The following is a 57,671-nucleotide window of genomic DNA, read 5'->3' as shown; positions in this document are numbered from 1 at the left end:
AGCCCCATCGCTTCGCCCAGGTTGATGATGGCCTGGACCACGGCGCGGTCGCTGCCAGCGGTGTTGTTCAGCCCGCCGATGAAGCGTTTGTCGATCTTGATGCTGTCGAACGGGTAGGTGCGCAAGTAGCCCAGCGACGAGTAGCCGGTGCCGAAGTCGTCCATGTTCAGGCGAACGCCCAGCTCTTTGAGCGACAGCATTGTGCCCAGTGCGCCTTCGATGTCATTGAGCATCACGTTCTCGGTAATTTCCAGCTCCAGGCGCTGTGCGGGGAAAGCGGTTTCCAGCAGGATCTCGCGTACATCCGCCACCACATCGCTGCGCTGGAACTGCGCAGGTGACAGGTTCACGGAGACCAGAACATCGGCGGGCCAGTCATGGGCAGTGCGGCAGGCTTCGCGCAACACCCAGCGGCCCAGCGCGACAATGATGTCACTCTGTTCGGCCAAGGGGATGAAGGTGTCCGGCCCCAGCAACCCTTCCTGCGGATGCTGCCAGCGCAGCAAGGCCTCGACTGCGACGATGCGCAGGTCGCTGAGGCGGTAGCGCGGCTGGTAGTGCAGCTCGAATTCCTGGTTGCGCAGGGCTCGCCGCATGTCGTTCTCCAGTTGGCGGCGGTACTGGATCTGCTGGTTCATTTCGGCAGCGAAATAGCGCCAGGTGCTCTTGCCGTCGGCCTTGGCCTGGTACAGGGCGATATCGGCGCAGCGGATCAGCTCGCCGGCATCGAAGCCCTGGGTACGGGTCTGGGCGACTCCGATGCTGGCGCCAACATGGAGGGTCTGGCTATCGAAGGCGATCGGTTGCTGCAGCAGGCTGATCAGGCGCGCACAGAAACGGTCGATCTCGCTGCGGTTGTCCATGCCGCTGAGCACCAGGAGGAACTCGTCGCCGCCCAAACGCGCGACCAGGTCGCCGTCGCGGGTAGTGTCGCGCAGGCGGTTCGCTACCTCCTGCAGCACCGCGTCACCGGCGGCATGGCCGAGAGAGTCGTTGATCGGCTTGAAGTTGTCCAGGTCCAGCAGCAGCAAGGTCAGTGGTGGCGAGTCGCTCCCACGTAACAGCGCCTGTTCCAGGTGGCGGGCTAGCTTGTTGCGGTTGGCCAGGCCGGTCAGCGGGTCGTGCAGCGACAGGTGCTGGATGCGTGCATGGGCATCGACTTCGTCGGTGATGTCACTGGCGGTGCCACGAAAACCGACGGGCTTGTCGTCGTACCAGATGGCGCGGGCCGAAATGCGGCAGTAGCGGTTCTGGCCATTCTGGTCGCGGTAGGTGCAGCGCAGGTTGGCCAGCTGTTGCGGGTCGGCCGCGGCCAGGGCATCCAGCCACGGCGAGAGCGGCGTGGTATCGCAGGCCAGCAACTGATTGAGCGGGTGGCCGAGCCAGTCGTCCACAGGGTAACCGGTAACGTTGACAAAACGTTGTGACAGATAGGTGAGGCGTTGCTGCCGATCGGTTTCCCAGATCCAGTCGGATGCCGACTCAGCCACCGCGCGAAAACGCTGTTCGCTGGCCTCCAGAGCCTGGTTGCTCTGCTGAAGGTGGGCGAGCGTGAGGTCGATCGCGCGCGAACTGCGCAAGGCATGACGGAACAGGTAGAGCATGACCAGGCCAAGTATCAGCAAGGCTCCCGACAGCGGGGGCAACACAGCACGCAGCAACTGGTGCCCTGGCAGCGGGCTGCTCCAGGACAGGTGGTAGCCGGTATCGCCGAGGTCGATGCGCAGGTGGCCGTGCTCGCCCACATCATTTTTCTCCACGTGCATACCGCTCAGGCCGGCACCGCTGCTCAGTTGCGCCAGCTTGTCCTCGGTGAGCTGGTCGACAAACAGCATTACCGGCGCCTGGCTGACCTCGCTCTCGGTGACATCCCGGTCCGGGCGCACCGCCGCAGCACTGAGCACGGCCGGCCAACCGTTGAACAGGACGAAACGGGTGATCTGTTCACGGGGGATGGCCGCTGCCCGGGCCTGGTCGATGATTGGCTGCAGCGCTGCATCGATATAGGTATTGGCCGCCGCCTGGGTAGGCTGGCCTCTGAACAAGGCGTAGGTGGTGCGTGCGTCCTCCACCACGAACACTCCCTCATAGCCGCTGGCGCTGTACAGCGACTCGCCCACGTTCTTTTCTTCGTAGGCCCATTTCCAGTCGGCCTGCCCCGCCAGGTGTTCGAAGGCAGCATCCCATACGGCGTAGCTGGACAGGAATTGGCGCGATGCGAGCAACCGTTGCTCCAGCGCCTTGGATGCCTGCGAGGCGCTGCGCTGGCGCTCCTGATGGTCAAGAGTACCCGCGATATTGAACAGGGCGCCGACGATGACCAGGCAAGCCAGGCCGAAAACTGCGCTGAAGCCGGCAATCAAGCGACGCACCTGGAAGCGCGGGGTGGGGCTGGCGGTTGGAAGGTTGGCGGTCCTGGCCATGCGCGAGCGGCTCCTTCAGACAGCCTCCCGCCAGTTAGTCAGGAAGGAGGTTCAATCAGGATAGGCCAGCCTGAGCGTTGCAGCGTCGCTGCGGGCAAAATTGACCTGGTCGCGCCCGGCATGCTTGGCGGTATACAGCGCTTTGTCCGCCTGCTCGAGCCAGTGCTCGGGTGACTCCAGGTCGGCCTCGAATGCCGAAAGGCCGATGCTCAGGCTGATGCGCAGGTGCGGCAACTGCGGGTTGCGGTAGCTGGCGACCCGCTCGCGCAGGCGCTCCATGGCCAGGCACGCTTCGGCTTCGCTGGTATCCGGCAAGATCACGCAGAATTCGTCACCGCCGTAGCGCCCGGCCTGGTCGCCTTCGCGCAGGCTGTGCCGCAGCTCGGCGCCGAGTTGGCGCAGCACACAGTCGCCGACAACGTGACCGAACGTGTCGTTGATGGTCTTGAAGTGGTCGATGTCGATCAGGGCAATCACCGCGTGCCCCTTTTGCTGCTGGCAGGCCTGGAACTTCAGCAGCAGCAGGTCTTTCCAGGCACCGTGGTTGAGCAGGCCGGTCAGGCTGTCGGTGAGGCTCAGTGTACTCAGTCGGCGCTTGTGGTCGGCCAGCTTGATCGCCAGCTGGTAGCAGACCCAGCCCAGCGCCAGTGGGTAGAGCGTCAGCATCGGCAGGCAGGCATAGACCTGCAGGGGCGTGGCGTTCAGTTGCAGGCCAGGGCCCAGCAACAATATGGCGACGAGCATGCCGCCCAACTGGGCCAGCATCCCGCGAACGACCATGCGTTTGCCGCCGGCGGCGACGTTGTTCATGGTCATCATCGAAAGCACGGTCACACTGGGCAATGGATTGAAATGCATGGCGGCGGTCCAGAACCCACCCATCAAGGAGTCCAGAACCAGGTTGCGCTGTTCTGCCTGGTAGGGCGTGGCCGAACGGGCTGCCCACAGGTAGGCCACATGTGGCCACAAGAGGCCATTGAACAGTACCAGCAGCCATGCCCAGGTGGGCGGTGACAGCGGCGCCATGGCGGCCATGACACTGAACAGGCCGATTCCCAGGCCGATGACCCGCGGCAGGTAGATGCGTTTGGCGAATGAAAGTCCTTTGCCGCTGCGTTTATCCATCTTGATCATCGTTCTTCCGCTGAAGCACCGTTTATCGCATAACTTGCATGAATATTGTTGAACAGTGTTTCATCGACGAAAAATGACCTTACAAGCCAATTCATGGTTGATCCGATCACTGTGGGGTAGCATGAAGGCTTTCCTGTTGCTCGGAGTGTTGCTGATGGTCCCTTTGGCCAACCCCGCCGGCGAGCCGGCGCCACAGCGGGAAGGGCGTTTTCACAACCAGGCGTCGTTGCCACAGGATGGCGTATTGAAGAAGCTGCGCATCGGGCTCAAGTACCTGTTCCTGCGCAAACCGCCGCAAACCCGGCCGGCCACACCGGTCAGTCTCCAGCCCATGACCCGCCAGCAGGTGCTCGATGCGCCCGACCGAAGCCTTTGGCGCCTGGGCCATTCCACGGTATTGCTCAAGCTGCGTGGGCGCTTCTTTATTACCGACCCGGTATTCGCCGAGCGTGCCTCGCCAGTGCAGTGGGCCGGCCCGCTGCGTTTCCATGCGCCACCCTTGGCATTGGACCAATTGCCGCCATTGGCTGCGGTGGTACTGTCCCACGATCACTTCGATCATCTGGACGAACAGGCGATTCGCCAACTTGCACCGCGAACAAGTGTGTTCCTGGCCCCACTGGGCGTAGGCAACTTGCTGATTACCTGGGGCGTGGCACCGGCAAAGGTGCGGCAGCTGGACTGGTGGCAGGAAAGCGAGGTCGAGGGCGTACGCTTTGTCGCCACCCCGGCTCAGCACTTTTCCGGGCGTGGGCTGCTGGACAGCAACCGGACCTTGTGGGCGTCGTGGGTGATCGTCGACGAGGATGTGCGGGTATTCTTCAGTGGCGATACCGGCTACTTCGATGGGTTCAAGCAGATTGGCGAGCGCTTCGGGCCGTTCGACCTGACCTTGATCGAGACCGGGGCCTACAACGTCGCCTGGCCCGATGTGCACATGCAGCCGGAGCAGAGTCTGCAGGCCCATCTGGATTTACGCGGGCGTTGGCTGTTACCGATTCACAACGGCACTTTCGACCTGTCCAACCATGGTTGGCAGGAACCGTTCGAACGCATCCTGGCGCTGGCCAACCAGGCACAAGTGCGCCTGAGCACCCCGCAGATGGGGGAGCGGGTCAGCCTTGACTCTCCGCACGCCGGGCAGAACTGGTGGCAGCCACGGCCTGTGCGTCAGCGCGGCCAGGCAAACGAGCGCGTTGTAGCGGCACGCTGAGGTTCATTTGTTGCCGTTGTTGCGGCGCGGGGAGGGTGGCTGGTCCTCGTTCAGTAGCCGTGAGGGCGGTTTGCCGCTGTCGCTGCGCACCTGTGCATGGCTGATCAATCCGAAGATGAAACTGCCGCCGATGATGTTGCCCGCCAGTGTCGGCAGGGCGAACTCCAGCCAGAAACTGCTCCAGGTTTCATCGCCGGCCCAGACCAGATAGGACACCTCGACCGAGCCGACCACTATATGGGTGAAGTCGCCCAGGGCCATCAGATAGGTGATCATCAGGATGATCCAGATCTTGGCATGTTCCATCGACGGGATCATCCAGACCATGGTGGCGATCATCCACCCCGATACGATGCCTTTGGCGAACATCTGGCTGACATCGTTTTTCATGACCTTGCGGCCAACCTCCAGGAAGGCCACGTCGGTCTTGCTGTCGAAGATCGGCAGCTCCAGCATTACCCAGGCCACCAGCAAGGTGCCGGCGAGGTTGCCAAGCAGTACCACGCTCCAAAGGCGCAGCAGGCGCCCGAAGTTGGCCAGGGTGGGGGCCGTCATTACCGGCAACACGGCGGTCAGGGTGTTTTCGGTGAACAACTGCTGACGCGCCAGTATCACTGCAAGGAAGCCTGCGCTATAGCCGATGCTGGCGATAACCTGGGCACTGTCCCCCTCCGGCAGGCGTGCGTAGAACAGCCCCATGGCCATGAGCGACAACCCCATGGACAAGCCTGCGGCCAGAGCCGACCACCACAGTGCGGCGAGTGTTCGTTCCAGTTCCTGGTCGCCCTGGTAACGAATGATCTCGTGCAGCACTGCCGCGCGGGGCGGTTGGTTAAGGCTGACTTCCTGCTCCTCGTTCGCCGACAGGCCCGGGGTTTTCTCGCTTTGCGCATCGCTCATGGCCGCTACGCTCCGTTGGGTGGTGTTTCTCTACAGATTCGCGGCGCTTTCATTAGTTGCCGACGAAGGTAAAACGCTGGCAGAAAGTTTTTTCAGATCAAGGTGTTGACTCTGATCTCAAAGCGCGTATTATTCGCCTCCTCGCAGCGTTGAACGCTTCGAGGCAAGCGGTAAGTTGTTGAAGTTGAAGGGTTTCGAAAGAAATCGGTTATAAAAAACTTCAAAATAGACGCTTGACAGCAAATGAGGAAAGCGTAGAATGCGCGCCTCGGTTGAGACGAAACGCTCTTAACCAAACGCTCTTTAACAAATCGAATCAAGCAATTCGTGTGGGTGCTTGTGAGTACGGACTGATAGTCACAAAGATTATCAGCATCACAAGTGGCCATGCGAGAAATCACATAGTCATTTGAGATTGCTGAGCCAAGTTTAGGGTTTCTTAAAAACCCAAGCAGTATTGAACTGAAGAGTTTGATCATGGCTCAGATTGAACGCTGGCGGCAGGCCTAACACATGCAAGTCGAGCGGATGACGGGAGCTTGCTCCTTGATTCAGCGGCGGACGGGTGAGTAATGCCTAGGAATCTGCCTGGTAGTGGGGGACAACGTTTCGAAAGGAACGCTAATACCGCATACGTCCTACGGGAGAAAGCAGGGGACCTTCGGGCCTTGCGCTATCAGATGAGCCTAGGTCGGATTAGCTAGTTGGTGAGGTAATGGCTCACCAAGGCGACGATCCGTAACTGGTCTGAGAGGATGATCAGTCACACTGGAACTGAGACACGGTCCAGACTCCTACGGGAGGCAGCAGTGGGGAATATTGGACAATGGGCGAAAGCCTGATCCAGCCATGCCGCGTGTGTGAAGAAGGTCTTCGGATTGTAAAGCACTTTAAGTTGGGAGGAAGGGCAGTAAGTTAATACCTTGCTGTTTTGACGTTACCGACAGAATAAGCACCGGCTAACTCTGTGCCAGCAGCCGCGGTAATACAGAGGGTGCAAGCGTTAATCGGAATTACTGGGCGTAAAGCGCGCGTAGGTGGTTCGTTAAGTTGGATGTGAAAGCCCCGGGCTCAACCTGGGAACTGCATCCAAAACTGGCGAGCTAGAGTACGGTAGAGGGTGGTGGAATTTCCTGTGTAGCGGTGAAATGCGTAGATATAGGAAGGAACACCAGTGGCGAAGGCGACCACCTGGACTGATACTGACACTGAGGTGCGAAAGCGTGGGGAGCAAACAGGATTAGATACCCTGGTAGTCCACGCCGTAAACGATGTCAACTAGCCGTTGGAATCCTTGAGATTTTAGTGGCGCAGCTAACGCATTAAGTTGACCGCCTGGGGAGTACGGCCGCAAGGTTAAAACTCAAATGAATTGACGGGGGCCCGCACAAGCGGTGGAGCATGTGGTTTAATTCGAAGCAACGCGAAGAACCTTACCAGGCCTTGACATGCAGAGAACTTTCCAGAGATGGATTGGTGCCTTCGGGAACTCTGACACAGGTGCTGCATGGCTGTCGTCAGCTCGTGTCGTGAGATGTTGGGTTAAGTCCCGTAACGAGCGCAACCCTTGTCCTTAGTTACCAGCACGTTATGGTGGGCACTCTAAGGAGACTGCCGGTGACAAACCGGAGGAAGGTGGGGATGACGTCAAGTCATCATGGCCCTTACGGCCTGGGCTACACACGTGCTACAATGGTCGGTACAGAGGGTTGCCAAGCCGCGAGGTGGAGCTAATCTCACAAAACCGATCGTAGTCCGGATCGCAGTCTGCAACTCGACTGCGTGAAGTCGGAATCGCTAGTAATCGCGAATCAGAATGTCGCGGTGAATACGTTCCCGGGCCTTGTACACACCGCCCGTCACACCATGGGAGTGGGTTGCACCAGAAGTAGCTAGTCTAACCTTCGGGAGGACGGTTACCACGGTGTGATTCATGACTGGGGTGAAGTCGTAACAAGGTAGCCGTAGGGGAACCTGCGGCTGGATCACCTCCTTAATCGACGACATCAGCCTGCTGATGAGCTCCCACACGAATTGCTTGATTCATTGTAAAAGACGATGCTGTAACGCGACCCTGTTATAGGTCTGTAGCTCAGTTGGTTAGAGCGCACCCCTGATAAGGGTGAGGTCGGCAGTTCAAATCTGCCCAGACCTACCATTACATGGTTCAGCCGTAGAATACACGGGGCCATAGCTCAGCTGGGAGAGCGCCTGCCTTGCACGCAGGAGGTCAGCGGTTCGATCCCGCTTGGCTCCACCATTTTCGCCGTACGCAGTAGCTTGTCAGAACTTAGAAATGAACATTCAGCTCGAATGTTGATTTCTGACTTTTGTCAGATCGTTCTTTAAAAATTCGGATATGTGATAGATATAGACTGATGGCCAGTTTCACTGCTGGTTAATCAGGCTAAGGTAAAATTTGTGAGTTCTGCTCGAAAGAGCAACATGCGAATTTTCGGCGAATGTCGTCTTCACAGTATAACCAGATTGCTTGGGGTTATATGGTCAAGTGAAGAAGCGCATACGGTGGATGCCTTGGCAGTCAGAGGCGATGAAAGACGTGGTAGCCTGCGATAAGCTTTGGGGAGTCGGCAAACAGACTGTGATCCAGAGATCTCTGAATGGGGGAACCCACTCAGCATAAGCTGAGTATCTTGTACTGAATACATAGGTGCAAGAGGCGAACCAGGGGAACTGAAACATCTAAGTACCCTGAGGAAAAGAAATCAACCGAGATTCCCTTAGTAGTGGCGAGCGAACGGGGACCAGCCCTTAAGTTGATTTGAGATTAGTGGAACGCTCTGGAAAGTGCGGCCATAGTGGGTGATAGCCCCGTACACGAAAATCTCTTGTCAATGAAATCGAGTAGGACGGAGCACGAGAAACTTTGTCTGAATATGGGGGGACCATCCTCCAAGGCTAAATACTACTGACTGACCGATAGTGAACCAGTACCGTGAGGGAAAGGCGAAAAGAACCCCGGAGAGGGGAGTGAAATAGAACCTGAAACCGTATGCGTACAAGCAGTGGGAGCCTACTTTGTTAGGTGACTGCGTACCTTTTGTATAATGGGTCAGCGACTTATATTCAGTGGCGAGCTTAACCGAATAGGGGAGGCGTAGCGAAAGCGAGTCTTAATAGGGCGTTTAGTCGCTGGGTATAGACCCGAAACCGGGCGATCTATCCATGGGCAGGTTGAAGGTTAGGTAACACTGACTGGAGGACCGAACCGACTACCGTTGAAAAGTTAGCGGATGACCTGTGGATCGGAGTGAAAGGCTAATCAAGCTCGGAGATAGCTGGTTCTCCTCGAAAGCTATTTAGGTAGCGCCTCATGTATCACTCCAGGGGGTAGAGCACTGTTTCGGCTAGGGGGTCATCCCGACTTACCAAACCGATGCAAACTCCGAATACCTGGAAGTGCCGAGCATGGGAGACACACGGCGGGTGCTAACGTCCGTCGTGAAAAGGGAAACAACCCAGACCGTCAGCTAAGGTCCCAAAGTCATGGTTAAGTGGGAAACGATGTGGGAAGGCTTAGACAGCTAGGAGGTTGGCTTAGAAGCAGCCACCCTTTAAAGAAAGCGTAATAGCTCACTAGTCGAGTCGGCCTGCGCGGAAGATGTAACGGGGCTCAAACCATGCACCGAAGCTACGGGTGTCATCTTTGATGACGCGGTAGAGGAGCGTTCTGTAAGCCTGTGAAGGTGAGTTGAGAAGCTTGCTGGAGGTATCAGAAGTGCGAATGCTGACATGAGTAACGACAATGCGAGTGAAAAACTCGCACGCCGAAAGACCAAGGTTTCCTGCGCAACGTTAATCGACGCAGGGTTAGTCGGTCCCTAAGGCGAGGCTGAAAAGCGTAGTCGATGGAAAACAGGTTAATATTCCTGTACTTCCAGTTATTGCGATGGAGGGACGGAGAAGGTTAGGCCAGCCTGGCGTTGGTTGTCCAGGTTTAAGGTGGTAGGCTGAAATCTTAGGCAAATCCGGGATTTCAAGGCCGAGAGCTGATGACGAGTTGCCTTCAGGCGACGAAGTGGTTGATACCATGCTTCCAAGAAAAGCTCCTAAGCTTCAGATAACTGGGAACCGTACCCCAAACCGACACAGGTGGTTAGGTAGAGAATACCAAGGCGCTTGAGAGAACTCGGGTGAAGGAACTAGGCAAAATGGCACCGTAACTTCGGGAGAAGGTGCGCCGGCGAGGGTGAAGGACTTGCTCCGTAAGCCCATGCCGGTCGAAGATACCAGGCCGCTGCGACTGTTTATTAAAAACACAGCACTCTGCAAACACGAAAGTGGACGTATAGGGTGTGACGCCTGCCCGGTGCCGGAAGGTTAATTGATGGGGTTAGCGCAAGCGAAGCTCTTGATCGAAGCCCCGGTAAACGGCGGCCGTAACTATAACGGTCCTAAGGTAGCGAAATTCCTTGTCGGGTAAGTTCCGACCTGCACGAATGGCGTAACGATGGCGGCGCTGTCTCCACCCGAGACTCAGTGAAATTGAAATCGCTGTGAAGATGCAGTGTATCCGCGGCTAGACGGAAAGACCCCGTGAACCTTTACTATAGCTTTGCACTGGACTTTGAATTTGCTTGTGTAGGATAGGTGGGAGGCTTTGAAGTGGGGACGCCAGTTCTCATGGAGCCATCCTTGAAATACCACCCTGGCAACTTTGAGGTTCTAACTCAGGTCCGTTATCCGGATCGAGGACAGTGTATGGTGGGTAGTTTGACTGGGGCGGTCTCCTCCCAAAGAGTAACGGAGGAGTACGAAGGTGCGCTCAGACCGGTCGGAAATCGGTCGTAGAGTATAAAGGCAAAAGCGCGCTTGACTGCGAGACAAACACGTCGAGCAGGTACGAAAGTAGGTCTTAGTGATCCGGTGGTTCTGTATGGAAGGGCCATCGCTCAACGGATAAAAGGTACTCCGGGGATAACAGGCTGATACCGCCCAAGAGTTCATATCGACGGCGGTGTTTGGCACCTCGATGTCGGCTCATCACATCCTGGGGCTGAAGCCGGTCCCAAGGGTATGGCTGTTCGCCATTTAAAGTGGTACGCGAGCTGGGTTTAGAACGTCGTGAGACAGTTCGGTCCCTATCTGCCGTGGACGTTTGAGATTTGAGAGGGGCTGCTCCTAGTACGAGAGGACCGGAGTGGACGAACCTCTGGTGTTCCGGTTGTCACGCCAGTGGCATTGCCGGGTAGCTATGTTCGGAAGAGATAACCGCTGAAAGCATCTAAGCGGGAAACTTGCCTCAAGATGAGATCTCACTGGGATCTTGAATCCCCTAAAGGGCCGTCGAAGACTACGACGTTGATAGGTTGGGTGTGTAAGCGCTGTGAGGCGTTGAGCTAACCAATACTAATTGCCCGTGAGGCTTGACCATATAACACCCAAGCAATTTGCTAGCGCAGATTGCGGTGATGAAGACGAAACAACCGAAAGTTCGCAACATCACAAATATCGCATATCCGAATTCGCTGGGCTGTCCATCTGGACATTCTGGCAACAGAATTTCTTGACGACCATAGAGCATTGGAACCACCTGATCCCATCCCGAACTCAGTAGTGAAACGATGCATCGCCGATGGTAGTGTGGGGTTTCCCCATGTGAGAGTAGGTCATCGTCAAGATTCATTTCGCAAAACCCCTATCTGCGCATGCAGGTAGGGGTTTTGTCTTTCTGGCGAAAAAATTCCCGGGCATACGCAGTCCCTGTGGGAGCGGGTTCACCCGCGAACACCGGCATAGCCGGTGCCATCCACCACGTCGCCCGCTTCGCGGCGGTTCGATGCCTCGACACGCCTGCTCCCACCCCGACCGCAAAATACCCAGGTTGCGACAATATTCCCGTCACATTCACGTGACTTTCCCGCATCCACCCTACGTCAAGACTTTGGTTCGGGGCACTCCTGGCCCCGGGCTGAGCGATGCCAGCGTACCGTGCTGCGCATTTCCGGACTTCCACCGTCCCATCACTTGAGGTAGCAAGCAAGATGGCCAAGGCCGCCGATGTCGTTGTGCAATGCCTGGAAAACGAAGGTGTCGAGTATGTATTCGGTATTCCCGGTGAAGAAAACCTCGATCTGCTGGAATCCCTGCGCAAGTCGAAGATCAAGCTGGTACTTACCCGTCACGAGCAGTCCGCAGGTTTCATGGCTGCCACCTATGGTCGCCTGACCGGCAAGACCGGCGTCAGCCTGTCGACCCTCGGCCCTGGCGCCACCAACCTGGTCACCGCCAGTGCATACGCCTACCTGGGCGGCATGCCGATGATGATGATCACCGGCCAGAAGCCGATCAAGAAGTCCAAGCAGGGCCGCTTCCAGATCATCGACGTGTGCGGCATGATGGCCCCCATCACCAAGTACACCCACCAGTTCGCCTCCGCCGACAACATCCCGGCCCGTATGCGCGAAGCCTTCCGCCTGGCCGAAGAAGAGAAGCCGGGTGCCGTGCACCTGGAGCTGCCGGAAGACATCGCCGCCGAGCAGACCGAAAGCCTGCCGATTCCGCCTAGCCTGAGCCGCCGCCCGCTGGCCGAGCACAAGGCCATCGAAGCCGCCGTGGAAAAACTGCAGAAAGCCCGCAACCCGATCCTGGTGATCGGCGCCGGTGCCAACCGCAAGATGACCGCCAAGGTCCTCAAGCAGCTGATCGACAAGACCGGTATCCCGTTCATCACCACCCAGATGGGCAAAGGTGTGGTCGACGAGCGCCACCCGCGCTTCCTGGGCAACGCCGCACTGTCGTCGGGTGACTTCGTGCACCGTGCCGTCGAAGCCGCCGACCTGATCGTCAACATCGGCCACGACGTGATCGAGAAGCCACCGTTCTTCATGGTTCGTGGCGGCACCGAAGTCATTCACATCAACTTCCGCTCCGCCGAGGTCGATGCCGTGTACTTCCCGCAGGTTGAAGTGATTGGCGATATCGCCAACGCCGTATGGCAGATCAGCGAAGCGCTGACCGACACCACACACTGGGACTTCACCCGCCTGATGGCGATCCGTGAAGCCAACGAAGCGCAGATCGCCGAAGGTGCCGACGACAACCGCTTCCCGGTCTACCCGCAGCGCATGGTCGCCGACATCCGTCGCGTGCTGCCGTCCGAAGGCATCGTTGCCCTGGACAACGGTATCTACAAGATCTGGTTCGCCCGCAACTACAAGGCACACAAGCCGAACACCGTGCTGCTGGACAACGCCCTGGCAACCATGGGCGCCGGCCTGCCATCGGCCATGGCCGCGCACCTGGTGCACCCGGACCGCCCGGTGATCTCGGTTTGCGGCGACGGCGGTTTCATGATGAACAGCCAGGAGCTGGAAACTGCGGTACGCCTGGGCATGCACATCACCGTGGTGATCCTGCGTGACGACGGCTACGGCATGATCCGCTGGAAGCAGGCGAACATGGGCTTCACCGATTTCGGCCTGGACTACGGCAACCCGGACTTCGTCAAGTACGCCGAAGCCTACGGTGCCAACGGCCACCGCGTGGAAAGCGCCGAAGGCCTGCTGCCGCTGCTGGAGCACTGCATCAAGACCCCGGGCGTGCACGTGATCGACTGCCCGGTCGATTACAGCGAGAACGACCGCATCCTCAACAGCGAGCTGCGTGAGCGCGCGCTGGCGGTGTAAGGTGTAACGGCTTTATTGACATCAACCGGGCCACCACAGATACCTCCCGATCCTGTGGTGGCCAGTTGGTGCTAATTAACAACCTCCTCACGCATCTCTTGATTGATCATTCTCATGTTCCCAACTCATTGAGAACACGAGACCATGACCATCGGCTCAACACACAACCATCCTGCTGATCTGGCTATCGAGCCATCCCTGTCCGTAAAGCCATGGGCTGCGCGTTACCCTAACCCTCCTGATCTTTGCTTTGATTATCGCCGTCTACTCGAACAAGAGGGCGGAGTTGCATACGCCACTCAGCCGGATCACCGGATCTGTATTGTCGGTGCTGGTGTTACCGGGCTGACTGCAGCCCGGGAATTGCTTCGTTGCGGCTTTACCCATATCACCTTGATCGAGCAGTCCCGGCGTGTGGGTGGGCGCCACCTCACGCTGGTGAGTAACGCAGGAAATCACAAACAGCCTGTAACCCCTTTTGAAATGGGGGCCATGCGCATGCCGTTCTTCAACAGGACTGGTGAGCCCCCAAAAGATGGGCGTTCGCTTATGGCCTATTACGCCAAGCTGTTCGAGCTACGAATTTCCAATTTTCCAAATCCAGGGACACCTTGGGTGAATGCCACTGGAATATATCTTCGTGACGGGCAATTAGAGGGTGAGAGAGACCCTGAGCTGTTGGTCTGGCGCAATCCCGAAGGAACGACACCACCCCCTTCTGCGATGCTTCAGCAGGTCTACGATAAATGGCGCCATTTTGCGGAGCAGTTCGCCGAGCGTATTGCTGCGGTTTATGGCACTTATGGTTGGGAGTCGATGTGGTCGGCGATCGTCAAGCGCTATCATCGAATATCGTTTAGAGATCTGGTGCGTTTACCCGCTCTTACTGCTTGGGACCCCGCAACCCCTGGTGATTTTGGCGGGCTAGGCATGAGTGGCGACGAGTCGGCCATCTTCTATGCAATCGGTATTGGAGATGGTAGCTGGGGAGCGTTTTATGACGTCTGCTGCCTTTACCCGCTGCGTACAGCAATCTTTGGTTTCAGCAGTCATTTGCAGTTGGTGCATGGGCGTGTTGACCAGGACGGTGTGCCTTACGCTGCGCCCCATCTTGAAGCCAGCAGCGTCCCTGACAGTAAAGGATTGATGTTTCAGGGGCCAGCCTATATCGGGCTTGCGGCGATGGACGAAAGCCTCATGTTTCTGGACGTCGGGATGGGCGGTTCCTCGCTGTATGACCACCTGCTGCAACGAGATGATGGGTTACTGACTGACACTTCGGTCTGTTCCCTACAAAAGCTGGAGGATGGTCGCGTACGGGTCGGATACCGTTGGCATTGCAGTGATCCGGTGCAGGGGAACGTCCAATACGAAGACTTCGACAGCGTGATCTTGACCATTCCTTCCTGGCTGATCGAAACCAACATCCGCCTCGACGGTTTCAGCCGTCAGATATTGCCGCAGACGATCATGGATGCCTGGAAGCATGCTCACTGGGAGACAAGCTGCAAGGTCTATGCCCCGCTGAATAAGAGCTTCCTGGATCGCAACCCAGCTTTTCCGCAAATCCTGGTCACTGACAGTTTCGTTCACGATGTCTATGCCTACCGCTACAACGACCATTACGCTGATGACTGCATCCTGCTCAGTTACACCTGGGAAGACGATGCAACGAAACTGGCCGCGTTCTCAGATGAAGAACTGGGCGACAAGTGCGTGAAGGAACTCGATCGGATCCTCCTTAGCTGCAGCAACGTGGCTGAACCCATATCGCCTTATATCGATACCCGAAACATTCGCATACAGCGTTGGATGACTGATCGAAACGCGCTTGGTTGCGCAAAGTTGTATCGGGCTGGGACCTATTACGATGCAGTGAGCTTGATGAAGTACAACCGTGATCTGAGTGCCAGCTCAGGGTTGTATCTGGCTGGAGAGTCCTTCTCTGTTGACGCCGGCTGGACCGAGCCGTGTTTACGCACGGCGCTTGATGTGGTCATCAACCTGTGCAACAGAACATCGGCATCGTTCAATGGTGGCTTTAGCCTGAACCACTACCCACATTATCAAGTTGGGAAATAGATGCATCCGGGCGTTTTTGTAGGGAGTTTCCTACTGGAACACCTCTCTTGTCCTTCGATCCCATAGGAACTCCCCGACTGTCACTCCCCCGCCCAACCCCGCTTTACTGGCGCCCTTCCAAAACAACCATAAAAGGAAGCCGCCATGTCTGAACATTGCACGCCCGTCAGCCCCGTACGTATCGCTGTCATCCAGTACGACCCTCAGGTCGGGCTGGAGCATTGTGATGGCAACCTGAGCAAGGGCCTGGCATTGGCCCGGTGCGCGGCGCGTGAAGGCGCCAACCTGATCGTGCTACCCGAGTTGGCCAACACCGGCTACACCTTCCACACGCGTGCAGAGGCCTATGCCCACGCCGAAACGCTGGAGGAGGGGCGCAGCCTGAAAGCCTGGGCGGATTTCGCCAAGGAGTACCAGGTATATCTGGCTGCGGGTTTTGCCGAACGTGAGGGACTGAAACTTTTCGACAGTGCCATTCTGTTCGGTCCGCAAGGCTTGCTCGGGCATTACCGCAAGGCCCATCTGTGGAACCAGGAAAAGCTCTGGTTCACCCCTGGCGACCTGGGCTTCCCTGTGTTCGAGACACCGATCGGCCGTATCGGCCTGCTGATCTGCTGGGATATCTGGTTCCCGGAAGTGCCGCGGCTGATGGCTGCGCAAGGCGCCGACATCATCTGCAGCCTGAACAACTGGGTATGGACGCCACCACCACTGTTCGATGAATCAGGGCGCTGCATGGCGTCCTACCTGACCATGACGGCGGCACACGCCAACAACGTCTATATCGCTGCCGCCAATCGCATAGGTAGCGAGCGGGGTGGTCGCTTCCTGGGCTGTTCACTGATTGCCGGTACCAATGGCTGGCCCATCGGCGAGGTGGCCAGTGCAGAGGAGGAGGGCATTCTCTACGCCGATGTCGACCTCAGCAGCGCCCGCTCGGCGCCGATCTGGAACAGCCTCAACGACCTGCCGCGAGACAGGCGCACCGACCTTTACGATGCGACGCTTGGCTATCGCCTTCATGCACCTATGCCCCGCTGAGGAGTTGCACATGAAAACGCTACTCTTCCCCAACCGGCAGTGTTCGTCGGTGTTGATCCTTGCCTGCCTGCTGGTGCTGCTGGCAGCCAGCCTTGTACAGGGCCAATGGCCGGACTACATGCAACTGGCCGCGACGCTCGATCAGCCGCTAAGCCGCCTGCGCTGGATAGTTGGTGATATCAGCGAAGTGGCCTTCTATAAGCACGAGTTGCCCGCCCTGGGCTTGCTACTGGGAGCTTGCCTGGCGCATTGGGCCCATGTGCATGGGTATCGCTGGCACGGCTTTGCCATCTGCTACGGCAGCGGACTATGGCCGTGGGTGTTCACCAGTTCGCTGCTGGGCTTGTTGCTCAGTCACGCGTTGTGGGGATGGACCTTGGCCAGTGGCGCCTGGCAACCAACCTTCGTTGCTTTCGTATCCTTGCCAGCAGCCATGGTGCTGTTGTTTGGTGCGGGTTGGCAGGTGACCATCACCGGCGCACTGCTGGGAGCGCTGTTGGTAACACCAGCCAGCCTGTTGATGGTCAACTACCTGTGCTATCCCCTGCAGTTGCCGGTGGTAGTCGGCAACGTAGGTGGCATGGCGCTGGCAAGCGTGATTGCGTTCATGCTGTGCTGGCGCTTTCCATCATGGGTACGGCCCAGCCACCCGACCGCCGCACCTGAATCCGATGCGGCCCAGCCCGACTACGGTGTGGCCTGGACCTTGCGGCGTGTACTGGCCGATTTCAGCGAAGCGCCATTCTTCGGTAATGAACTGGCCAGCCTCGGGCTACTGTTGGGGGTGTTCCTGGCATACATGCTGGCCCCCGCTGCGCCAGTCTACGGTTCGCAGCTGCTGATACCGCTGGTTGCCGGGCAGGCGCTGGCATCACTGGTGGGAGTCGTGTTCTGGCGTCGCCAATGGCAGGCGCGAGGCTGGTACCCCACTTACATTCCCATCGTCTCTATCGTACCTGCCGCTGTGCTCACCCACGGTGGAGACTGGCAAGTGGTCGTAGCCAGTGCAGTGCTGGGCGCGCTGGTAGCGCCACCGTTGGCAGTGGCCATCAGTCAGCGCTTGCCGGCCTACATGCATGGTTACATCGGCAATGTAGTGTCGATGGCCATCAGCACACTGGCGATCGTTCCGCTGGTCGGGCTGCTTGCTGGAGGTGGCGTATGAAAGCGCATGCAAACCTGCCCAAGTTGTCGATTGCCAGCCTTGGAGGGACGGTGAGCATGCGGGCAAGTGCGAGCGAATGCGGGGTGATGCCCAAGCTTGACTGCGATGAACAACTGGCCAAGTTGCCACAACTGCGTGAGATGGCCCAGCTTGAAGCTGCCACTTTGGGTCTGCTCCCCAGTGCCTCGCTGGGCTTTGCGGCGATGCTCGAGGTGCTGGCCTGGGCCCGGGGCGAGGTGACTCGCGGAGCACACGCGGTGATACTGACCCAAGGTACCGACAGCCTCGAGGAAACGGCGTATTTCCTCGATCTGCTCTGGCCGTTCGATGCGCCATTGGTAATGACCGGTGCCATGCGCGCGGCCAGCCAGCCGGGCAGCGACGGCCCGGCCAACCTGCTGGCTGCGGCGCAGGTTGCACTGGCGCCGGGCAGCCGTGGGCGCGGCGTTCTGGTACTGATGAATGATCAGGTCCACTGTGCTGCAAGGGTTCGCAAGACGGCAAGCCTCGCGATGGCTGCATTCGAATCGCCCGGGTGCGGAGCGCTGGGCGATGTTGTGGAAGGTGCTGTGGTATATCGTCAGCCACTTGGCCCACGAGAGGTGCTGCCGTTACCGCATCGCACCGAGCACCGGGTTGCAATGCTGGAAGCATGCCTGGACGCAGATACGGCGTTGTTGAAGGCCACAGCGGCACTGGGCTACGAGGGGCTGGTCATCGCCGGTTTTGGTGCCGGCCACGTTTCCGGTAGCTGGTCCGAAGTGCTTGGCCATCTCGCGCCGACCTTGCCAGTGATTGTTGCTACCCGCACAGGCAGTGGCCCAACAGCCACGGCCTCTTACGGTTTTGCCGGTGCCGAGATCGATCTGCAGAGCAAGGGGGTACATATGGCGGGGCAGTTGTGTCCGCGCAAGTGTCGCATTCTGCTATGGCTGTTGATCGGAACTGGCAGGCAGCAACTGCTGCATGGCTGGTTGCCACGTTAAGCAATCTGCCCGCAAAGCTGTAAGCGCGGGCAGCCCTTCTGGCGTTGCTGTGCTAGGGTGCACACACTTTTGCTTCCCAGGATGTTCACCCATGCTCCCCGCACTCAGCGAAAAAGAACTCGACCGCCTCGAAGACCTGTTGATCACCTACGGCAATGACTACTCGGTACTCAACCTGGCCGAGCTCAATGGCTTTTTCACTGCACTGGCTAGCTCACCGACCACTGTCACCCCGGAACAGTGGCTGCCCGCGGTGGCTGGCGGCAAGGTGCCGAAATTCAAGAAGCCGGCGCATGAAGAGGCGTATACGGCATTGATGCTGCGCTATGCCAGCCAGGTGGCGGAGGAGTTGGGGGACGACGTCGATCACTTCGAGCCGCTGTTCGAGGAAAGTGAAGGCGAGGCAGGCACGGTGGTCGTGATGGAGGAATGGTGCTTCGGCTATATGCGCGGCACCCAGGTCGCTGGCTGGGCCGAGCTGCCGCCGGAGCAGGACCGACTGCTCAAGGCCATTTCGCTGCATGGGCTCGAGGACAACTTCGAGCTGCTGGACCAGATGAGCGAAGAGGACATCCAGGCCTGTGTGCCGCAGGTGATCGAGGCTGCGCGTGGGTTGTTCCGGTATTTCAACAAGCTGCACTGATCTTGCACCTGCCTTGATAGTACCGGCCAATATCGGTTTGTAGGAGCGGCCTTGTGTCGCGATAGGACCGCTCCTACACAGAGCATACGCGGATCTGGATACTTCCATTATTCCGCTCCGCGAAATTATGGTTTCCCCGCCACACGGATTCTGCTGCCAGCCGAACCGGTGCAGCATGTGCTCCACCAGCCCACCCCGGTGCTGATCAGGAGCCAAGCCCATGTCGAACCCGATCAAGCTTTACAACTTCCCCAAGTCCGGCCACGCCCATCGCATCGAGCTGATGCTTTCGCTGCTGAACCTGCCCACCGAGCTGGTGTTCGTCGATCTGGCCAAAGGCGCGCACAAGCAGCCGGACTTCCTGGCCCTCAACCCGTTCGGCCAGGTCCCGGTCATCGACGACAACGGCACGGTGATCGCTGACTCCAATGCCATCCTGGTGTACTTGGCCAAGAAGTACGACAACGGCACCTGGCTCCCCGAGGAACCCGCTGCCGCCGCCCGCGTCCAGCGCTGGCTGTCGGTCGCTGCCGGCCCGTTGGCCTTCGGCCCTGCTGCCGCGCGTCTGGTCACGGTGTTCGGAGCCTCGTTCAACACCGACGAAGTGATTACCCGCGCCCATACCCTGCTGAAGGTGATCGACGCCCAGCTGGCCAAAACGCCCTTCCTGGCCGGTAGCACACCCACCATCGCCGATATCGCCAACTACTCCTACATCGCCCACGCACCGGAGGGCAATGTGTCGCTGGAGCCCTATGCCAACGTACGCAGCTGGCTGGCGCGGATCGAGGCGCTGCCGCGCTTCGTGCCCATGCCACGCACCGTGATCGGCCTGCAGACCAGCGCCTGATATCCCGCCACTGCGAGGAACGCCGCCATGCAACAGAACCCGGACCACCACTCCTCGCCCTGGCATTCGGGGGAGAAGACCCTGCAGGAAAAAGCCGGTGTCGCGGAGCGCATGGAGGCGTTCGGGCAGAAGGTCATTCGTGACTACATGCCCGACCAGCATCGTATTTTCTATCACCAGTTGCCGTTCATGGTTGCCGCCAGCGTGGACGCACTGGGGCGGCCCTGGGCAACGCTGCTGGAAGGGCCGGAAGGTTTCGTCAGCTCGCCGGACCCGCGCCAGCTGACGATCGACACTCAACTGCCAGCAGACGATCCCGCCACCCCGGGGCTGGCTGCCGGGCAGGCGGTCGGCCTGCTGGGGATCGAATTGCATACCCGCCGGCGCAACCGCCTCAACGGCCAGATCCACCAGGCCGGCGACGGGCAACTGCAGGTGACTGTGGAGCAGTCGTTCGGCAACTGCCCGCAGTACATCCAGCTGCGTGACTACACCCGTGTCGCGGAACCCGCCCAGGGGCGTGTCGATGCGACGACACTCGATGCCTCGGCTGTCAGCATGATCCAGGCAGCCGACACCTTCTTTGTCGCCAGCTATGTCGAGCATGTCGACGGCCAGCGTTCGGTGGATGTCTCCCACCGTGGCGGGCGGCCCGGGTTCATCAAGGTCGAAGGCAACCGCCTGACCATTCCCGACTATGCTGGCAACCTGCACTTCAACACCTTGGGCAACCTGCTGGTGAACCCGCAAGCAGGGTTGCTATTCATCGATTTCAGCAACGGCAACGTGTTGCAGCTATACGGGCATGCCGAGTTGCTGCTGGACAGCCCCGCCATCCAGGCGTTCGAAGGCGCCGAGCGCTTGTGGACGCTGGAGGTCGAGCAGGTGGTACGGCGCCCGGCTGCCGTTTCCCTGCGTTGGGCCTTCAAGGAGTACGCCCCGACCAGCCTGATGACCGGCACCTGGGCCGAGGCCGACATACGCCTGCAGCAACGCCAGCGGCAGCGCCAATGGCAGGCCTGGCGTGTGCTGCGGGTGGAGCAGGAAAGCCGTGATATCCGCTCGTTCTACCTTGAGCCTCCTGCTGGCATTGCGATGGCCTTTGCCCCGGGGCAGCATGTTCCGGTGCAAGTCCAGCTCGACGGTGAGGCGGCGCTGATCCGCACCTACAGCCTGTCCAGCGCGCCTTCCGACGGTTACCTGCGCATCAGCGTCAAAGCCCAGGGTCGGGCCTCGCGGCACCTGCATGAGCACGTCGTGGCAGGCGATGTGCTGAACGTGCGCTCGCCGATGGGCAGCTTCACGCTGGACCTGCAGAGTACGCGGCCGCTGGTGCTGATCGGCGCGGGTGTGGGTATCACGCCGTTACTGGCCATGCTGCGCGAGCAGTTGAGCAAGGGGCAGGCACGGCGCATTCATCTGTTCCATGGTGCGCGCAGCCTGGCCGACCTGCCGTTCCGTGAGGAGCTGGCAAGTTTGCGGCAACAGGCCGGCGGCCTGCTGCACGTGTACCGCGCCCTGAGCCAGCCGGAAGAGCATGCGCTGGCGGGGCGTGATTACGAGTTTGCCGGTCGGCTGGGTATCGAGCAGGTCAAGGCGACGCTGGCGCTGGACGACTACGATTTCTACCTGTGCGGCCCAGGCAGTTTTACCCAGGACCTGTATGAAGGGCTGCGCGGGCTGCATGTGCCGGATGCGCGGATTCATGCCGAAGCCTTTGGCCCGTCGACGCTCCGGCGGCACACCGACGATGACCAGCCCACCCTGCAACAGCCGCCCGCGGCCAGTGAGCCGGTGCCGGTGTACTTTGCGGCTTCGGCCAAGGAGGCGCGCTGGGCGCCCGGTGGCGGGACGCTGCTGGAGCTGGCCGAGGCTCGCGGATTGTCGCCGGAGTTCAGTTGCCGAGGTGGGTCGTGTGGTACCTGCAAGACCCGGTTGGTCAGTGGCCAGGTGCATTACCCGAACCCGCCGGCCGAGCTGCCGGAGGCGGGGTCGGTGTTGATCTGCTGTGCCGTGCCGGCCCGGTCGGAGGAGGGGGCGCAGGCGTTGGTGCTGGATCTGTAAGGTAGCTTGTCCCGGCCCTTTCGCGGGCTCGCCCGCGAAAAGGCCGGCACAGGCAACACAAAACGCTCAGATGAAAGATAATCCCGGCATCTCATAGCGCTCAGGAGCCCGCATGGACCAGATCCACCTGATGAAGGTGTTCGTCGCCGTAGGCGAGCTGGAAAGCTTCGCCGCCGCTGCCCGCCGCCTGGACATCTCCCCAGCTGCGGTCACCCGTGCCGTCAGCGCCCTGGAGGATCAGCTGGGGGTCAAACTGCTGCTGCGCACCACCCGTAGCGTACGCCTGACCGAAGCCGGTGGCCGCTATCTGGAAGACACCCGGCATATCCTCGCCAGCATCAACGAGGCCAACGAAGCCGCCGCCGGCATCAACGCCACGCCCAAGGGCGACCTGGCCGTCACCGCGCCCATCCTGTTCGGCAAGAAGTTCGTCATGCCGTGCATCGTCCACTACCTGCAGCAGTACCCCGAGGTTGACGTTTCCGCCTACTTCCTCGACCGCATCGTCAACATGGTCGAAGAGGGCATGGATGTGGCCGTTCGTATCGGCCCCTTGCCCGACTCCGGGCTCAAAGCACTGCGGGTGGGCAGGGTCCGGCGCATGCTGTGCGCCTCTCCCGAGTACCTGGCGCGCCACGGCGTGCCGAAGCACCCGTCCGACCTGGCGGAGCATGCGGTGATCGGCACCACCAACCTGTCGCCGCGAGCCGGCTGGCGTTTCGGGGTGACCGATGAGCCGACTCTGGTGCGCATGAAGCCTCGCTTGATGGTGACCAGCAATGACGGGGCAATCGCTGCCGCCAGCGGCGGGTTGGGCATTGCCCGCCTGCTGTCGTATCAGGTCGCGGATGAGGTGGCCAGTGGGCAGTTGCAGGTGATCCTTGCCGAATACGAAGAGGCGCCGTGGCCAATCCATATACTGCACCGGGAGAGCAAGTACGGTTCGGCCAAGGTCCGCGCCTTCATTGACATGCTGGCGCAGGCGCTGAGGGCTCGGCAGCTGGACTGATTCAACCGAGCAGGGTGAATGTAAAGCAACCCGGGCACTGCTGTTCCAGCCACTCCTTGGCGCGTTCGCTCAGGAAGTAGCCACGATAGACATCCCCTTTGAAGAAATCGGCTTGCTCGTCGGCCTTGAGCACCTTGAGATACTGGCCAAGGTCGGCAGGGTCATACTGCGGGTCCTTGAGCAGGTTGAGCTTGCCCACCACGAATGCCTGCCAGTACTCCGGCATGCGCTTGGCAAGCCCAGGGTCATGCGGCAGGGAGTCGATGATCGAGCTCGGCCCGCCTTCCAGATCGAGGTAATCGGTAATGGGCTTGCTGGTATCCCAATGCAGCCAGTCGATGTGAACGATATGGGTCTTCTCCAGGTGCTCGTAACGCCCGACCCCCTTCAGGCCGCCTTTTTCCAGGGCTTCCTTGACCGGCTGGGTGAGCACCAGCGAACCCGAACGGATATACGCAGCCGGAGTGTACGGCCCGGCCCGCTTGATGCTGTCTACATCGGTATCTTCGTCCCAGGCGATCATGCCCTGGACCAGTGCTGCGCCCCAGTCTCCCCAGGGCGTTGGCGCGTTGTCTAAATGGTAGATATTCATACCAGGCCCCCGAGATCTTGCCGTTCGTGCCGTAGCTATGTTCATGGGCGGACCTTGATCCTGGCTGGTCATTCAGGCGAACTGAATGAAGAAGAAACCGGCGTCGTCGCCTTGCTTGCCACGGCGTGCCTGCATGTCCACGAACAGATAGCCGTTACCTTCGCCGAACAGCCCCGCATGCTGAGGGCTGGCTTCGGCCACGTCAGCATCTATCAGTTGCATCATGAACATGTAGCGCGTTGGTTCATAGATCGGGTCCTGCAGCCAGCAGGGCCTACCGCTGGGTTTGCTCAGGCCGATCCCGCTGTCCTCATCCTGATGTTCCTCGTCATGCTCCTCGTCAGTCATTTCTTCGAAATCGATGAACGCTCGCTCCAGCAGCAAGGGGGGATTGGCGGGTTCCAGCGGCTGGCTGGCGAGTTCGTGCAGGATGACCCGGTTAAATTCGCTACTGAGGACGTTCAGCAGTTCGATTTGTTGATTGACCGTATAGCGACGTTGGAGAGGGCGGCTGAAACTGCCATCCTGATGTTGCTCGACGGCGAGGAAAACCGTGATGGCCATGCCTGGTGGGACGAACATGGCCGGTTGGAAGTGCTCGCTCAGGGTCAGGATGGGCGTCAGCAACATGCCGGTTTCAGGGTTTCTCGGCCACAAGGACAGGTCCTTGAGCAAAGCCGCGCCACCGATCTGGCCGAAGCCGCGATCTTGTTGGGACAAGAGGATTTTCTTCATGGCTGGTAACACCCTTTGCGCTTGCGGACGACCTGGCGTAGCGACGGGTAGTCAGCGATTTTGGTTACCACTCGAACAGCCCTACGAAGTTTTTCTGGTCCACAGGGCCGCTCGAGCAACTGGCGCCACGTGCCAGGATGGAAGGCTCGAGGCGGTTGCCCATCTGGCGAACAGCCTGGTACTGGCTATCGCAACCTCCGGGCAGCGACGGGGCGGGCTGCACATGCCTGACAATGATGATCTGTACACCATTGAACTGTTCCACGCGAGGCTTGCCTCCATCCCTATCCGGGCTGAATTGGCAGGGCCAGGGCATGTCCAACTCTAGCAGTGATGCATCGGAGCTGCGCAGTGCGCAACGACCTTCGTGGTTCACAAGTGCAAGCTTGTGCCCGGCAAGGATAACTTCAGGCCCCGCATTCGATGACGGGGCGGGCGCCTGCGCGCATGCATTCAGGGCGATTGCAGCCAGCAGCGTCGGCAGGGCTTTGGACACACGCTTCATTTCAGTTCCCCAGAACCGGCCTGCGGGAACAGCGCTGAAAGCAACGGCGATTCATTCACCAGAATTCGATCTCCTATCGGCCCTGGGGAGGGCGTGTACCTGTGCGGAGTTGTTAATGTGCACAGGTGCGAAACTTACATAAAGTGCCAAAGTGATATCGCGCTGGCAGGCACTTCGAAGTCGGGTTTTATGGTTTATTCATTCGCAATTGTCAAGGTAAGCTAGCCGCGCTCTACGGTTTTCAAGGACGACAGTGCTCACTCATATGAATGGATCGAAGTTTCAAAAGGGTCAGGAACTGCAAAGATTTCTTTCCCGCTATTTCGGCGTTTTCATCGCCGAGTTGCTGCTGTCCTGCTTCGCCATTGGCGGCAGTGTTTCACTGGTGTTCTCCACCTGGCTGCGCAGCCCGGACCGGTCGCTGTCGGTGCTGGCATTGGCGCTGGCATGCGCGGTGAGCGCCGCTTCGCATATCGCGCTGGTGCGTGGATACGCCTGGGGCCTGCGGGGGCTGATCGGCCTGAACGGGCTGGCCGTGTTGGCTGCGTTGCCCAGCTACGCTTACCGGCCGCACATGGGCGGCTACGTCTCTGTTTTGCTGCTCGGGCTGCTGGCCTTGCTGGTCATCAATACCCAGCGCTACCGGGAAATGCGCGTGCGCCTGGTGGGCTACCGGGACATTCGCAGGGCCAACCGGCAGGCGGCGAAAGCTGCCAAGTAACGTGTTTTCGCTGATGTAACGAGGCTTCTGGATGAATTTGCGCCGCATGCGTGTCGGGTTCGCTGGTTTGCTGTTGCCATTGCTTGCTGCGTGCAACGGGCACAAGGTCGAGCGCGTGGTGGTTTATGAGAACAATGTCCATCACTGGCGCATCGAGCACGTGGTGGCGCAGAACTGGCCGGTGGGGCCACGTCAGTACTACGAGGTGTTTCTCAAGGACCGCTTGCTGATCCTGCCTGCCAATGTCTTCAACGACGAGCGCGACATTAGTGAGTTCGTTGCTGCGGGCGGTTTCGACATCAGCAACTGGCGCAACGACACGGTCATCGTGGCGTTCGAGAACGTGCAAAAGCGCGAGGGCGGCAACGAGCATTTTATCCGCTCGCTGATGATCACCCCGGAGTACAAGGAAGGGGAGGTGATACTGACTGACATGGCGACCCATATGCAGATCGTGGTGCAGCGGGTGGAGCCGGTTGGGGAGGGGAAGTAGCAGGGCAGTGGTGTTATAGACAGGCAAATGAACTAGCTGTGGATGTCACCGGCATTTGTGGGAGCGGGCAAGCCCGCGAAGCAGGCGACGCGGTGTATGGCACCGGCTGCGCCGGTGTTCGCGGCTAAAGCCGCTCCCACAGGTACAGCGTGAACCCGAAGCCAACGCAGTACCTGTGGGAGCGGGCAAGCCCGCGAAGCAGGCGGTGCGGTGCATGGCACCGGCTGCGCCGGTGTTCGCGGCCACGGCCGCTCCCACAGGTACAGCGTGAACCCGAAGCCAACGCAGTACCTGTGGGAGCGGGCAAGCCCGCGAAGCAGGCGGTGCGGTGCATGGCACCGGCTGCGCCGGTGCTCGCGGCCACGGCCGCTCCCACAGGTACAGCGTGAGCTCGAAGCCAGCGCAGTACCTGTGGGAGCGGGTTCACCCGCGAAGAGGCCCGCCCAGGCAAACCCGCCGCTTAAACCCCATGCAACCGCAGCGCCCGCTGCGCACACTCCCGCCAACTCAACTTCGGTTTCTCTACCGGCGGCAGCTGTTGCACTTCCCCAGCCAGCACCACCGGCATATCCCGCATCCTCACCCAAGGCTCACTCTGCCAATACAACAACGTCGCGCTCCGCCCCCCAGGCCAGCACATCTGCTCCAGTCGCGGGACATCCTCCATCCCGTCCGCCTGCCGATCACGCAGCACCGCCACCACCTCATGCGTCAGCCACCAGCGCAAATGCCGGTTCTCCGGCACATGGTGATGCGCCAACAAGGTATACGCCCCGGATTCGCTGACCATCGTGGTTTCCTGGTACTTGCCATAGCGCAGCAACTGCACGGAGCGGTACTGATCCGGGTCGAGTTTGCGCATGCAGTGTTCGTCGTAGAAGTGACCACTCAGCCGGCCGAGTTCGTGGGCGCAGAACCAGGCTTGGGATTCGAGCCAGAGGGTGTGGAGTGGGCGGTTGCGGCGGGTGAATAGGGTAGGTGTATTGAAACTGTTCATCTTGTGTCGGCGCTGATTGAAAACTGACCCACCCTGCCGATTGAAAAATGACCCAGGGCTGCTTGCCGATTTAGACCCCGGCAATTGTGGATAAGCCTAGCAGTCGACAGCGTCGTGAAAGTGCTGACCCTGCACTCAGCAAGGCCAGCCCAAAGAGGTCAAAACGGGTCGTCCTCCGATTCCTCGACATCCTGCCGTCTGCGCTCCCTCGCCTGGATCTTGGTCTTGGCCACCAAGGTGCTGTTTTGCAGGCGGTATGATTCATTCCCCGTCTCGACGATGTGGCAGTGGTGTGTCAATCGGTCGAGCAAGGCCGTGGTCATCTTGGCGTCGCCAAATACGCTCGACCACTCGGCGAAGCTGAGGTTGGTGGTGATGATCACGCTGGTGTGCTCGTAAAGCTTCGAAAGCAGGTGGAACAGCAGGGCTCCGCCGCTCTGACTGAAAGGTAGGTAGCCAAGCTCATCAAGGATTACCAGATCTGCACGCAGTAGTCCTCGGGCGATACGCCCTGTCTTGCCCTCATGTTTTTCACGCTCCAGCAGGTTGACCAGATCGACTGTGGAGTGAAAACGCACACGCTTGTTATGTTGGGTGTTGCCGGCCACTGCCAAGGCAGTAGCGAGGTGCGTTTTAACCGGTGCCAGGGCCACCGATGAACACCACATTTTGCGCTGTGTCGGTGAAGGCCAGAGTGGACAGTTCCCTGATCAATCGGACATCGGCGCTGGATACACCGAAGTCGAAGCCAGCCAGGTCACGGTGCATGGGCAGTTTCGCCATGCTCATCTGATGATGCACCGAGCGTACTGCTCGGTCGGCGTGCTCTTGATCAAGGAGATGCTCGATCAGCCATTTCGATGACGCAGTGGAAGATTCGCCTTGTGCGGCCAGCTCTGCCCAGGCATCGGCCATGCCGTGCAGGCGTAAGTCTTTGAGTTCCTCTGTGAGATCACGCATTGCGCACCTCCTCATCCGTGCTGCGCAACCGGTCATAGCGTGCGGTATTGGCAACAGGGGTAACGTTCAGTTGCAGGTTGGTTTCGACCGAGGGTGGTGCTTCACGAGCGGTCAGACGGGCCACGATGTTGAGGATGTGGTCAGCGCTCAGGCTGCCAGACTCCAAAACCAGCTCAACCGCTACGAGAACAGCATCCAGGCCAGCGATGGGCACGGCGGCCAAGACCTGGGTCATAACCCGGTCACCCTGTAGATTCCGCAGCAGCCCGCGCCTGAGCAGGCGTAGTGGCTTAGGCAGATCGGCAAACGGGGCACCATTGCGTAGGGCCCCCGGTTTGCGTTCAATGAGGGGGATGTAGTGTTGCCAGTCGTAGCTGACCTGATCGCGATCAAACAGGCGCTCATGGCTAGCAATCACACCCTCATCGGCAATCACGACGATTCGCGAGGGATAGAGCCGACTGCTGACCCACTGGCCAACACGCTCACAGGGTACTGAATAGCGGTTGCGAGCCACGTTGATCAGACAGGTGCTGGAAACGCGAACCGTGCGTTCTACATATCCGTCGAAAGGCGTCGGCATCGGCATCATTTCGACGCGCTCCAATTCCAAGACTTCTGCGACGGTAAGGCCGTTGTACTGCGGATGAATCAGCTCATGCCAGAGAGCCCGGCAGCGCTGGGCAAGCCAGGCATTCAACTCTTCGAAGCTATGGAAAGTATTGTCGCGGGCGGACAGCCAGATGCGGCGCCGACTGTCTTGGACATTCTTTTCGACGATACCTTTTTCCCAGCCGGACGCTACGTTGCAGAAGTCCGGGTCGAACAGGTAGTGCGAGCACATCACCATGAAGCGAGCATTGACCGTGCGGCCTTTACCCTTGGAGACCTTGTCGACCGCAGTTTTCATGTTGTCGTAGATGCCGCGACGCGGCACGCCACCTAAGGCGGCGAATGAGCGGGTATGGGCATCGAACAGCATTTCATGCCCTTGGCTGGGATAGGCCACTAGCCAGAAAGCTCGGCTGGCACATAGCTTCATGTGCGCGACCTGGACGCGCCTGAAAACACCGCCAACCAGCAGGCCTTCCTCGCTCCAATCGAACTGGAAGGCCTCGCCCAAGGCGAATGCCAACGGCACAAATGCCCGTACCGCCTTGCCTTGCTCTCCGCGCCAATGACGAACGAAGGCAGTGAGCTGGCTGTAGCCGCCGTCATAGCCTTCAGCGCGGATCATGGCCAGCAGCGCCTTGGCACTGCGACGATGTTGCTTGGCCCTTAAGGCATCAGCCCGCAGCGCTTGCTCCAACATCTCGTGAAAGGGACTGAGCTTGTTGAACACGGCTCGACGCTGATAAACCGGCTGTTTGGACTCCGGCGCTCTGACCCATTTTCGGATGGTGTTGCGCGACAGTCCGGTGCGCTTGGCTATCTCATGCAACGACAGCTTGTCGCGGAAATACATCCGCCGAATTTTGCCCATCATTTCCATGCTGATCACCCTGTGTTCTCCTGCTCAAAAATTGAGCAGGTGCAGTGGAACACCTGGGTCAGTTTTCAGTCAGCACAACGGGCGAAACTGGGTCAGTTTTCGGTCAGCGGCAACAGTGTTCCAGTGACGAGTGAGTCTTGGCTGGACATTCTGGTCACTCCTGGCGCTGGTTGGCGCGTGATGGGAAGTAACCTGAATTCAACATCTGAAAGTGAACAATGTCATTGCAACGCAATCAAGAGGGTTGCAGTGCAATACTCCAAATTATGTTCGGGAAAGGCTACGCCTGCCGGCTGCAAATTTCTCGTCCAGCGAACGCTTACTCAACCCTGGCACGCCACTGTAATGTGCAGTTATAGAATCGACGATGGCTGCTTGGTTGTCGAATATCGAATGTCGTCTTCCTGCCTCGGATGAGCTCAGCATCGTGTTTACCAATGCTCCGATCACGTTAAGAAAGCTTGCTTTGCTTTGGTCGCTGAGGTGCTTTCCATTTTCAGCAAGTGCGCGTAGGTTCTCGCGTTCTATACCTGCGGACTGAAGTTCGATCATTAGCGTCTGAAGTGTTGCTTCGGCTGCTTTTAATTGTACTTCTAGCGCTTCTCTATCTGCTTGCAAGGTCAGGTATGTCTCGTAGCGTATATTTTCCTGCTCAGTAGGGAGGCCAAATAAAAAAAACGGTCGCTGATCCGGATGGTGGTTGAACATCCACCATTTCAGGTCCGAATGCCTGATGGTCAGCAGTTTGTAATCAATTGGCGTGCCTGAGGGAACGGTCGTACCTAAAGCGCCATAACGTAGCTCATGATTTCGAATCGCGTCGAGAATTTTTTCAGTAGTAGCGTGTAGGCATGGCCACTGCGGGAAAGCTTTGGCGAGTAGAGCAGGGCACTCCCACGAGGACCCGAGGATCTGGGTTTCAAAAGCGATTAAGTCGCACCAGCGGATTGCAACGTCAATGGGTCTATAGAACAGCTTGGCAAGAGGATTGAATCCGTTCGATGTGTACATAGGGCAGCCTTTTAAAAAGGGCAGGCCCCGCTAGGTACAGTCTAAATGTTGGCGGTCATGGCCAAGGCTTCCGTGCGGTTGCTGTCCTAATATCGCAGTGAGTAACTAAGTCGTCATTGTCTCTTTCTTTGCAGTTCAAATAATTAAACGTTGTAGAGGTATTGCCTCGACTAGGGCGATTTTCTATCAGGGAATAATTCACGAAAAATGATGTAATTTGTAAATCGCGGATATTGATATGAACTATCGGCCTGGCATCGTTTCTGGTTTTTTTATGTGTCCAAGCAGCTGTGCAGTTGGGACGGTTTAGGAAGAAAATGATTAGTCCAGTGCATGTCGAAAAGTCTCGCTAATAAAACTGGTCATCTGTCAGAAGTGAGCATTTGTCTTCCGACGCTAGCATCTTAAGACTGACAGCTTATTTCCTAGTCGGACCAGCGTGGCACTCATCTTCTAGCCGGTGAGTGCCGCCATCTAGCACAAGTAGGAGCGTATTCGGAGCCCATTCTATCCGTTAATAGTCTAGAGTCGTAAATGACGCCAAGGTATGAAGCGATATATGCTGGTGGGAAGGACAGACTCAAGACTGAAAGAGCGCTTCCTTAGCCTTGCTATAAGCAAGTTTCGCAATAATTTTACCTTCACGGAAATGTAGAAGATCTAGCCCTCGCAACGATGTGGATACTCCATTCAGATGCATATCGCACCGCCACCGTATCATTATTTTGCTCGAATCAGCATCAACGAAAAGATCCTCTCCTACATACTCAATTTTTCCGAAAGAACCGTCAAAAAAAGGTGCCAAGGCCTGACGTATTTCCACCTTACCGATATGGCTCCCACCATAGATATCTTCGTAGACTGCGTCATCGCTAAAAAAAGCCATGACGACCTCGAGATTAACGGCATTATTTGCCTCAACAAACCTCTGGGTCGCTTGCGTCAGCGTTGCTCTTTCGGAAGATGTCGTGTTATCCAATTCAAATCACCTTTGCATTAAAAGTTATTTAACCGCCACTGCGACGGTCTATAATCATAAACACAGTATGTCTGCTGGGGATTGACATCAAACGCCAAATTTTTTGACTCGGCGCGACATTGATTTTTTGTGGTTGGTGCAGAGTTCGTTATATTTGCAGATGGAGAGGGTGAAATACCAAAAAAATTGCATATGAGCGTCGAGTGCAGTATGAGTAGTAAATTTCAGGGGGCGGAGTTGTCTGCCCCTTGAGTGGCACTTGGGAGATCTATTGAAGTGAAATTTTATTTATACTTGTCTTGAGTTGCTTGCTTGAGAGAGTTGATGCCGCCCGTGATAAATATCGTCATTCTTTCAACAATGTCATCTTCTGATTCTGCGTGAAGGTGTCCGTCAGTAAGCTCACCAATACGATCAACGCCTCTCAGCATATAAAGAATCATGGAAACCATAAATACTGCTCCCCAACTCACGGCAGCTGCGTCGTCTTCACCCTCACATTCCATAATTTCATGAATGAAGGCCTTTAATGTATGATCATATAGCTCTTTCCTCAAGGGTACGGCCACCTCTTCAGGTTCGCTAGCTAGCCGGGACTGCAAGCGTGCAAAATGCATCCATGCTTGTCCTCCTTCCCTGTGTTCAAATTGTGGTCTTAAGTAGGTTCGCACGATGTCATAGGTATTATAGCCTTCAGGACGGGATTTAAGTTCATCAAGGTAGTTCTGACGCTTCTTGTCTATATCGGACAATCCCCGTCGATATACTTCCATAAAAAGATTCTGTTTCGTTCCGTAGTAATAAGTAATTAGTGCTTGAGTAACGTTTGAGTTTTGCGCTATTTGCTTAAGGGTCGCTCCTAGGAACCCGTGCATAGCGAAAACCTTTTCAGCCTCATTTAAGATGAGCTCTTTATTAACGACCTCGCCGAGTTCAGAGAATCGGCGCCTACCGAGTTTAGGCCCAACTGCGGAATTTTGTGCTGATTTCGAGTCTGCCATAGGATTTTCCAGCTGGATTATAAAATAATCAGGGGATTATACATTGAAAATTTAGGGTTTTAAATACCCTCGGTTGACATGGTGAGATTTGGGGGGGGAGGATGTTTAACTAGGAAGTATGAGCATATTCTAATCTTGCATTTCACCAGAACGCTTGCGCTAATAGATTGTCGGGCTAATGTTGTTGCTGTTAGGGTGTAAGTCATTAGCTGGCAGGATGTGTAATTTAAGTGTGTCTCTCGGTGGGGGGGGACTGCTCTAAAGTAAAGCATAGCCCGTACTGCTCGGGCTTGATTATATTTTTAGAAAGCTTGCCGATACTCTTGGCTATTAATTATTTATACTTCGCGGATATCGAGCTATCTATACTCGTTCAATTGTTCTGATATGTCTTTTGTTGGTTATTCGAACGTCGAAGCTTTTGTTGCGAGCATCACCTGTCAATGTACGGGGCTGGATATCTAGCTTGAAGGTGGGAGGGCTCTAAGACCTTTCGCGAGAGGTTCTCAGATTGAGGCAGTACCACGCGGGGACGCAGCACGCAGGTCCGGTTCGGGGAAGCGTAAGAGCTCTAGTGATGAGTCCAATTGAGCGCATAGCTGTAGCCGGGGGTATGGCGTGCGGTAGGGCGCGAGTCTCACCAGTTTCTCATTCGTCCCAGATAACAGCGGAATGAGCTGAGGCTCCGGGAATGGTGAGACGTCTGAAGGCCGGACTCGTGTGGGATATTGCTGTGCGGTCTAGTGACGTCATTCACCAGTCTCCTCTCGTCTCCCGAACGTCCCAGGACCGGGACGTGCATTGAGTTTTGAGGCTGAGGGATGTTGATTGTCAACATTCAGTGAGGCACCAGAAAACTGGTTCGATGCATTCGGGCTGGTTTGATGCGTCACGAGGTGCAATTAGCCGCTGGCATCATCTAGGATGTTGAATTTACTAAGGTATTGATAACACTGTGATCTGTGGCGCATTATCTCACAGGTGATGCGAGCGTTGCGAAATGACGCCCATGGAAGCGCTAGAGCGGAATTCACGACGTTAGCTGCTGAAGCAGAGAGCTCGCCAGCTTGGGGGAGGATTTTGGCCCCTCGCGTAGGTCGGCCTGGCACCAATATTCTCGTCTGAGAAAAAATACTCAATGGACTTAATCGTATAAACGTCAGTCACGATACATCTAGAAATAACAAGAATTCGGAGCTGCCAAATGAGTGGAAGAGACACAACCCAGATCGCGGAGACAGTACTCAGTCCTTTTCAAGAGCTCATTGAGCCTTATCTTGAACGGGTCGGTCTCGAAAAATCAATATTGGCAGATCCGGATATGGAAATACCGGATCGAAAATTCGTCGAATTATTAGAGCTGATTTCCAAAGAGCAAGATGATTTTATTGGCATACATATGGCAATGAAGCTTCGGTCACGTAACTGGGGGATATTTGGCCACGCGGTTCGCAATGCTCCAGATGTAGCGACTTTTCTGAACGTTATGGCTGGTTTTGTCAATGTTTTCTCCCAAGCTGTAGAAGAAAGGTTCGTCGAGACAAGTGACGCTATTGGGCTTAGCTATCGTTTGATCGACTCTTCTATAGGGTATCGTCGGCAAGATTCTGAGTTTTCTATAACGGCAATTATTATAATGCTTCGTGAAGCAACAGGCATGGAAATAAAAGCGAAACAGGTCCGATTTGAACACTCCGGATCTGCTGGGGCGAAACTATATAAAGAGGTTTTTGGTGTAGCTCCCAAATTCCAACAATCTATAAATTCGATCATGTTTAGCCGTTCGGTGTTGGCCATTCCAATCGTTGATGCCGATCCCAGATTGTATCGCCTTTCTATGCAATATTTAAAGGAAAGGCTATTGGAGCGCCGGGTGGAACGCAGCGTAATTGTCAGGGTATCACATATCGTCGGGCGCAAGCTGGCTGACGGGGTGCCGACATTGGCAGAGGTGGCGGACGCTATGCATATGAGTGAGAGAACGCTACAGCGCCGCTGCAGAGAGGAGGGTGTCGATTTCCTGCACCTTGTTGACGATATACGGAGAAACACGGCTATTGATCATCTTAAGAATAGCGAAAAAAACCTTACAGATATAGCTTCTGAGCTTGGTTACTCTCAACTAAGCGCATTCAGTCGGGCGTTCCGTCGCTGGACTGGATTAACGCCGATGGAGTACCGAAATACTTATAATAAACGCATGCTTTGATATCTAATGGCATTTTTAATTTGATACTTGTCCTGTTGTAGGCTGTTATAGATTGAAAGATTTCCTTTGTTTTACGGTGTTGGTCTTGGAGGTTGCTTTTTGGATAAAAAATATCTACTTATGCCCGCTTAAGCGCGTAATAAATCGGCGCGCTTGGCAAGGTCGCTTTTATCAAGTAAAATAAGCTACCGTATCGACCAGCGAGCGAGTGTCATCGATCCGTCTATTATGTAACCACGGAAGTCGTATCTATCCGTTCAGACTTGGCGGGTAAGTCAGGCTTTCATTCGCTCAAACAAAACCACTCCAGTTTCTGCCGCGCTTATGGCTCTCCAAAGAATTGCGACGTCCACTGTTACATCTAGCGAACGCACCTTGATCGCTTTAATACGGTAAATCAGCGTTTGCTTGTATACAGGTGTTTAGGACCATTTTGCCAAAAAAACGGTTTTGTCAAGAAAAACTCTCAGCATATTCTGCAACAGGCCTCCGTGTAATGCATCTTGTTCAATTAATGCACCTAGAGATGCGCCAATCAACTTGGCACATTTTATCGGCAAGTTGAAGAATCCCCCAGCAAACCACGTTATTCGCTGAAAAACGCACCATGATTAGTACAGGGAAGGAGTTTGCGCCCGCCCTTTGGCGCCAGGAGCCTCACTCACCCATGCCCGTGAGCTGTTTTCGAGCCATCCACAGATTTGACTGGGCGAACAGCGTGGACAGCTGCGCTGTGTCGTTCATCAGCCCACGACAGCGCGCGTTCACGTAGCCGAAATGACGCTTGATCACCCGAGCGGATGCTCGACTGCGGCCCTTGTCTGAGCTTTTCAGTGCTCGAGCTTGCGCTTGGCCTTGTAGAGCACGCTGCGTTTATTTAGCATGAAATACGTGCTGTGCCGTGCATCGGCCATTATTGTCCGCCGCGCCATGAAACGTGATTAGTCAGTCTCGACTCGGGATCGGTGCCGATATGAGCCTTCAGCCCCAAGAAATGCTGGTTACTTTTCTTGGTCTGATGCATTTCGGGATCGCGCTGTCCATCTTCGTTCTCGGTCAAACTGCGGTATGAATAACGGTGGCATCGACGATCGTGCCCTCACGCGGCGACAGACCTCTCTCCTGCAAGTAGCCATTGATGACCGCAAATCGATCTAGAGCACGTCCTGATCCATCTCGGCAAGGAAGCGTTCCCGGGGGCTGCTTACGCTTGCCGGCGTATTCAAAGCCGAAAAAGCCCATCTGGCTGATAGGTAGCTCGAATCAAGGATCGACAAAGTTCAGTGCGTCTACTGAATTGTTCAGAGAATTCCTAAATCTCACCAATCACCCCACGATGGCCAATCTTGCCATCACATTCAGCGTAACGGTACGAGGAGGGGTAGGGCATGAGAAATCGTCAACAAATGATCGATTCCATGGCGCTGCGATGATGGCTCGACATCAAACTCTGTGTGATATCGCTTTGATATCGTAACGCCTGGTCACACATGCTGAAGCTATGGATATTGCGACTGCTTTTGTTAAGTTTGTCTTAAGTCTCTCAGTAAAATGTGTTATTGGAAGAGTGAGCGCCGCTTGAGGCTTCCGCGATATGGGGCTCCCAACTCAGCTGGAGGCCGTCCTGGCTGCAGTGGGCGTCAGCTTGAAACATGGAGGTCGCGATTATTCGATATTTCTACTGATGACTCGCCTCTGCCGGGTCGCAAGTCCAGGCGACCAATAAGTATTAGCTCAAACCTCTCGGCGACTCTGTTGGCAACCATGACTGGTAGACTCATAGAGTCTGCCCCCTAATTGTCGATATCCCTTAACGTCTTGCCACCGGATACCAGTTAAAATTATGTGTTGATCGATATCCTATCTCGGAGATTGACCGCACGTGGCGGCGGGCCGTGGATTCCGCCATTACTTTGCAAGCTCGTGCGTCAACAGTAGAGGTTGCGGTTTGGATGTCGACCACGCCTTATTGGCCGCTGAGGTAAGATCACAAACCCATCCGCTTGGCTTGTTGCTGGCTCTGGTGCATTTCAGGCATACACATACAATAGGGCTGGCTGCTCCTGATCGGATATTCCGGATTTGGAATCCCCTCCCACGCGGTCGATGCGAGGGCAGCCATCGATCCAGGCTCTGGGGAAAACCTGACTAACAACGGAAGTGCGCGCTTCTATGCAAAAGCCGTCAACGGTCAAACCGCTCCTTCATCAACTCTGCAAAAGCAAAACGATTCACTTGTACGATCGTATGAGCGTCTAACGTGTTTTCCTAATTGAGTCTAATTGTCGCCCTGCTCAAGCTCATCGAAACTGGCCCAAATTCCACTGACCAGGGCTCAGAATGAAGCTAAATATTACCCCGCCCTTGAAACCAAGCCACTGGATGGCAGCGACTGCCTTGACCGACGGCGCAACGCTGCCTCTTAAGGGCGAGCATGCCGTTGACGTTGCCATAATTGGTGGCGGGTTTGTTGGGCTCTGGACTGCGATAACGATCAAGGAACATGAGCCGGACGCCCGCGTGATGCTACTTGAACAGCACGTCTGCGGGGGGGGCGCCTCAGGTCGCAACGGTGGTTTTGTCATGTCTTGGTGGCCGAAGATTGGCACCCTGCGCGGCTTCTGTAATGACGAGCAAGCCCTCTTCCTGGGGCGTAGTGCCGAGCAAGCAATCACGGAACTGGGCGAATTTTGTGAGCGATATGGTATTGATGCCCATTTCCAGCAGAGCGGCTGGCTATGGACCGCAACGACCCAACAACACGTCGACACATGGAACGGCACCCTTGCCGCCTGCGAGCGCCTCGGCGTACGTCCATTCGAGCGTCTGGATCCCCGCGAGGTGGCGCGACGCAGCGGTTCGGCGGTACACCTAGCAGGTGTATTCGAGCGTAGTAATGCCACCGTGCAGCCCGCGTTACTGGTTGAGGGTATGCGGCAGGTTGCGTTGGCCAATGGCGTCGAGATTCATGAAGGGACGGGGGTGACCGACATCGAGCCGGGTCAACCAGCCTTGGTAAAAACCGCTCATGCCGCTATTCGTGCCCGTTCGGTCGTGCTTGCGGTCAATGCTTGGGCAGCAACAATACCAGCTCTGGCGAAAGTGGTCGTGCCGGTCAACAGCTCTATCGTGACCACCGAGGCTATCCCGCAACGCCTCAAGCAAATCGGCTGGACCGGAGGCGAAGCCGTAACCGACTCGCAATTGATGGTGGATTATTACCGCACCACGCGCGACGGCCGCATCGTCTTTGGTAAAGGCACAGGCGCCTTGAGCTTCGGTTCGAAAATCGGCGATGTGTTCAGCGAGGATATGCAGAGTTTGGCACTCGTCGAAGCGGACCTACGCCGTACCTATCCCATGCTCGACGATGCATGCATCGCCGCGCAGTGGTCTGGCCCGATTGACCGAACCTACGACAGCCTGCCGGTGTTCGGTCGGCTCAATAGCCAAGAGAACATACATTATGGCATCGGCTGGAGCGGCAACGGGGTCGGCCCGAGTCGAGTGGGCGGACGCATTCTCGCCAGTTTGACCCTGGGGCGCACGGATTTCTGGAGCTCCTGCTCGCTGGTGGAGCGTAGCTGCCGCACGTTCCCGCCTGAGCCGATTCGTTATTGGGGCGGCTCTCTTGTGCGCAACGCCGTAATGCGCAAAGAACGCTCGGAACTAGCCGGTAACACTCCAGCCGCTCTCGATCTTTTCCTGGCTCGCTTTGCACCGGCTGGACTCGAAGACAAAGCCTGAGGAAGTAAACCATGTCGATTGTTCGTATCCCTGCCAGTGCGCCGCTGACCTTCGGCGAAGCTATTACTCTCGGCAGTTCGGAGCAGGAGCTCGTAGCACAAGCACGCATCGCTGCGCACCTGGAGCTGCCGGACGCCCGTGGTTCTGTTGGTGTCTGGGAATGCAGCCCTGGCAGCTTCCGACGTCAAGTGGTCCAGGCCGAGTACAGCTACATCGTCAGCGGCGCTGGCTGTTTTACGCCAGACACTGGTGAGTCTGTCAATTTCAGCGCAGGTGACGCGCTGTACTTTCCTGCCAACAGCCAAGGCACTTGGGTCATTCACCAGAACCTTCGCAAGACATACCTGATTCTTGAGTGAGTCATTTGTCTGCCACTCCTCCCACATAACAAGACGAGGTAACAAGAAGTGGGTACACAACAACACATTGAAGAATCCTCGGGGTTGAAAGCTCATGCCCTTGGCCGGATGGAAACCATTGGCATCATCATCGGCACCAACATTGGTGCAGGCGTACTCAGCATGGCCTTCGCTGCGCGCAAAGTCGGCTATGCGCCCCTGCTGGTGTGTCTGGCGATTACGTGCCTGTTCTGCATCATTACCATGCTTTATGTCGCCGAAGCGTGCCTTCGCACCTGTGAGAACAAGCAGCTAAGTGGCCTGTCACGTAAGTATCTCGGAGCTTTCGGCGGCTGGCTGATTTTCATCGCCGTTGCCGCCAATAGCTATGGCGCTCTTGTTGCATACATGACTGGCAGCGGCAACATTCTTACCGACTTCTTCAGTCGGTTCGGTTTGAGCCGGCAAATGGGCAGCTTGCTGTTCTTCATACCTTCGGCGTTGGTGCTGTATCTGGGACTGAAGGCCTTGGGCGGTGCGGAAAAGTTGATCAGCGTCGGTATGGTGATGATTGTCTGCTTGCTGATAGGCGCAACCGTGGTCCATGACGACACTCGTTTCATGCATCTATGGCAAAGCCAGTGGCAATACGTGGTGCCGGTTTTCAACTTAGCTGTATTTGTTTTCGGCGCGCAATTCCTGGTGCCAGAACTAGTGCGCGGTAACCTGGATTCACCCAAGCGTGTCCCACGCCTGATCATCGGCGGTATGCTGCTGACTTTCGTTGTGGTGGCCGCCATTCCTGCTTCAGTGATCGCGCTAGTAGGCACTGAAAACCTCAGTGAAGTGGCTACGCTCAGTTGGGGGCGGTCGCTGGGTCAGTGGGCCTACTATGTTGCCAACACTTTTGCCTTGCTTGCGATGTTGACCTCCTACTGGGGGCTTGGTGGATGCCTGTTCACCAACATTTTCGACCACTTCCGGCTCGGTGACGAAAGCCATCGTGGCAAGCGACTCATGGTATTGGCTGTGGTGGCAATCCCGCCGTTCATCCTGGCATACTCGGGTATCAGCGGCTTTGTCAACGCGCTGTATTTTGCTGGAACCTTCGGCGGCGTACTCATGGGTATTATTCCAATCCTTTTGCTTAATGCCGCACGCAAACGTGGCGATAAGGAACCGGCGTTCAAGTGTGGCTGGTATGCTCATCCACTCATGCAAGCCGGTATTATCCTGGTCTTCGCCTCGAGTGGCGTCTACGCCGTGCTATCAGCCATAGGAATGCTGCCTGCCAGTTGGTAATGACTCGAGGCAAGGCGGGATGAGCCTGAAACCTCGAGTCATCCAATGGAGCAGCCCGCACATGTCTCATCACGTCCGTGACTTGATTGCCCACACCGAGCTCCGCTCACGCCTCTTGAGCGGTGCTGAAGGCCTTGACCGCGAAGTGCGCTGGGCACATGTCTGCGAATTGCCCGACCCCACCGAATGGCTGGGAGAGGGCGATGTGTTGATGACCACGGGGCTCGGCATTCCTGCTGACCCCCTGCAGCAACGCGAGTACGTGCAACGCCTGGCTGAAGCGGGCTTGGCCGGGATGATGATCGGTGAACATATGCAGGCGCCGGCCAACCTCCATGCCCTCTGCGAGCGGGCCGAGCAGATGAATTTCCCGGTAATCCTCACAGAATATGGCGTGCCTTTCGCTGCGGTGACCCGGGCGATCATCGATGCGAACCAGAAGGAAGAGTACCAACGCCGCAATGCGCTGGTGCGGGTATATGAGAGTGCCCGGCTGAGCATGTCTGGCCTGAGCCTGGCGGGGTTGGTCCTACGCCTTGAGGCTGATATCCACTGTCGTCTTCATGTGCTTTTGCTCGAAACATTAGAACCTTGGGCGGACGACCTTGCCCCGCTATCCGAGTCAGTCCGTTTGGCACTCCTAGGCAGCCGCCGCAAACAGGTAGAGCAGCAGCCCATGCTGCGCCGCCTTACTTTGGCGGATGGCGAAGCGCTTAGTATCGAACTGCATACCGAACAGAACTGCTTGTTGGTGGTGACCGGCGAGCGACTGCCTGACTATAGCCTGCTGCACCATCTCACCGCTGTGCTTGGGTTGGAAATTCAGCGACGTCAGGCCGAGCGTGAACGCCGTTTGCGCCTCGGCTCGGAATTACTGGACGACCTGCTGCAACAACGCTTGAGCCTTGATCAGGCAATCCAGCGCCTGGACGGTCAACTGTCTGGCCTAGCCCTTGAGCGTGCGGTCATCACCGTGGCGCGAGGACATGGACTACGGAGAAAAACGGAACTGCTGCTCAGGATACTGGACAACAGCGTACTGGCGCGCATTCAGGGTGATGAACTCATCCTAATGCACGCCGACGGCCTACAGCCGTTGCTCGGTGAAAAACTTGACATCAACCTAGGCTCAAGCGCGCCATTGCAGACATTGACACGCAGTGCGGAAGCGCTACGCGAAGCACTGTTAGCCAGCGCTCACACCCATGCACAACGGCGCATCTGCCGTTATGCAGAGCTGGAAACCGACACGCCTTGGTTGCCCAGAACACCGGACGAAGCAAAGCGCGCCTTCCACACGGTGCTGGGTGCAATTCATGATTATGACCAAGCCCAACGTACAACCTTGTTGCAGACGTTGCAGGTATTTCTCGAAGAGAACCGCTCGTGGCTGCATGCGGCGAAACGTCTACATGTGCACAAGCAAACTCTGGTTTATCGCGTTCGCCGCATCGAAGAGATCAGTGGACGCTCTATGGACAGCACCGCTGATGTGGCAGCGCTGTGGCTCGCACTCCAAAGTCGCTGGGTAGTGTCCAAATCGCCCCTAACCTGTTAGATAAATATGAACCTCTGCTTTTGCCGAATTCAACTAGTGCTGACAGGGTGCAGTAGTACGTTCCCAGCGATCAACCGATGACCGTCTAGGGCCTCTGTCCGGTGGCACGACTGGCAGAGGTCAGCCAGAATTCGCCTCTCATGTCGGCAGCAGTCGGGACGCCGCAGACCGCATCATTCTTTCACCGCACCAAATCAAAAGAAAAACTCCGATCAGCTTGCCGAAAATCGTCGACGATTTGAACATCCCTCCCCACAGACTCTAATGAGCTACCGGACAATTGTTTAATATAGACTTGATAGTTAGCACGCCTTTTCTGCATACGGTGACTTGGAAAGCGTTCGGAATAAATTTCACAACCGGCCAATGTGTTGGTGGGTAATAAATATTAAACATGTAGGTTGACTCGGTGATCGTCGTGCCTTCCAAGGATATCTAATAGAACTAAGCGCGGTTCGGAAATATGTAATTCGGCTTGCGAAAGCGTCCAGAATCAGGGCCTAGTCTCAAATCGTGTTCAGTGTTTCCTAAGGCGTTGGCGCGTGAAGGCATGTGAAATGGCGTCTCATGTCAAACGTGCGGTCCAAAGGATCGGGTACCTTACAAAAAACATAAAAAAGGAGTGCCCGTATGATTATCCCGCAAGAACCCCGTCGCCATTTTCCTAAGCATAATAAGTGCAGTTTGAGGCACAGTTTTCTGTTGGTGACGTTCCTGACCTTGCTGTCTCCTCAGTTGTTCGCCAATGATGCTAAGACTGCATTTCATCTGAATCCTGATTTCGAAAAAAAATACAACTTTTCGATCGCAATTAAAGCTGGAAGTTATTTATATATCGGTGGTGTTACCGCAGTTGATAAGGAAGGGAGGGAAGTGTACGCCGGTGACGCTAGTAAACAGATGCAGCTAATCTACGAGCGAATGTCAGCCATTTTAAAAGCACATGGCGCTGACTTCAGTAAGGTTGTAAGCGAGACGATTTATTATAAGACTGATAATGATACTTATTATAAGGCTCTCGAAGCGAGGGCCGCTGCATATAATGGAGTAGTAGCGCCCAGCGCGTCGGGCGTAAGGGTAGCAGACTTTGCTAGCGATAGCGCACTAGTTGAAATAACGGCAGTGGCATATTTGGGGGAGTAGCCTAGATATAGCTGATTTTGGGTTTACAACTACTACGACCTAACTAGAAGGCGCCGGGACATGAGTGATAAAACAAAAACAAATGAAGGCTTTAGCCGCAGGTCTTTTATCGGAAGCGCGGCAGTCGTAACAGCAGGTGTTGCGGGATTGGGAGCTATTGATGCGGCTTCGGCTACGCAAAAAACGAACCGAGCAAGCACCGTCAAAGGTGGCTTCGATTACGATGTGGTAGTAGTTGGTGGAGGGTTTGCTGGCGCGACAGCCGCCCGTGAATGTGGTTTGCAGGGTTATCGAACGCTTTTATTGGAAGCGAGGTCCCGCCTAGGTGGTCGTACGTTTACCTCGCGCTTTGCAGGTCAAGAAATTGAATTTGGCGGGGCATGGGTGCACTGGCTGCAGCCGCATGTTTGGGCAGAAATGCAGCGTTACGGTCTGGGTGTAGTGGAAGATCCACTTACTAATTTAGATAAAACCTTAATCATGTATAACGACGGAAGCGTCGAAAGTATTTCGCCCGATGAATTTGGCAAAAACATTCGAATAGCTTTTGAAAAGCTTTGTCACGATGCCTGGGAAGTATTTCCTCGTCCGCATGAGCCGATGTTTACTGAGCGCGCTCGGGAATTGGATAAATCTTCTGTTCTTGATCGCATCAAAACTTTGGGCTTAAGTCGGCTGCAACAGGCTCAAATCAATAGTTACATGGCCTTGTATGCAGGTGAGACAACTGACAAATTTGGCCTGCCTGGTGTACTTAAGTTGTTTGCATGCGGCGGTTGGAACTATGACGCCTTCATGGACACTGAAACTCATTATAGAATTCAAGGGGGCACGATAGGCCTCATTAATGCAATGTTGACCGATAGCGGTGCCGAGGTCCGCATGTCTGTGCCCGTCACTGCTGTTGAGCAAGTCAATGGTGGCGTCAAAATCAAGACCGACGACGACGAAATTATTACCGCCGGAGTGGTCGTAATGACAGTTCCACTCAATACGTATAAACATATCGGTTTTACGCCTGCCCTTTCTAAAGGTAAACAACGATTCATCAAAGAGGGGCAGCTTAGCAAAGGTGCTAAGCTTTATGTTCATGTTAAGCAGAATCTCGGACGGGTTTTTGCGTTTGCGGATGAACAGCAACCTTTAAACTGGGTCCAGACGCACGATTACAGCGACGAGTTGGGGACAATACTGTCGATCACCATCGCTCGCAAAGAAACAATTGATGTGAATGACCGAGATGCTGTAACTCGCGAAGTTCAAAAAATGTTTCCGGGTGTTGAGGTTCTTGGTACAGCGGCTTACGACTGGACAGCTGATCCATTTTCCTTGGGGGCATGGGCGGCTTATGGAGTAGGTCAACTAAGTCGTCTCAAAGATCTACAGGCGGCTGAAGGACGTATTTTATTTGCAGGAGCTGAAACCAGTAACGGTTGGCACGCGAATATCGATGGTGCTGTTGAAAGTGGACTACGTGCCGGTAGGGAGGTTAAGCAGCTCTTAAGCTAGTACGTAAAACTACAATAAATGAGGATAAAAAATGAAACAAGCGTTGCAAGTTGTTACTCGTCATTTTGGTTCGTTAGTTCTTCTAGCATTATCTGGTGTAGCTGTAGGTGCAGATAACTGTGATCCGGAAAATGGGAAAAAGGTTTACCAAATTTGCAGTGTGTGCCACTCAAATGACACTACTGGTGTTCACGGCGCAGCGGCGCCCAATCTACACGGTCTGGAGGGCCGGAAAGTCGGCTCGGTGCCGGGTTTCAAATTTTCTTCAGCGCTACGTGATTCTGGGGACACTTGGACCCCGCAGCATTTAGATAAGTTCCTGGAGAATCCTATGGCCGTATATCCCCTAACCCGTATGGCTTTCTCAGGCCTCAAAAATGAAAAAGATCGACGCGACGTGCTTTGTTTTTTGAGCAAATCCTCTAACTGAAACTTTTGAAAGTCTATCGGGGTTTCCACAACATGACAAAAGATGGTGATGAAGGCAGCAAAAGCGGAGTATCACGCCGAAAGTTCCTTGGTAGCGCCGCGGTCGGAGTGGCAACAGCGGGCATAGCCTCGCAGCTTCTGACTCTGTCGGCGCCCGCGGAAGCGGCGGTGAAGACCAATGTTGGTCCATCACGCGCAGGCGTGGGTTATGACGTTATTGTAATCGGTGGAGGCTTCGCGGGTGTTACTGCGGCGCGAGAAGCAAGCCGTTCTGGCTTGAAAACTCTAATTCTTGAAGGTAGAAGTCGGTTGGGCGGCCGAACTTTTACGTCTAAGCTTCAGAATCAAAAAGTTGAGTTGGGAGGTACCTGGGTACATTGGACCCAGCCGAATGTTTGGACTGAGATTATGCACTATGGCCTAGAGGTGGAGGAGACGGTCGGTCTTGCGAATCCAGAGACCGTCATTTGGGTAACAGAGGATAATGTCAAAAGAGCACCTGCAGCAGAGGCGTTTGAAATTTTTGGCTCTGCCTGTAACGAATACTACAAAGAAGCACGGAATATTTATCCGCGCCCGTTTGAACCATTTTTTGAGCGAAAGAAGCTGCAGCATGTTGATGGACTTTCCGCGGCAGATTATCTTGAAAAATTGCCTTTGACCAGGGAGCAAAAGGATATGATGGATTCCTGGCTCAGTGGAAATGGACATAATTATCCGGAAACTATTGCATATAGCGAGATTATGCGTTGGTTTGCACTCAGTAACTTTAATATGCCCACAATGTTCGATTCCATTGCGCGGTACAAAATTAAAACCGGTACGCATAGTCTTTTAGAGGCCATAATGGCGGATGGTAACTCGGAAGTTAAACTTTCGACGCCAGTGACTAAGGTTAATCAAGATAAAGATAAAGTAACAGTTACCACTGAAGACGGTGTCTTCACGGCATCAGCGGTAATTGTAGCCGTCCCTATCAACACTTTGCATGATATTGAGTACTCGCCGAAGTTGTCGGCAGCTAAAGTGGATATGGGATCGCAACGGCATGCTGGTGCTGGTGTAAAGGGCTATATTCGCGTAAAACAAAATGTCGGCAATGTAATGACATATGCTCCTGCCCGGAATAAGCTCACACCATTTACCTCAGTATTCACAGATCACGTGGACGAGAGCGGTACGTTACTCATTGCATTTTCAGCCGACCCTAAGTTGATTGATATCAATGATATCAAAGCCGTCGAAAAGGCTTTGCAACCACTTTTGCCAGGCGTCGAAGTAACTGCTAGTTATGGCTACGACTGGAACCTCGATCCCTTTTCTAAGGGCACTTGGTGCACTTACCGTCCTAACCAGACGACTCGATACTTGACTGAGCTGCAGAAGCGCGAAGGACGGCTATTTTTTGCAGGCTCGGACATGGCCAATGGTTGGCGTGGATTCATTGATGGAGCAATCGAGAACGGTAGAGAGGTAGGGCATCAAGTCGCTACGTATCTAAAAAGAGAAAATGACAATGCGTGATTATCGGAAGTTTTATATAAACGGCGAATGGATAATGCCAGTGGGGGGCGAAGAACTCGAAGTGATTAACCCCGCCACTGAAAGTATAGCTGGTGTAATTACACTAGGAACAGCTGATCATGTTGACCTTGCGGTAAAATCAGCGCGCCTTGCATTTGAAAGCTGGTCCCGTACGAGCAAAGAACAACGACTTGAGTTACTTGAGAAAGTATGTCAGATATTTGAAGCCAGGATGGAGGATATCGCTGGCGCAATTACCGAAGAGATGGGAGCTCCGTTCAAGCAGTTAGCCCGCCCTCTCCAGGCACCATCTGGCTTGGGGCATTTCCTAACGGCAATCTCTGTATTGCGTAATTACCAATTTGAGGAATGTTCGGGAACGACTCGTGTAGTACGTGAGCCGGTCGGAGTTTGCGGGTTAATAACACCTTGGAACTGGCCAATGAACCAAGTGGCGGCGAAGGTCGCACCAGCATTAGCAGCTGGTTGTACTGTAGTATTAAAACCCAGCGAGATTGCCCCATTTTCAGCTTATTTACTTGCGGAAATTTTGGATGAGGCGGGTCTTCCGCCTGGTGTCTTCAATCTTATTAATGGAAATGGTTCCGGTGTGGGCGCTCCTCTGGCTGCACACGTGGATGTGGATTTGATCTCTTTCACTGGTTCTACTACTGCTGGCGCGCTCGTCTCGAAAGCAGCAGCAGATTCTGTCAAGCGAGTAGCACTAGAGTTGGGTGGAAAATCGGCAAACATTATACTCGACGACGCTGATCTCGCATCTGCTGTTTCGCATGGCGTTATGACTATGATGCTCAATACCGGGCAAAGTTGCAATGCTCCATCACGCATGCTAGTTCCGGCATCGAAATTGTTGGAAGTAGAGCGGATAGCAAAGAAGCTATGTGAAGAAATAATAGTCGGGAACCCGTTAGACGAACGCACAAGTCTCGGGCCGCTGGCGAGCGCCGTACAGTATGAGAGAGTTCAGGTCTGTATACGAAATGGCTTAGCTGAAGGTGCAAAGCTAGTCTGTGGAGGTTTAGGCGTCCCGGACGGAGTAAGAGCTGGGTATTATGCTAAACCGACAGTTTTTAGCAATGTTGCGAACGATATGGCGATTGCACAGGAGGAAATTTTTGGCCCTGTACTTTGCATTATCCCCTATACAGATGCTGAAAATGCGATCGCAATAGCAAATGATAGTTGTTTTGGTCTGTCCGGATATGTTAGTTCGGGGAGTCTGGCGCGTGCGCGCGAGGTCGCAAATAGACTGCGTACAGGAAGTGTACATCTTAACGGGGCACCTCTGGATTTTTCAGCGCCGTTTGGTGGTTATAAAAAGTCAGGTAACGGCCGCGAATGGGGTAAATACGGCTTTGAAGAGTATCTCGAAATCAAGTCAATTATGGGCTGTTAACTAAAATAACTATTGAATAATTTAGCGTGTGGTAAGTTGCGCGCATGTTGTAGCTGGCATCTAATACATGTTCACTATTTGATGTGGCTATCGTCGGTTTGTCTTGCGGAGCTTACAATTCGAAATAAGATGAAAGTCCGGGAGCCTGATATCAGTGTATGTCAGGCTGTCTTCAGATTCTCGGCTTCATTCTCCATCTGATATGACTTTGTTTTATGAGTATCCCTTTCTTCCTGATGCTAGATTTGTCAGTTAATTGGTGAGACTTATGTCCCGATTCTGAGCGCTGCGAGCAAATGGCATATATCTGCACGTTGAGATGCTGTAACTATAAATGTCTTGTCGGGGTGGTTTTCAGAATGCACCTAGACTCCCAGAAATTCGGTTTTCAATAAATATCCAGGCTGAATGTTAATTGTGGGTCTTCTAAAAATATTTATGACTCGTGAAACCAATGGTCGGTTTTGTTATTGAACGCTGTTATTTGTTTTTTTTGGGGTGGGTAATCATTTATATCTTTTCACCTGCGGATACGATTTTGTGGGATGGAGTTTGTCGCGGTTCGTGCACGCGTAAGGAGCGTGCGATTGCAGTTCACGTCGCGGTCAGGTCGAGCTATATCTTAGACGTAAATTTATAAAGTTAAATCGAAGAAGTAGAAGCTGCCGAATATTTGCGAGCCAATATTTCTGGTTCAATTCATGAGGGCGTAATATAAAAACGATATTAAACTCTATTAATGCGCTAATGTTTTTTTTTTTGCCAACACGCGCCAACTAGGTTTTTTTCAGACTGCCAGTCGGTGATCAAATTTATGGCGAAGATATTTCGATAGTGGTCAACCGAGCACGTACAGGAATCGCGGAATTCAATGTCCGGATCCAGTGGTTGACGTCATCCAGACCATCATCATCGACCACGGTGCATATACGCACCGCTGTCTTGGTACAGAAGTGCTTCCGGTTGGCTGGGACTGATAGGTGTTCGCTAGGGTGGTTGAAGTCGAGTGTTCCACGGCATCCCACCCAGTCCCATCCCGCCACGTCTTGAGTTGAGGGAAGGTCGGCAGTGGCGGATCTGGTCAGTGCTTGACAGATTACGGCACTAATTATACCGTCGTACATATAATAAATGGGGGTCCTCAGGCTTGGATGCCCCAATGAGCTTCATTGCATTGCAGGAGATTTAGCCCAGATGACAAACTTCGTTGGATCCAGAGTGACTAGAAGAGAGGATGAACGTCATCTTCACGGTCGAGGGCGCTTCGTCGCGGACATAAAGCTACCTGGAATGCTTGAGGTTGCCTTCGTCCGAAGCCCAGTTGCGCACGGCACTATTCGCGGGATTGGTAAGCCCGAGGGGGCCGAGAACCAAGTATTCACTCATGCAGATCTTGTTGGCGTAAGGCCCATTACTACACCTGTCACTACGCCGGGTTTTCAGCACAGCGAGTGTCCAGTGCTAGCGGCAGATCGCGTGCGTTTTGTGGGTGAGCCTGTCGCTCTATGCGTGGCATCAAACCGTGCTAGAGCTGAAGATCTGGTTGATTCCGTACTGCTTGATATAGACGAGTCAAAAGCAGTGACGACAATTGCAGATGCGCTTTCTATAGGAGCGCCTTTATTGCACGAGGGGTGGACGGATAATCGCTTTGTTCATATGGTAACTGAGGTTGATTTTTCTTCCATAACGGAGGAAGCGCCTATTGTCGTAGATGTAGAACTTGAACTCTCCCGTCAGACAATACATCCGCTCGAAGGTCGAGGTATAGTTGCATATTGGGATTTTGAAGCTGATCAATTAGTTTTGATAATGTCAACTCAAATTCCGCACCCTATTCGCACTGGTATGGCCCAGTTTCTAGGAATTTCTGAATCGAAAATTCGGGTTGCTCCACCCGATATTGGGGGGGGGTTCGGCTACAAGCTTCAACTTCTTCCAGAGGAAATCGCAGTCGCATGGTTAGCTCTGACCCATAAATCGCCTTTTCGCTGGGTTGAGGATAGGCGTGAGCATTTAGTAGCAGGGGCCTGTACGAGACAAGCGAAGTACAAGTTAACTGGTTATGCGACACCAGAGGGGCGCCTAATCGGGCTGGACGCTGACATATTTATCGACAACGGCGCGTATTCCGCTTGGCCTTTTACTGCCGTTTTAGAAGGATACTCTGCTAGAAGCAATTTGCCAGGTCCCTATCAGATTACCCATTATCAATCACGGGTAAGTGTAGTCGCTACAAATAAACCGAGTTTTTGTCCTTACCGCGGTATTGCGCGAGTGGGGACCTGCTTCGCAATAGAATCACTCATTGATGCGGTTGCCAATGCCGTCGGACGTGAGCCTTGTGACGTTAGAGCGTTAAATTTAGTGCCGCCCAGCGCAATGCCCTATAAGGATGTCACTGGAAAAATGTTTGACGTAGGCGATTACGGCAAGAGCTTGCGTCGTGCTAGGCAACTTATCGGGTTCGACGAGTTCAGGCTCGAGCGATCGCGCTCAGGCATAAAACCCACACGAGCCCTCACGGGTATCGGTTTCGCGACATTTTATGAACAGACTGCCAACGGTGCAGGTTTCTTCGCATCATGGGGAATGCCTGTGGTTCCTGGGTTTGATCAAGTAACGTTGAAAGTGGGGCCCGATGGAACATTGAAAGTAAACATTGGCTTGCAAAGTTTCGGCCAAGGACTCGAAACTGCTCTAGCTCAAGTGGCGGCCACAACGACCGGATTTAGCCTGGATAAGATTCGGATTTGTCTGGGTGACACGGAGTGTACACCCCATTCCGTAGGTTCGTTCACATCTCGCTCTGCTGTGATCGGTGCAGGTGCTATACATGCGGCTTCCAAAATTTTGACACTTAAAATTCGTACACTAGCAGCAGCGCTCTTGGGCGGCGGGGATCCAGACGAAGTGCAGTTAAACGACGGTGTTGCCGCATTGGGAGCTAAAAGCATCGCTTTTGAAGAAATTACTGATATTTTTTATAACAGGCCTTATCTAATCCCTCAGTTGACTCAGGCAATCACCAGTTTGGAAGTGACTGACGGTTATAAGGTGCCCGTAGATAGTGGTATTTTTGCGTACGGAACTCATGCTGTGAAAGTTAGCGTCGATACGGAAACTGGGCACGTTAGTATTCTCGATTATATAATTGTAGAAGATTGTGGACAGCGCATTAATCCGATGATCGTGGACGGACAGACAATTGGTGGTGCTGCTCAGGGCATTGGAACAGCATTGTACGAGGAAAGTCCATATGATGAGAATGGCCAACCTCTTGCCTCGACGCTTCTCGACTACCTTCTTCCGGGCGCTGCGGAGGTGCCACGTTTTAAATTAGATCACATGGCGAATCTATCTCCTCACACGAGTTTCGGGATAAAAGGGGCCGGAGAGTCCGGTACCATCCCAGCCGCTGCTGCTCTTGCCAACGCAGTTAATGACGCGTTATCGCCGCTTGGTGCAACGCTTCGTATGCTTCCAATGAGTCCGTCGCGCATATTAGCGGCAATCACCGCTGCTGGAGATCGATAATGAGGCCTGCCGTATTTGTCTATGAAAAGGCTAACTCGATTGCGGAGGCCATTAAGTACCTTAGTGCCTCCGGTGGATTAGCGAAACCAATTGCAGGGGGGCAATCGTTGGTTCCAATGATGAACCTACGGCTGGCTCGCCCAAATGCTTTGGTATCCCTCCGAAAGCTGCCAGAGCTGTTATCGGTTGTAGAAAGTAAAACTTCAATTCATGTAGGGGCAGCGACAACCCATGCAGATATTGAAGACTGTAAAATTAAGGATGTGACATGCGGCTATCTCCCATATGTTGCGAAAGGTATTGCATACCGTGCAATACGGAACCGGGGTACAGTAGGCGGGTCGCTATGTCATGCTGACCCTGCCGCCGATTGGCTTAGTAGTTTAAGCGCGCTTGGTGCCCGGTGCCATGTCGAGGGTATTAGTGGCAAGCGCGAGATTCCTATTGAAAATTTCATGATTGCACCATTTGTAAGTGCGCTCGGGGTTGACGAAATACTGGTATCAGTAGAACTACCTTGTCTTTCGGTTGAGGCCCGATGGGCTTATGTTAAGTTCTGCCACAAAGCAGGTGAATTTGCCAAATCGATCTGCGCTATTGTTGTTGATCCGAGTAATAAAATTTACCGTATATTCATTGGTGGAACTGATGGTCCGCCTCTCTTTTTAAGAGAGGCATCCTCAGCATTGGCGACGGAGGATTATACCGAAATACTAAATATCGCACAGCGAGAAATTCGGGCGAGTTTACCTGACGCTCAACCTGATAGTTTGAGTTTTCATTTGACAATGATCGAAAGGGCATTGGCCCGATTGGAGGCTTTCTCTCGATGATAAATATCCTAGATGTATCTGACCAGGAAACTCGTTCTATTACATTGAAGGTGAACGGTCAAAAGTGTGTCGCGCGTGTTTCTTCTCGCGATGTACTGGCGGATGTCATCCGGGAAAAGTTCCGCCTGACAGGGACCCACATTGGGTGCGATCAAGGGGTGTGCGGGGCTTGTACCATTCTTATCGATGGCACCCCTCAACGATCCTGTATCGCCTTTGCTGTAGATTGTGAAAACGTAGAGATTACTACGATTGAAGGTTTCAACGATGACCCGACTATGCAGAGCATGAGGGCGGGGTTCCGAGATAACCATGCGTTACAATGTGGTTTTTGCACATCCGGCATGCTAATAACCGCTCGCGATATGGTTCTAAGATTAGGAGAAATTCAGGAGCCGCAGATCCGAATGGAGCTGGCAGGTAACCTTTGCCGCTGTACTGGCTATACGGGAATTGTTGATGCTATTCGAGCAGTTGGTTTAGGAAAAGAACCAACCGGTAGCGCAGGGCCTGCCACACTTTCTGAACCCGAGATTGTTCAAGCTGGGGTGTTGACAGAGCAACAGCCATTACGTCAACCACAATCAGAGACGAAACCGCATGGCAATTCCGACGATTTTCCTAATGCGATTCTACAAAGTGTAAAGGTAGACCTGTCGCCCGATGATGCTTGGGCAGTCATGCGAGATTTGAGGACAGCAGCTAGCTGCATTCCAGGAGCGGAGGTAGTTAGCTTAGATCATCATGAGGTGACTGGTAAGATGCACATGGCACTAGGTCCTATTAGAGCCCAATTTACAGGCTCCGGAACTTATGAAATTGATGATGATAACCGTCAGGGATTGATGACCGCAGGTGGACGAGACGCGCTAACTGGTTCCACAGTAACTGGGCGAATTACCTGGACTGTCAAAACAGACGGCTCAACAGGCTCGATAATTGATGTGGGGCTTGCATGGAAACTAACAGGTGCACTCGCACAGTTTGGGCGGGGTGGAATTGTCACAGAAACCGTTAGGCGTCTAGCAATTATGTTTGGAGAGAACCTCGAGCAGCTTTTACGTGAAGGAACATTAGGAGATAATCGAAACCTTCCTGTAGGGCTGAAATCACTAATCTGGCCGGTCATTAAGTCGTGGTTCGCGGGGCTTTTCAAAAGAAATGACTCTAAGTGACCAATCTCTGTAGATTTTATGGAAGATTAAATCTATTTAGCAGGAGATATGGTATCTAAATATCTAAAAAAAATTTCTGCGAAACCAATACCAATAAGAAGCGGAGCAGCATCATGACTGTTACAACTACACTGAATAGCGGTGGGTCTGAGTTCGATTATAAACTCGGGAGTGTGTTACGGAAGCGCTCGATGATAGCGACCGGTCTTGGAAATTGTCTGGAGTGGTTTGATTGGACAATTTACGCGATTTTCGCGTCCTATATCGCAAAAGCTATGTTTGATCCTAGAGATCCCGCCTCAGCGCTATTAGGAACGTTGGCTATATTCGCTGTCGGGTTTATTTCACGGCCGCTAGGCGGGATTGTATTTGGCACCCTTTCGGATTCTCGAGGCCGCAAAGCGGTGCTCCTTATCTCGATGCTGCTTATGGGGATCGGCAGCCTTGTCATCGCAGTTGCACCATCGTATGCATCAATTGGGGGTGTTGCGTCGTTTATTATTTTATCTGCCAGATTGCTCCAGGGCTTTGCACACGGGGGTGAGGCTACAGCTTCTTACACCTACCTGGCTGAAATTGCACCTAAAGGGCGGCGTGGCTTATGGTCCAGTAGTATGTATTTTTTCGCTGGTATGGGTAGTCTCTTGGCTTCATTGGTAGGCGCTTTTCTTACTCACATTATATCCCCTGAAGATATGAGCATGTGGGGTTGGCGTATCCCCTTCTATTTAGGAGCTACGCTAACCGTAATTGTCCTTTTTTTACGAAGGAATATGATTGAAAGTGAAGTCCTAGAAGATTATGCCAAGAAGTCTGATCCTGTAAGCCCAGGGGCTGCCAGGGTGGTCGAGTGGTCAAATAAGAAGATACTCCAGCGTTCACTTGGAATTTTTTTCTATCAAGCGGGAGTGGGTATTCCGTTTTATATCTGGACAGGCTATGCAGTAGTCATTGCCATCACCCAGCGAGGTATGGATCCCGGTGACGCCTTCGTGGCTACAGTACTTGCCCAGGTGGTCTATATCGTCGGGGTGCCATTTTGGGGATATGTATCTGACCGCGTGGGACGTAAGCCAGTCACCCTGTTTTACTTCGTAGCTGTTGCGTTATTGACCTTCCCAGCGATGGCCATGATCACGAATCAGGGCTGGACGCTATTCGTTGCACAAGGCGGGATGTTGGCGCTTGTGGCTTGCATAGGGGGAACAATGCCAGCCACCATAACTGAGCAAATTCCCACTCGATATCGAGCACGTGTTATGGGGGGGGCATTGTCTATCGGGGTAGCGGTTTTCGGAGGTACTGCACCTTATCTAAACTCTTGGCTTTCTGGATCAGATCGCGGGTGGGTATTTAACATTTACGTAATCACAATAGTTCTGGTGGCTGCTGCTGTCGTCGCGACTTGGCGCGAAACTAAGGGTATTGATTTGCGGGACGTTAACTAATAGTGACTTGTGCTGAAATGACTTAAGTTGCTGTCCCGTACGAAAGGGTGATGAGTCAGGATGGGGCGGTGCACTCGGTCCTATCTTGCACTTATTTAAATATAAACAAGTTGCCTGGCAGTTTCTTTGACTAAGCTCTTTGTGTCGATTAATGATGGAGTCCAGTTTGCATAAGGGTTTCGCTATTCTCTATGAGGAAAGGGTGTGGTGCTTGGTGGCGTGTCTTGTTCTCTATTTCGGTTGTTAATAATTTAATGCTCTGAAATATTGAAGTTGTAGAGAAGTATCATGCGGTGTTTCGGCTTTTTATATGAATAAGCGTCTCCCACGCCAATTCACCTCAGCTCTCCTCAATTCGTTTGATATGGTCTTCGGGTGCGGTCGTAGCGGAGGCGTTGTTGAGTGAATGGAAGTGATTCGATGCTTGCATGATAATTAGCTGTTTAAACTTCTTTGCTCTGATTTGCTGCTGATAATTCTGGATAAAACAATAATGAAAACTTACTCCATGGCACTCGTAACATCTATCTGTACTCCGGGTTTGATTACAAGTCAGATTGCCAGCGCTGAACTAATAAAAGATAGCAAAGCTAGTGTCGAAGCGCGCAACTTTTACTTTAATCGTGATCTGCATGATACTATGGATGCACAGCAATCAAAACGCGAAGAATGGGCGCAGGGATTTATCCTCAAGGCGGAATCCGGATATACCTCTGGAGCCGTCGGCTTCGGTTTGGATGCTTATGCTGGTCTCGGTTTAAAACTTGACTCTTCAGACGAGCGGGCCGGCACTAATTTGCTGCCCAGTAAATTCGGAGACGATGGTCCTGGTGGATATTCAGAGACAACCGTCACGTTGAAAGCGAAAATTTCCAAAACAGCGGTAAAACTCGGCGGCTTGATGCCTCGGCTGCCGACCGTAACTGCAAATGACTCCCGCCTTTTACCTCAGAATTTCCTTGGGGGGCACGTTAACTCCCAGGAAATAGCGGGGCTAAATTTCGATGTGGGTCAAATTAGAAAGGTCAATCAACAGGACTCTAGCGACTTCCAGGACTTGAGTCTAAATTCTGTTGGGGGTAGGCGTAACTTCAAATTTGGTAGTAACGGCAATCAGGGGGAAGACTTCAGTTTTGGTGGTGTGTCTTACAAATGGCATAGTGGTCTCACAACTGCATACAACTATGGAGAGCTAGAAAAACTTTATAAACAGCATATTCTCAACATGACCTACGTACTTCCTATTGCCTCCAATCAGTCACTGAAGTCCGATCTTCGTTATGCATATTCGACTGATGACGGCGGGAGCAATGTTGATAATAGGGCTTTCGGTGCAATGCTTTCCTACTCGCTGAGCGGTCACATTCTTGGTTTGGGTTATCAAAGGATGAGTGGGGACACTGGCTACGCCTATCTCAATGGTGCAGGTGCTTTTTTGGTGAACTACGTTCAGATAGGTGACTTTGCAAGTAAAGATGAGTTTTCTTGGCAAGCGCGCTACGATTTCGATTTTGCCTCCGTTGGAGTACCGGGCCTGACATTTATGACTCGGTATATCAGAGGTACTAACATCGACCAAGGCACAGGGCTTGCTGAGGGGAAGGAGTGGGAACGGAATATGGATATAGTTTATGTTGTCCAGCAAGGGCCTTTGAAGAACCTCATGTTGAAATGGCGCAACGCTACAGTACGTAACAACTTCGCAAATGACTTTGACGAAAATCGTTTGATTCTAAGTTACACTGTGTCTCTTTACTGATGATCTGACATATGGAGCAATCGGAGTTACAATGCGGGCAGTAAGATTGAAGCGTTAATGAATGTGGCCGCCATGTCAATAAGTCCGCAGGTGGTATGACCGGAGGAGTGAGCGCGTCGTATGAAGGATCACGCGACGCAGTCGCTTATCGATCAAATCCGGACGGGTGTACGGGTACTACCCGATTTGTTCTGTGGGCTTAAACTGCATATGCACGTGTCTTACGTCAGTATAGGGATGAATACCGTCCTGACCTAATTCACACCCCAACCCGGATATTTTCTACCCCTAAATGGAGCTGCGACATTGTCTTTGATCGGGTCGTATGATCCATACATGGCCCCTGTCGATCTCAGTGGCCGCACGCGTGGCCGATTCGAGGCTCGAGGTAAAGATCGTCGCATCCAGACCAAAATCGGCATCATTGGCCTATAGGCAATAGCCTCCTCTAGGGAGCATACACTGTAGGCGGTGATTGAAAGCTGACCCACACTGCCGATTGAAAAATGACCCGGGGCGGATTGCTGATTTTTGCCCCAACAATTGTGGATAAGCTTAGCAGTCGTGTTCCGCTTGAAGGCTGATCAAGCCCAACCGCATGTAGGCATGCAGCAGGGTATTTATGGTGCCGGTCAGAACGGTGCGTCGTCCTCGATATCCTCTGCATTCTTGCGCTTTCGTTCACGCGATTTGAACTTTGTCTGGTCTGCCAAGGTGCTGTGTTGCAGGCGGTAGGGCTCGTTGCGCGTTTGGACGATGTAGCAGTGGTGTGTAAGCTGGTCCAGTAACGCTGTGGTCATCTTGGCGTCAGCCAACACACTCGACCATTCCGAGAAATTGAGTTGGTGGTGATGACCACGCTGGTGTGTTCGTACAGCTTGGAAAGCAGGTGAAATAACAATGCGCCACCATTTTGGCTGAAGGCAAGTACCCAAGCTCATCGAGTATCATCAGGTTTGTGCGAAGTAGCTTCTGGGCGATTCGGCCTGCCTTACCATCTTACTTTTGACGCTCCAGCAGATTGACCAGAACCACCGTGGAGAAGAACCCTACTCGTTCTTATGCGTCGTTTTTCCTGACACAACCAAGGCACTGGTC

General features: G+C 54.6%; 39 protein-coding genes, 2 tRNA genes, 3 rRNA genes and 3 pseudogenes (2 of these 47 cut by a window edge). 32 read left to right on the top strand and 15 right to left on the bottom strand.

Annotated features, from left to right (window positions below):
- Positions 1 to 2,423, bottom strand: partial view of an EAL domain-containing protein gene (locus NY023_RS21600; RefSeq protein ID WP_013973905.1) — the 5' portion only. Its footprint begins 163 nt before the window's first position; 2,423 of the gene's 2,586 nt are visible here — the first part of the coding sequence; its start codon is at positions 2,421 to 2,423; its stop codon lies off the left edge, out of view.
- Positions 2,424 to 2,474: 51 nt separating this feature from the next.
- On the bottom strand, positions 2,475 to 3,548 hold the full coding sequence (locus tag NY023_RS21595) for a diguanylate cyclase (RefSeq protein ID WP_024087634.1): 1,074 nt from the start codon (positions 3,546 to 3,548) through the stop codon (positions 2,475 to 2,477).
- 130 nt (positions 3,549 to 3,678) lie between these two features.
- On the opposite strand from NY023_RS21595, the gene NY023_RS21590 reads away from it, so the two are divergent.
- Positions 3,679 to 4,770, top strand: coding sequence for an MBL fold metallo-hydrolase (locus NY023_RS21590; RefSeq protein WP_013973903.1), 1,092 nt, complete (start codon positions 3,679 to 3,681; stop codon positions 4,768 to 4,770).
- 3 nt (positions 4,771 to 4,773) lie between these two features.
- On the opposite strand, the gene NY023_RS21585 is transcribed toward NY023_RS21590, so the two are convergent.
- Positions 4,774 to 5,670 carry a formate/nitrite transporter family protein gene (locus NY023_RS21585; RefSeq protein ID WP_013973902.1) on the bottom strand — a complete coding sequence of 299 codons (897 nt, stop codon included), beginning with the start codon at positions 5,668 to 5,670 and terminating at the stop codon, positions 4,774 to 4,776.
- Positions 5,671 to 6,129: 459 nt separating this feature from the next.
- Here NY023_RS21585 and NY023_RS21580 point away from each other — a divergent pair.
- From NY023_RS21580 to NY023_RS21515, 14 genes are all read left to right on the top strand, one after another.
- Positions 6,130 to 7,666: ribosomal RNA gene (locus NY023_RS21580) — 16S ribosomal RNA — on the top strand.
- 85 nt (positions 7,667 to 7,751) lie between these two features.
- A tRNA-Ile gene (locus NY023_RS21575) sits at positions 7,752 to 7,828 on the top strand.
- 26 nt (positions 7,829 to 7,854) lie between these two features.
- Positions 7,855 to 7,930, top strand: a tRNA-Ala gene (locus tag NY023_RS21570).
- A gap of 243 nt (positions 7,931 to 8,173) precedes the next feature.
- Positions 8,174 to 11,065 (top strand): 23S ribosomal RNA (locus NY023_RS21565).
- 131 nt (positions 11,066 to 11,196) lie between these two features.
- Positions 11,197 to 11,312: ribosomal RNA gene (rrf, locus tag NY023_RS21560) — 5S ribosomal RNA — on the top strand.
- Together the 16S, 23S and 5S rRNA genes with 2 tRNA genes alongside form the textbook arrangement of a ribosomal RNA operon.
- A 363-nt stretch (positions 11,313 to 11,675) precedes the next feature.
- Positions 11,676 to 13,319: an acetolactate synthase large subunit gene (locus NY023_RS21555; RefSeq protein WP_024087633.1), complete on the top strand. Its 1,644-nt coding sequence runs from the start codon at positions 11,676 to 11,678 to the stop codon at positions 13,317 to 13,319.
- 144 nt (positions 13,320 to 13,463) lie between these two features.
- Positions 13,464 to 15,401 carry a flavin monoamine oxidase family protein gene (locus NY023_RS21550; RefSeq protein WP_044047144.1) on the top strand — a complete coding sequence of 646 codons (1,938 nt, stop codon included), beginning with the start codon at positions 13,464 to 13,466 and terminating at the stop codon, positions 15,399 to 15,401.
- Positions 15,402 to 15,545: 144 nt separating this feature from the next.
- Positions 15,546 to 16,442: a nitrilase family protein gene (locus NY023_RS21545; protein ID WP_013973899.1), complete on the top strand. Its 897-nt coding sequence runs from the start codon at positions 15,546 to 15,548 to the stop codon at positions 16,440 to 16,442.
- A gap of 10 nt (positions 16,443 to 16,452) precedes the next feature.
- Positions 16,453 to 17,607: a hypothetical protein gene (locus NY023_RS21540; RefSeq protein WP_023660855.1), complete on the top strand. Its 1,155-nt coding sequence runs from the start codon at positions 16,453 to 16,455 to the stop codon at positions 17,605 to 17,607.
- Positions 17,604 to 18,593, top strand: a complete 990-nt coding sequence (locus NY023_RS21535; protein WP_044047143.1) for an asparaginase — start codon at positions 17,604 to 17,606, stop codon at positions 18,591 to 18,593. Before NY023_RS21540 ends, NY023_RS21535 begins: the two co-directional genes overlap by 4 nt.
- Before the next feature lie 91 nt (positions 18,594 to 18,684).
- Positions 18,685 to 19,236: a UPF0149 family protein gene (locus tag NY023_RS21530; protein ID WP_013973896.1), complete on the top strand. Its 552-nt coding sequence runs from the start codon at positions 18,685 to 18,687 to the stop codon at positions 19,234 to 19,236.
- 220 nt (positions 19,237 to 19,456) lie between these two features.
- Complete coding sequence (locus tag NY023_RS21525; protein WP_013973895.1) at positions 19,457 to 20,086, top strand: glutathione S-transferase family protein; 630 nt, start codon at positions 19,457 to 19,459, stop codon at positions 20,084 to 20,086.
- Between the two features lie 27 nt (positions 20,087 to 20,113).
- Positions 20,114 to 22,150, top strand: coding sequence for a pyridoxamine 5'-phosphate oxidase family protein (locus tag NY023_RS21520; RefSeq protein WP_013973894.1), 2,037 nt, complete (start codon positions 20,114 to 20,116; stop codon positions 22,148 to 22,150).
- Between the two features lie 112 nt (positions 22,151 to 22,262).
- Positions 22,263 to 23,159, top strand: coding sequence for a LysR family transcriptional regulator (locus NY023_RS21515; RefSeq protein ID WP_013973893.1), 897 nt, complete (start codon positions 22,263 to 22,265; stop codon positions 23,157 to 23,159).
- A gap of 1 nt (position 23,160) precedes the next feature.
- On the opposite strand, the gene NY023_RS21510 is transcribed toward NY023_RS21515, so the two are convergent.
- The 3 genes from NY023_RS21510 to NY023_RS21500 all read right to left on the bottom strand — a co-directional run bounded on the left by NY023_RS21510 (position 23,161) and on the right by NY023_RS21500 (position 24,751).
- Positions 23,161 to 23,751, bottom strand: coding sequence for a hypothetical protein (locus NY023_RS21510; RefSeq protein WP_169775184.1), 591 nt, complete (start codon positions 23,749 to 23,751; stop codon positions 23,161 to 23,163).
- A gap of 72 nt (positions 23,752 to 23,823) precedes the next feature.
- Positions 23,824 to 24,471 (bottom strand): hypothetical protein, encoded by a 648-nt coding sequence (locus NY023_RS21505; protein ID WP_238531254.1) that lies wholly within the window; start codon positions 24,469 to 24,471, stop codon positions 23,824 to 23,826.
- A 79-nt stretch (positions 24,472 to 24,550) separates the two neighbouring features.
- Positions 24,551 to 24,751: a hypothetical protein gene (locus tag NY023_RS21500; RefSeq protein ID WP_013973890.1), complete on the bottom strand. Its 201-nt coding sequence runs from the start codon at positions 24,749 to 24,751 to the stop codon at positions 24,551 to 24,553.
- 505 nt (positions 24,752 to 25,256) lie between these two features.
- On the opposite strand from NY023_RS21500, the gene NY023_RS21495 reads away from it, so the two are divergent.
- The gene (locus NY023_RS21495; protein WP_013973889.1) at positions 25,257 to 25,712 is read left to right on the top strand and encodes a hypothetical protein; all 456 of its coding nucleotides are present in this window, start codon (positions 25,257 to 25,259) and stop codon (positions 25,710 to 25,712) included.
- 31 nt (positions 25,713 to 25,743) lie between these two features.
- The gene (locus NY023_RS21490) at positions 25,744 to 26,205 is read left to right on the top strand and encodes a hypothetical protein (RefSeq protein ID WP_003259732.1); all 462 of its coding nucleotides are present in this window, start codon (positions 25,744 to 25,746) and stop codon (positions 26,203 to 26,205) included.
- 460 nt (positions 26,206 to 26,665) lie between these two features.
- Here NY023_RS21490 and NY023_RS21485 read toward each other — a convergent pair whose 3' ends face one another.
- The 6 genes and pseudogenes from NY023_RS21485 to NY023_RS21460 form a co-directional block, all read right to left on the bottom strand.
- Positions 26,666 to 27,202 carry a Bro-N domain-containing protein gene (locus NY023_RS21485; protein ID WP_013973888.1) on the bottom strand — a complete coding sequence of 179 codons (537 nt, stop codon included), beginning with the start codon at positions 27,200 to 27,202 and terminating at the stop codon, positions 26,666 to 26,668.
- 158 nt (positions 27,203 to 27,360) lie between these two features.
- Positions 27,361 to 28,162 (bottom strand): annotated as a pseudogene (gene istB / locus NY023_RS21480) (IS21-like element helper ATPase IstB).
- A complete protein-coding gene (istA, locus tag NY023_RS21475; RefSeq protein ID WP_169725187.1) occupies positions 28,155 to 29,654 on the bottom strand; it encodes an IS21 family transposase in 1,500 nt (499 codons plus the stop codon). The pseudogene istB (NY023_RS21480) and the gene istA overlap by 8 nt, the downstream one beginning before the upstream one ends.
- 264 nt (positions 29,655 to 29,918) lie before the next feature.
- Positions 29,919 to 30,665, bottom strand: coding sequence for a hypothetical protein (locus tag NY023_RS21470; protein WP_024087626.1), 747 nt, complete (start codon positions 30,663 to 30,665; stop codon positions 29,919 to 29,921).
- A 580-nt stretch (positions 30,666 to 31,245) separates the two neighbouring features.
- Positions 31,246 to 31,644 (bottom strand): nuclear transport factor 2 family protein, encoded by a 399-nt coding sequence (locus NY023_RS21465; protein WP_024087625.1) that lies wholly within the window; start codon positions 31,642 to 31,644, stop codon positions 31,246 to 31,248.
- 284 nt (positions 31,645 to 31,928) lie between these two features.
- Positions 31,929 to 32,645, bottom strand: coding sequence for a TetR/AcrR family transcriptional regulator (locus NY023_RS21460; RefSeq protein WP_024087624.1), 717 nt, complete (start codon positions 32,643 to 32,645; stop codon positions 31,929 to 31,931).
- A 1,204-nt stretch (positions 32,646 to 33,849) separates the two neighbouring features.
- Here NY023_RS21460 and NY023_RS21455 point away from each other — a divergent pair.
- Complete coding sequence (locus NY023_RS21455; protein WP_024087623.1) at positions 33,850 to 34,854, top strand: AraC family transcriptional regulator; 1,005 nt, start codon at positions 33,850 to 33,852, stop codon at positions 34,852 to 34,854.
- Positions 34,855 to 35,511: 657 nt separating this feature from the next.
- On the opposite strand, the pseudogene NY023_RS21450 reads toward NY023_RS21455, so the two are convergent.
- Positions 35,512 to 36,000 (bottom strand): annotated as a pseudogene (locus NY023_RS21450) (IS5/IS1182 family transposase); the annotation flags it as partial.
- Positions 36,001 to 37,194: 1,194 nt separating this feature from the next.
- On the opposite strand from NY023_RS21450, the gene NY023_RS21445 reads away from it, so the two are divergent.
- The 14 genes from NY023_RS21445 (at position 37,195) to NY023_RS21380 (ending at position 56,573) form a co-directional block, all read left to right on the top strand.
- The gene (locus NY023_RS21445; protein WP_013973884.1) at positions 37,195 to 38,601 is read left to right on the top strand and encodes an NAD(P)/FAD-dependent oxidoreductase; all 1,407 of its coding nucleotides are present in this window, start codon (positions 37,195 to 37,197) and stop codon (positions 38,599 to 38,601) included.
- 11 nt (positions 38,602 to 38,612) lie between these two features.
- Positions 38,613 to 38,960 carry a cupin domain-containing protein gene (locus NY023_RS21440; protein ID WP_013973883.1) on the top strand — a complete coding sequence of 116 codons (348 nt, stop codon included), beginning with the start codon at positions 38,613 to 38,615 and terminating at the stop codon, positions 38,958 to 38,960.
- Between the two features lie 108 nt (positions 38,961 to 39,068).
- Positions 39,069 to 40,241, top strand: a complete 1,173-nt coding sequence (locus NY023_RS21435; protein WP_410479895.1) for an aromatic amino acid transport family protein — start codon at positions 39,069 to 39,071, stop codon at positions 40,239 to 40,241.
- Between the two features lie 61 nt (positions 40,242 to 40,302).
- Positions 40,303 to 41,799, top strand: coding sequence for a PucR family transcriptional regulator (locus tag NY023_RS21430; RefSeq protein WP_047934606.1), 1,497 nt, complete (start codon positions 40,303 to 40,305; stop codon positions 41,797 to 41,799).
- Between the two features lie 630 nt (positions 41,800 to 42,429).
- Positions 42,430 to 42,942, top strand: coding sequence for a RidA family protein (locus tag NY023_RS21425; RefSeq protein WP_024087621.1), 513 nt, complete (start codon positions 42,430 to 42,432; stop codon positions 42,940 to 42,942).
- Between the two features lie 60 nt (positions 42,943 to 43,002).
- On the top strand, positions 43,003 to 44,451 hold the full coding sequence (locus NY023_RS21420; RefSeq protein WP_013973880.1) for a flavin monoamine oxidase family protein: 1,449 nt from the start codon (positions 43,003 to 43,005) through the stop codon (positions 44,449 to 44,451).
- 31 nt (positions 44,452 to 44,482) lie between these two features.
- Positions 44,483 to 44,881, top strand: coding sequence for a c-type cytochrome (locus NY023_RS21415; protein WP_080563818.1), 399 nt, complete (start codon positions 44,483 to 44,485; stop codon positions 44,879 to 44,881).
- 32 nt (positions 44,882 to 44,913) lie between these two features.
- Complete coding sequence (locus NY023_RS21410; RefSeq protein WP_013973879.1) at positions 44,914 to 46,404, top strand: flavin monoamine oxidase family protein; 1,491 nt, start codon at positions 44,914 to 44,916, stop codon at positions 46,402 to 46,404.
- Positions 46,397 to 47,821 (top strand): aldehyde dehydrogenase family protein, encoded by a 1,425-nt coding sequence (locus tag NY023_RS21405; RefSeq protein ID WP_013973878.1) that lies wholly within the window; start codon positions 46,397 to 46,399, stop codon positions 47,819 to 47,821. Before NY023_RS21410 ends, NY023_RS21405 begins: the two co-directional genes overlap by 8 nt.
- 1,131 nt (positions 47,822 to 48,952) lie before the next feature.
- A complete protein-coding gene (locus tag NY023_RS21400; RefSeq protein WP_013973877.1) occupies positions 48,953 to 51,358 on the top strand; it encodes a xanthine dehydrogenase family protein molybdopterin-binding subunit in 2,406 nt (801 codons plus the stop codon).
- On the top strand, positions 51,358 to 52,191 hold the full coding sequence (locus tag NY023_RS21395; protein ID WP_080563817.1) for an FAD binding domain-containing protein: 834 nt from the start codon (positions 51,358 to 51,360) through the stop codon (positions 52,189 to 52,191). The genes NY023_RS21400 and NY023_RS21395 overlap by 1 nt, the downstream gene beginning before the upstream one ends.
- Positions 52,188 to 53,366, top strand: a complete 1,179-nt coding sequence (locus NY023_RS21390; RefSeq protein WP_013973876.1) for a 2Fe-2S iron-sulfur cluster-binding protein — start codon at positions 52,188 to 52,190, stop codon at positions 53,364 to 53,366. Before NY023_RS21395 ends, NY023_RS21390 begins: the two co-directional genes overlap by 4 nt.
- A 113-nt stretch (positions 53,367 to 53,479) precedes the next feature.
- Entirely contained in the window at positions 53,480 to 54,814 is a 1,335-nt protein-coding gene (locus NY023_RS21385; RefSeq protein WP_013973875.1) for an MFS transporter, read from the top strand.
- Between the two features lie 493 nt (positions 54,815 to 55,307).
- The gene (locus tag NY023_RS21380) at positions 55,308 to 56,573 is read left to right on the top strand and encodes an OprD family porin (protein WP_013973874.1); all 1,266 of its coding nucleotides are present in this window, start codon (positions 55,308 to 55,310) and stop codon (positions 56,571 to 56,573) included.
- A gap of 288 nt (positions 56,574 to 56,861) precedes the next feature.
- Here NY023_RS21380 and NY023_RS27820 read toward each other — a convergent pair whose 3' ends face one another.
- Positions 56,862 to 56,969 (bottom strand): hypothetical protein, encoded by a 108-nt coding sequence (locus tag NY023_RS27820; RefSeq protein WP_410479893.1) that lies wholly within the window; start codon positions 56,967 to 56,969, stop codon positions 56,862 to 56,864.
- Between the two features lie 236 nt (positions 56,970 to 57,205).
- Positions 57,206 to 57,671, bottom strand: a pseudogene (gene istB, locus NY023_RS21375) (IS21-like element helper ATPase IstB) (it continues 325 nt past the right edge of the window).

The organism is Pseudomonas sp. NBB (genome assembly GCF_032701105.1).
GTDB lineage: Bacteria > Pseudomonadota > Gammaproteobacteria > Pseudomonadales > Pseudomonadaceae > Aquipseudomonas > Aquipseudomonas asiatica.
This window is presented reverse-complemented; position numbering and strand designations above follow the sequence as displayed.

Coding starts and splice junctions, on each gene's coding strand:
- NY023_RS21405 (WP_013973878.1), top strand. CDS start 46,397: ATGCGTGATTATCGGAAGTTTTATATAAACGGCGAATGGATAATGCCA.
- NY023_RS21490 (WP_003259732.1), top strand. CDS start 25,744: ATGAATTTGCGCCGCATGCGTGTCGGGTTCGCTGGTTTGCTGTTGCCA.
- NY023_RS21510 (WP_169775184.1), bottom strand. CDS start 23,751: ATGAATATCTACCATTTAGACAACGCGCCAACGCCCTGGGGAGACTGG.
- NY023_RS21415 (WP_080563818.1), top strand. CDS start 44,483: ATGAAACAAGCGTTGCAAGTTGTTACTCGTCATTTTGGTTCGTTAGTT.
- NY023_RS21590 (WP_013973903.1), top strand. CDS start 3,679: ATGAAGGCTTTCCTGTTGCTCGGAGTGTTGCTGATGGTCCCTTTGGCC.
- NY023_RS21390 (WP_013973876.1), top strand. CDS start 52,188: ATGATAAATATCCTAGATGTATCTGACCAGGAAACTCGTTCTATTACA.
- NY023_RS21455 (WP_024087623.1), top strand. CDS start 33,850: ATGAGTGGAAGAGACACAACCCAGATCGCGGAGACAGTACTCAGTCCT.
- NY023_RS21460 (WP_024087624.1), bottom strand. CDS start 32,645: ATGGCAGACTCGAAATCAGCACAAAATTCCGCAGTTGGGCCTAAACTC.
- NY023_RS21585 (WP_013973902.1), bottom strand. CDS start 5,670: ATGAGCGATGCGCAAAGCGAGAAAACCCCGGGCCTGTCGGCGAACGAG.
- NY023_RS21485 (WP_013973888.1), bottom strand. CDS start 27,202: ATGAACAGTTTCAATACACCTACCCTATTCACCCGCCGCAACCGCCCA.
- NY023_RS21440 (WP_013973883.1), top strand. CDS start 38,613: ATGTCGATTGTTCGTATCCCTGCCAGTGCGCCGCTGACCTTCGGCGAA.
- NY023_RS21515 (WP_013973893.1), top strand. CDS start 22,263: ATGGACCAGATCCACCTGATGAAGGTGTTCGTCGCCGTAGGCGAGCTG.
- istA (WP_169725187.1), bottom strand. CDS start 29,654: ATGGAAATGATGGGCAAAATTCGGCGGATGTATTTCCGCGACAAGCTG.
- NY023_RS21595 (WP_024087634.1), bottom strand. CDS start 3,548: ATGGATAAACGCAGCGGCAAAGGACTTTCATTCGCCAAACGCATCTAC.
- NY023_RS21550 (WP_044047144.1), top strand. CDS start 13,464: ATGACCATCGGCTCAACACACAACCATCCTGCTGATCTGGCTATCGAG.
- NY023_RS21540 (WP_023660855.1), top strand. CDS start 16,453: ATGAAAACGCTACTCTTCCCCAACCGGCAGTGTTCGTCGGTGTTGATC.
- NY023_RS21395 (WP_080563817.1), top strand. CDS start 51,358: ATGAGGCCTGCCGTATTTGTCTATGAAAAGGCTAACTCGATTGCGGAG.
- NY023_RS21495 (WP_013973889.1), top strand. CDS start 25,257: ATGAATGGATCGAAGTTTCAAAAGGGTCAGGAACTGCAAAGATTTCTT.
- NY023_RS21520 (WP_013973894.1), top strand. CDS start 20,114: ATGCAACAGAACCCGGACCACCACTCCTCGCCCTGGCATTCGGGGGAG.
- NY023_RS21545 (WP_013973899.1), top strand. CDS start 15,546: ATGTCTGAACATTGCACGCCCGTCAGCCCCGTACGTATCGCTGTCATC.
- NY023_RS21530 (WP_013973896.1), top strand. CDS start 18,685: ATGCTCCCCGCACTCAGCGAAAAAGAACTCGACCGCCTCGAAGACCTG.
- NY023_RS21425 (WP_024087621.1), top strand. CDS start 42,430: ATGATTATCCCGCAAGAACCCCGTCGCCATTTTCCTAAGCATAATAAG.
- NY023_RS21400 (WP_013973877.1), top strand. CDS start 48,953: ATGGGGGTCCTCAGGCTTGGATGCCCCAATGAGCTTCATTGCATTGCA.
- NY023_RS21470 (WP_024087626.1), bottom strand. CDS start 30,665: ATGTACACATCGAACGGATTCAATCCTCTTGCCAAGCTGTTCTATAGA.
- NY023_RS21435 (WP_410479895.1), top strand. CDS start 39,069: ATGGAAACCATTGGCATCATCATCGGCACCAACATTGGTGCAGGCGTA.
- NY023_RS21445 (WP_013973884.1), top strand. CDS start 37,195: ATGAAGCTAAATATTACCCCGCCCTTGAAACCAAGCCACTGGATGGCA.
- NY023_RS21535 (WP_044047143.1), top strand. CDS start 17,604: ATGAAAGCGCATGCAAACCTGCCCAAGTTGTCGATTGCCAGCCTTGGA.
- NY023_RS21420 (WP_013973880.1), top strand. CDS start 43,003: ATGAGTGATAAAACAAAAACAAATGAAGGCTTTAGCCGCAGGTCTTTT.
- NY023_RS21410 (WP_013973879.1), top strand. CDS start 44,914: ATGACAAAAGATGGTGATGAAGGCAGCAAAAGCGGAGTATCACGCCGA.
- NY023_RS21430 (WP_047934606.1), top strand. CDS start 40,303: ATGTCTCATCACGTCCGTGACTTGATTGCCCACACCGAGCTCCGCTCA.
- NY023_RS21525 (WP_013973895.1), top strand. CDS start 19,457: ATGTCGAACCCGATCAAGCTTTACAACTTCCCCAAGTCCGGCCACGCC.
- NY023_RS21385 (WP_013973875.1), top strand. CDS start 53,480: ATGACTGTTACAACTACACTGAATAGCGGTGGGTCTGAGTTCGATTAT.
- NY023_RS21555 (WP_024087633.1), top strand. CDS start 11,676: ATGGCCAAGGCCGCCGATGTCGTTGTGCAATGCCTGGAAAACGAAGGT.
- NY023_RS21380 (WP_013973874.1), top strand. CDS start 55,308: ATGAAAACTTACTCCATGGCACTCGTAACATCTATCTGTACTCCGGGT.